This window comes from Saccharothrix sp. S26 (assembly GCF_021390395.1).
Lineage (GTDB): Bacteria > Actinomycetota > Actinomycetes > Mycobacteriales > Pseudonocardiaceae > Actinosynnema.
The window spans coordinates 288,358-344,520 of record NZ_JAJUWT010000006.1; the positions used below are offsets into that span (position 1 = coordinate 288,358).

The window sequence follows — 56,163 nt, forward strand, 5'->3', positions numbered from 1 at the left end:
GTCGCGCACCGAGCTGAGTCGGCGCAGCTGTGGCCGGCGGCTGCGGCGGTGTGCCGGGTGCCGCCGGCCGGTGGGGCGCGCCGACTGGTGTCAGGCCTCGATGACGACGGGGATGACGACGGGGCGTCGGCGGTGGGTCCGGTACGCCCAGTTCTGCACCTCGCGTGCGATCAGCCGTTCCAGTCCTCCGAAGTCGGTGACGCCGCGTTCGTTCGCGCCGGCCAGGGCTTTCTCGATGGCGGGGATGGCGGAGGCGAAGGTGGAGGTGTCGTGCTCGAAGCCGTGCGCGATGAAGTCCGGGGGTTCGGTGAGCCGACGCGAGTCCATGTCGACGATCGCGACGACGGTGATGGCGCCTTCTTCGCCGAGGGTGCGGCGCTGGGCCAGTGAGGTCTCGGTGACGCCGCCGACGGTCTGGCCGTCGACGTAGACGTTGTGGACCTCGACCTTGCCGGTGATGCGGGCGCGGCCTTCGTGGAGGTCGATGACGTGCCCGTTGGCGGCGATGGGCACTTGGTCGCGGTCCACGCCGGTCTTGATGGCGAGTTCGGCGTTGGCGCGCAGGTGGCGTGCCTCGCCGTGCACGGGCAGGACGTTGGCGGGTTGCACGATGTTGTAGCAGTAGACGAGCTCGCCCGCGCTGGCGTGACCGGAGACGTGGACCTTGGCGTTGCCCTTGTGCACGACGTTCGCGCCGCGGTCGATCAGGCCGTTGATGACCCGGTAGATGGCGTTCTCGTTGCCGGGGATCAGCGAGCTGGCCAGCAGGACGGTGTCACCCTCCTCGACCTGGATGGAGTGGTCGCCACCGGCCATGCGCGACAGTGCGGCCATCGGCTCGCCCTGGGAGCCGGTGCAGACAAGGGTCACCTGGTGGGGCGACATCCGGTCCATGCGCTTGATGTCGACGACGAGGCCGTCGGGCACCTTGAGGTAACCCAGTTCGGTGGCCACGCCCATGTTGCGGACCATGGAGCGGCCGACGAAGGCGACCTTGCGGCCGTGCGCGTGGGCGGCGTCGAGTACCTGCTGGATGCGGTGGACGTGGCTGGCGAAGCTCGACACGATGACCCGGCGCGGCGTGGTGCGGAACACCTCGTCGATGGCGGGGGCGAGGTCGCGTTCGGCGGTGGTGAAGCCGGGCACGTCGGCGTTGGTGGAGTCGACCAGGAACAGGTCGACGCCCTCCTCACCGAGGCGGGCGAAGCCGCGCAGGTCGGTGATCCGCCCGTCGAGGGGGAACTGGTCCATCTTGAAGTCGCCGGTGTGCAGCACGAGGCCGGCGGCGGTGCGGATGGCGACGGCGAGGCTGTCGGGGATGGAGTGGTTGACCGCCAGGAACTCCAGGTCGAACGGCCCGCGCGACAGCCGCCTGCCCTCTTCGACCTCCACCGTGACCGGCGTGATGCGGTGCTCGACCAGCTTGGCCGTCAGCAGCGCCAGGGTGAGCCGGGAGCCGACGATGGGGATGTCGGGCCGTTCGCGCAGCAGGTAGGGCACGCCGCCGATGTGGTCCTCGTGGCCGTGGGTCAGCACGACCGCGACCACGTCGTCCAGCCGGTCGCGCATCCAGGTCCAGTCCGGCAGGATCACGTCCACCCCGGGCTGGTGCTCCTCGGGGAACAGCACACCACAGTCGACGACGAGCAGCTTGCCCTCGTATTCGAACACGGTCATGTTCCGGCCGATTTCACCGAGGCCACCCAAGGCGATGACGCGCAGGGAGCCGGAAGCGAGGGCCGGTGGAGGGGTGGAGGTTCGAGCCATGGTCACACCCTCACGTTACGTGAGAGTGTGAGGGAATCTAAATCGACCCGGTCCGGGGCGCTCAGGCGTGGGGTAGATGAGCGCGCAGGGTGGCGGCGAAGTCCTCGGCGATGCGCAGTTGGGCGCGCAGTTCCTCACAGCGCTCCTCGGCGGTGGCGTGGAATTGCGCGAGGCGGTCGAGGTGCTTGTCGCGGTCGTCGTCCTCGGCGGCGGTCAGGGCGCCGAGGATGGTGAGCAGCTCGCGCATCTCCTCCAGTTGGAAGCCGAGCGGTTTCATGCGCTTGATAACCTGGAGGCGGTCGACGTCGGGTTCGGTGTAGAGGCGGAACCCGCCCTGGCTGCGGGCGCTGGGCACGACCAGGCCGACTTCCTCGTAGTAGCGGATCGTGCGCAGCGACAGGCCGGTCCGGTCGGCCACCTCGCCGATCTGCATGTGCCCGCCCACAAGATTCCTTCCGACGCCGAGTACGCGATCCGCCCATTGTGACACCCGGTGTGACGCGAGAGTCACATTCGTACTCCCGCGACGCACCGGCCGGATCCCAGTCGAGGGAAGAGACCCGGGTGTCCGACCCACGCGATGGAGGGCACGGTCGAATACTACCGTAACGTAAGAGTAGAATCGCCGGCGCCCGTCGAAACCCAGGAGCGATGAGCATGATCGCCGCAGATGTGTTTACCGCCTCACCCGCCGATGTGCTGCGGGAGGCGGATCGGCGGCGCACGTTCGCGGTGATCAGTCACCCGGACGCGGGCAAGTCGACGTTGACCGAGGCGTTGGCGCTGCACGCGCGGGTGATCTCGGAGGCCGGGGCGGTGCACGGCAAGTCGGGTCGGCGCGGTGTGGTGTCGGACTGGATGGAGATGGAGAAGGCTCGTGGGATCTCCATTACCTCGGCGGCGTTGCAGTTCGCCTACGGCGACGCGGTGGTCAACCTGCTCGACACGCCGGGGCACGCCGACTTCTCCGAGGACACCTACCGGGTGCTCGCGGCCGTGGACTCGGCGGTGATGCTGCTGGACGCGGCCAAGGGCCTGGAACCGCAGACGCTCAAGCTGTTCGACGTGTGCCGCCACCGCGGCATCCCGGTCATCACGTTCATCAACAAGTGGGACCGGCCCGGCCGCGACGCCTTGGAACTGTGCGACGAGCTGGTGGACCGCATCGGGCTCCAGCCGATGCCGCTGACCTGGCCGGTAGGCGACGCGGGCCACTTCCGGGGCGTGCTGGACCGCCGTGACGGGCACTTCATCCGTTACGCGCGCACCGCCGGGGGCGCCACCGTCGCCGGACAGGAACGCCTCGACCCGCACGCGGCCGAAGCCCAGGAAGGCGACGAGTGGCGCCGCGCGGTCGAGGAGGCCGACCTGTTGGCCGCCTCCGGCGGGAACTTCGACCTGCAACGCTTCCTGGATGCTTCCGCCACGCCGGTGCTGTTCGGGTCGGCGGTGCTCAACTTCGGCGTGCGGCACCTGCTGGACCTGCTCGTCGAACTCGCGCCACGTCCCGAGCCGCGTGCGGACCTCCACGGACGTGCCCGTGCGCTGGACGCGCCGTTCTCGGCGTTCGTGTTCAAGGTCCAGACCGGCATGGACCCGTCCCACCGCGACCAGGTCGCCTTCGCCCGCGTGTGCTCGGGGGTGTTCGAACGGGGCATGATCGTGACCAACGCCACGACTGGAAAACCGTTTGCCACCAAGTACGTCCAGCAGGTGTTCGGGCAGCAGCGATCCACATTGGACACCGCCTACCCGGGTGACGTGATCGGCTTGGTCAATGCCACCTCGCTGCGGGTCGGCGACACGCTCTACACCGACAAACCGGCCGTGCGCTTCCCCGGGCTGCCCAGCTTCGCGCCCGTGCACTTCGCCGTGGTGCGACCGCTGGATCTGGGCCGTTCCAAGCAGTTCCGCAAGGGCATCGAACAACTCGGGTCCGAAGGTGTGGTGCAGATCCTCCGCTCCCCGCGCCGCGGTGACGGCGCGCCGGTGTTCGCCGCCGTCGGACCGATGCAGTTCGAGGTCGCCGCCCACCGCCTGGACGCCGAGTTCAAGTCACCCGTCCGCCTGGACCGGCTGCCCTACACGGTGGTGCGCCGCCTGACCGACCCGGCCCACCGGGCCGTGGTCGACAACAACCGCGGCGAGGTTCTCACCCGTGATGACGGCACCCATCTGGCGTTGTTCTCCGACTCCACCGCCCTCGGGGTGCTCAAGCGGCTGCACCCCGAGGTGCCCCTGGAGCCTCTCGTCGCGGGCACCGACTGATCCGGCGGGTTAGCCTCGTCGTGTTCGCCGCGGTCAGCGTGGATCGCATCCCCTTCGTGAGGAGTCGCCCTGCCCACGCTCGTCCGCCCGCTGCGCCGTGCGCTCGCGCCCTCGGGTTTCTACGGCTGGCACGTCGTCGGCTGGGCGACCCTGCTGGTCGCGCTCACCGCGCCGGGCCAGACCGCCGCGGTGTCGATGTTCATCGACCCGGTGATCGCCGACCTCGGCATCAGCCGATCCGCCGTGTCCACCGCCTACCTGGTCGGCACCCTCACCGGCGCCCTGGCCATGCCGCTGGTCGGACGCACGCTCGACCGCTTCGGCGCCCGCCGCGTCGTGGTGGTGATCGGACTGGTCTTCGGCGGCACCCTGTGCGCGCTGTCCGCGGTGAGCTCGGTAGTGGGGCTGACGGCGGGCTTCGTCGCCATCCGCATGGCCGGCCAGGGCGCGCTCGGACTGGCCGCGACCACCGTGGTGGCGCTGTGGTTCGACCGCCGCCGGGGTACCGCGCTCGGCCTGGTCAGCGCGATCGGCGCCTCGGCCATCTCGCTGACCCCGGTCCTGCTGGAGGTCCTGGTCTCCGACTGGGGCTGGCGGCGGGCCTGGCTCGCCGAAGGAGTCGTGGTGCTGGCCGTCGTGCTGCCGGTGGCCTGGTTCGCCCTGCGCGACCGGCCCGCCGACCTCGGCCAACAACCGGACGGAGCCACCCTGCATGACGACGAACCGCCTGCGCCGCAGTGGGGAGTGCCCCGTGGTATGGCCTTGCGCACCCCGTTCTTCTGGGTGGTCACGGCCGGGGTCGCGGCCCGCGGCCTGCTGTCCACCGCGATCAACTTTCACCAGATCAGCCTGCTTACCGCACGGGGCCTGACCGCCACCGCCGCGGCGGCCAACTTCCTGCCCCAGACCGCCGCCACCCTCGTCGCCACCCTGGCCACGGGCTTCCTGGTCGACCGCATGCGGAGCCAACCGCTGGTGGCGCTGTGCATGGCCGCCCTGCTCGGCGCACTGGTGCTGGGCACATGGGTGACACCGGGACTGTCGGCGGTGTTGTTCGGCCTGCTCCTGGGCGCTGCCGGCGGCGGCATGCGCACCCTCGAAGCGGCCACCTTCCCCCGCTACTTCGGCACCCGCCACCTCGGCGGCATTCGGGGCGTCGTGGTCTCGGTCAGCGTCGGCTCCACCGCCTTCGGCCCCGTGCTCTTCGCCACCCTGCACGACCTCACTGGCAGCTACACACCGGCACTGCTCCTGGCCGCACCGGTGCCGCTGGCCATCGCCGTGGCCGCCCTGCTGATCCGCCCTCCCACGATCGACGCCGCCGACGAGCCGGTGGTGGCGAACGCGGACGCACGGCCCGCCGACTAACTCGACTATAACGTAAGGGTAGAGTTCGGGGGGGTGATCAGACAATTCGGTCGAAACTGGCTCGCGACCACCGGTGCGGTGCGCCCCATCGCTGACGGGCTGTCGCCGGACGCCGGGCGCGTGGTGTATGTGACCGTCGTGCCGAGGTCTCGTTCCGGTGGGCGTCGGGCGAGCTGGGATGTGCTGCGGGCAGTGGCGATCCTGTTCGTCGTCGTGCAGCACGCGACCTGGGGCGGACCGCTGCTGGTGTCCGAACTCGGCGAACGGCCGTTCGCGCTGGACGTCCAGGTCGGCGCGAGCACGCTGATGGTCGTCTCGGCCTACTTCGTCTGCCAGACCCTCGGTTCCTCCGGCGCCTGGCCGCTGATCCGCAACCGCCTGGCACGCATGCTGCCGCCCTTCGCCGTCGCGGCCGTCGCCACCTGGGCCGTCACGCGGCTGTGGGGCCCGGAAGCGCTGCACCGAGGGGCCGACGACCTCCTCGCGACCCTGCTGGTCCTGCCGCCCGGCCTGTCGCGGGACCTCGACCTGGTCGACCCCAGCTACTGGACCGTGCCGCTCCAGGTCGCCGCCTTCGCCGTCGTGGCGGTCCTGTGGCGTGGCCGGTGGTCGGCGGGGTGGCGACTGCGGGCACTGCTGTGGGTCGCGATCGTCGCACCCGTCCTCAGCAGCGCGCTCGTGCTGCCGATGGACCCCAGCGGCCTGCTCGCCTCGCTGCACGGCTGCACCGGGCCCACCTGTTCGCCGCCGGCGTCGCCCTGTGGCTGTGGGCCACCGGGCGCTCCGGCCACTCCGTGCTGCTCGTCATCCCGGCGGCCGTGGCCGCGCACCACGGCTTGAACAGGCCGCGGCGGGAAGGACCCCGGTAGAAAGCCTTGTACACGGCGAACGCGTCCTTGGCACGCACCTGCCTGCGGACGGCGGCGGTGTCGGCGGCCGTCCACCGGCCGCCACGGTCCAGGGCCTCGTGCTTGAGCAGGTGCACGGCGGCGTTGGCCACGCGGTCGAGCCGCGTGAAGACCGGGAGGTCGGGTGACTCGTCGAAGATGCCCGCGACCCACCCGGACGAGAGCCGCCTGGCCTTCCGCTCGATCCCGGCGGGCGTGAACTCCTCCCGCGCGCGCGAGGTGATCCACTCCTCGAGACGGGCCACGAACTCGGGCGTTGCCTTGTGTCGCATGCGTTCGGCCACCGCCGCGTCGACGTGGTCGAGCAGGGTGACCACCTGTTCGCTGAACGTCTCGTAGTCGGTGACGTCGGCGAGGAACCGCCCGGCGATCTTGTCGAAGTCGATCTCGGCGATCTGCTCCTCGATGAGGGGGTGTCCTTGAAGCGGTAGAGCAGGAACGGCCGAGGTAAAGCGCTTGACCACAGCCTCGGTGTCACGTCAGGGTCGGGCGCCCAGGCGTGGATCAAGAGGAGTCGTCACGTGCCCGGAGTCGTTCAGGACCTGCCGGTCGTCGCGCGGCCTGATGTCGGTCTGGTGGTGCTCGCCCCCCGGTACGCAGGCGACTCGGAGCGTCAGCGTGCAGCCGCGGACGCGGCGCTCGCCGCGTGGTCGGGCGGTCCGCTGCCGGCCGGGTTGGTGTCGTTGAGCGTGTTCACCAGCCTCGATGGCGAGGCGCTGTTGCTGTACTCGCAGTGGGTCGACGACGGGGCGTACGAGGCTCACCGGCGTGGCGCCCCGGGCGGGGAGTGGGACCTGGTCGAGGCCGTACGCTACCGCTTGTTCCGCAGCATGACCGATCAGGCCGGGACGGGTGTGCCGGGCTGCGTCATCACCGGCACGTTCGACGTGGACGGGCCCGAGCGGCAGCGGCACATCGTCGACGCCCTGGCGGAGGTGGCCTCCAGGGCCGAGCCGTTCCCCGGCGCGCTGACTGCGCACTTCCACCTCAGTGTCGACGGCACGCGGGTGCTGAACTACGCGGAGTGGACCTCGCTGGAGGACCACGACCGGGCGATGGACAACGCGGAGCTGGACGAGATCTACCGCGTCAGCCTGGAAACCCCCGGTGTGCGGGCGACCCGCGGACGGGCCTACCGGCTGCACGGCGCCCTGCACGCCGGCTGAGCAGTCCGCGTCGGGTCAGGGAATGGTGAGGTCGAGGCTGGTGGGTAGCGCGTCGAACGCCTCCTCGACCCGGCGCACCAGTGTGGTGATGCCGCCGTGGCCGCGCCTGTCGCCGAAGCCGCGTCCGGCGACCCAGTTCTTCGCACCGCACCGCCAGGCGCCCAGGCACACCTCGCCCAGCAGCCGCAGGCGCACGTCCTCCCGGCCGTCCACACCGAGCTTGGCCTCCAGTTGCTCCACCAGGCGTTCGGTCGCCTTGAGCGAGGTCAGCACGCCGTGGTCGCGCAGCGCCGGCGTGCCCGCGGCGAGCTTGCGGGTGGCGATGAACCGCTGGTCCCAGTCCTCGCCCAGCCCGGTGATCGCGTCGGTCAGGGCCCGGCGACCTGGTCGGCGTGCCGATCGGTGTCGCCGCGCTGCTGACCATGCCCTGGGCCGTCGCCCAGCCGCCGATGTCCGACACGGTGGCGCGTCTGCGCGTGACGCGGCGTCCCCGGCTGCTGGTCTGGTACGCGCTGCTGCTGATCAGCGCTCTGCTGTCCTACTCGCTGGCGGTGTTCCTGCCGCAGCGGCTGGCCGAGATCGGCATCCATGCCCCGTTCCTCGTCGCCGTCTACGCCGTCGTGCTCGCCTCACTGGCGGGCAGCCTCGTCGGTCTGGTCTACGCGTGCCTGCGCACCCGGCTCTCCAACGCCGTGATCGTGCGCCTGGCCGTCGCCGCCTGGGTCGCCTCGCTGGTGCTCTACGCGCTGGTCGAGCACCCTGTGCCGTTGTTGGTCGCTCCCGCGCTGTGGGGGTTGCGCATGGGTCTGCTGTTCCCGGTGGTCACCGTGCCGATCGACAACGAGGTCCCGCCGGCGTTGCGCGGCCGGGCCGCCGCCCTGTCCGGCACCGCCGTGTTCACCGGCCAGTTCTGCTCGCCGCTGGTCTTCGGCCCCCTCATCACCGCCACCACCCCGGCCACCGGCTTCCTCGCCGCCGCCGGCCTCGCCCTGCTGATGCTCCTCGGTGTGTCACTGCTCAGGCCGCGACCCACCGCAGACAGCACCGCAGAGACCCGAGGTGACACCACGCCGTAGGCGGGGTGGTTCAGCGACCGGTCGCCAAGAAGTCGAACGCGTCCTCGACCGAGGATCGCGGGTCGGGATCGCCCGCCTCGATGGCGGTCGATGTCGCCAGGGCGGTGACGGCGGCCATCGCGATCGCCTCCAGTCGTGCGTTCACCGGCCGGCCGGTTCGTTCGGCCAACGCGCGGGCAAGCCGTGATCCGCTGTCCGGGACGCCACGTGCTCCAGCTGTGTAGGGCGTAGCCGGGGCGATCGCCGTCTGCGTTCGGGCGAACGGACCATGCCGGCCCGACTTCGGCAGCACCTTTAGTCCCGCCCGGAGTGCGTGACGCAATGTGGACAGCGGGCTCTCGCCGTGTGGGCGATCGCGGACGAGTCCGGCGAGCAGGCGGTCATAGTCCTCGCGCTCCATCGGCTGCCTCCCGTGCCGGGCCTTGAACCTGGTTGCCGTGTCGAAAACGGTCATATCGGCCATGTCACGGTATCGCCGGCGCGGTGCAGGGCGTTGCCGTCATCCATCCGGCCGTGCTCACCGACTGCCTCGGTGTGGCTCCAAGACCAGGTCGAGTTGTTGGTCGAGCGCTTGGGCGGCCTGCTCGGAGGTGAGGTAGCCGGAGGCGGCGTAGGCCGACAGGCCGGTGGCCGCACCGAGCAGCGCCACCGCCGCCAGGTGCGGGTCGACGTGCGCGGACAGCCTGCCCGCCTTCTGGGCGGCGGTGACCAGGTCGGTGAGTTCGGGGTAGATCTGGTCGGGGCCGGCGGTGTGCGGTTCGGCGGCCAGGGCGGGGTCGGTGAGCGCGAGCGCGGCGTAGGCGGCGTGCACCCGGTACAGGTCCGCGCTGACCGGGTCGTGGGGGAGCAACTCGCGCAAGATCAGCCGGATGCGCTGTACCGGATCGTCGTCCCCGGTGGTCTCGGCCAGGCGGTCGCGCAGCCGCCGCGCCATGACCGCGCGCAGGTGCACCAGCCCGCCGTGCAGCAGCTTCTCCTTGGTGGGGAAGTAGTACTGCACCAGGTTGAGCGACACCCCCGCCTCCGCGGCGACCTCCCGGTACCCGATCGCGTGCAGCGGTCGGGTCCTGGCGCAGCGCACCAACGCCTCGGCCAGTTCCCGTCGACGCTGGTCGTGGTCGACCCGCTTGGGCATCCGTGTCACCGTCCCGTTTCGTCGTACCACCGTACGATAAAAACCGGCCGTCGCCCACCCCAGTCCACCGGAGCGCCGATGACCGACCACCGCGACCGCGTCAAGCCCGCCCCCATCCCCGGCAGGACCTGGGGTATCGCGGCAGTCACCGGGTCGGGTGCGTTCATGGCGATGCTCGACTCGACCGTGGTGTCCCTGGCGGTGGAGTCGGTGCGGGCGGACTTCGACTCCACGCTGCCGGTGGTGCAGTGGACGCTCACCGGCTACCTGCTCGCCCTGGCCGTGTCGCTGCCCGCCTCGGCCTGGCTGGGCGCCCGCCACGGCCACGGCCGCGTCTGGGCGGTCGCGGTCGCGGTGTTCGTGGCGGCCTCCGCACTGTGCGCGCTGGCAGGGTCGGCGGCGGTGCTGGTCGCGGCCCGGGTCGCCCAGGGATTGGCCGGCGGCGTGATGGTGCCGGCCGGGCAGGCCGTCGTCGGCCTGGTCGCCCGTCCGGATCAACTCGGCCGGCTGTTCAGCGCCGTGGGCGCGGTGATCAGCCTGGGACAGGCCCTCGGCCCCGCCGTGGGCGGACTGCTGGTGGAGACGTTGTCGTGGCGCTGGGTGTTCTGGCTCAACGTGCCCGTCGGCCTGGCCGTACTCGCCCTGGCGCCCCGGCTCGTCCCCGGCGGCCAACGCGACCGGAACCGCAGACTCGACCTGGTCGGGATGCTCGCGCTGACCCCCGGACTCGCTTTGCTGCTCTACGGCGCCACCGAGATCGGCACCGGCACCTCCACGACACTGCCCGCGCTCGCCGTGATCGCGGGCGGAGCGCTGACCGCCGGCTTCACCCGGCACGCCGCCCGAGCCACCACCCCGCTGCTGGACCTGGCACTGCTGCGCCACCCCACGTTCGCCACCGCGACCGCCACCGCGGGACTGACCGGCGCGGCGATGCACGCGGGCCTGCTGGCACTCCCGCTGGCCCTCCACTCCCGCACCGGCACGGGCATCACGACCATCGGCATGCTGCTGCTCGCCATGGGCGCGGGCACCGCCGCCGCCCTCTACCTCGCCGGATCGGCCACCGACCGCTGGGGAGCCGGCCCCGTCACCGTGACCGGCGCGGTGCTGCTCACCGCCTCCACCGCACCGCTGATCCTGCTCGACCGGCTGCCCCTACCGATCCTGGTCGTCGACCTGGTGCTACGCGGCGCCGCGCTGGCCTGGACGCAGATGCCCGCGGTCACCGCCGCCTACACCACGGTCACCGCCGAGCGCATGGGCGACGCCACCACCCTGGTGAACATCGTCCAACGAGTCGGCGGAGCCCTCGGCACCGCTACGATCGCGGTCATCCTGTCCCGCATGTCGCCGGACGGGCACATCTGGGCTTTCGGTGCCGTCACGGTGATGTCGGCTGCTGCCATCGCGTCATCAGGCGCGCTCCATCAAGCCACGACCCGCTGTTCCGCGAACGACTGACCCCGGTACGCAGCGGCGCACTTCCGCCCGGTCGACAGACCGGCACCGGGCTGGAGCAGGCCGCGGCCCGGGGGAGCATCGGCAACGCCGCCATCCTGCTCGGACATCCCCACCGGCTTCCTCCGTCCCCGCCACCGCGCCGACAGCGTGCCGTCGGCAACCATCCACCCATCCTTGAACTTCGGAGCCTGATGTCTCCGAGCGGCCCCGAAGTCGAACCGGTGCTGATTCACTGACACATACCCAGCGTCACCACCGACTACGGTACAGAGCCCGCTCGTTGACAGACCCCAACGCAAGATCACACCGTTGGCCTGCCCGATCATCCGACCTAACGAAGTCCTACTAGGTCCTCGCCTACGGTGCTGACGAGTTGGGCAGCGGTGGGGCGGGGTCCCGGCTTCGGCGGTGCCGGCCGCCGCGCTTGACCAGCTCGCCGAGCTGCCGGCCGACGCCCCGGCTGGTGATCGCTTCGCGGTGAACCCGTACCCGCCGGCCACTTGCACCTGGCTCGGCGGCGAACGTTGACTACGCGTCCGAGGTGGGCGCCGGCCCGGATCACAGCAGCTTCAGTCTTGCCGAACGTCTCGTCCTGCTCGGCGCGGGTCATCGAGCCGAACAGGGCTTGCGGGCTACGGGAGTTGCCTCCTTCGAGCCATTGCTCGGAGGTGACCGGGCGCATGGAGCAGCTGCAAGCGCGGGCGCCGCAGGAACCCGGTCACCTTGCGCCGGGACTCGGGTGGGTACCGCTTGGGCGTCGTGGGCTGTCCGGGCTGCTGAGACGAGTGATCATCCAGTACCCGACTCCGTAGAACCGGGTGAGGATCAGCGTGAACGTGGTGGAGATCGGCAGCGATCGCCCACCAAGCCACGCCAGGCGGATCAGCCGGTCAGAGGCGTGTTCGAGTGTCCGGACCGGCGTTCCAGGACGGCCCACACGGTTTTCCCGACCGCGTGGCGCACGGCTCCCCACCGGTGGCACAACCGGTCCACGAGCACCATTCCGCGACCACGTGTCACCCGCACCGAGGAACGACCCACGATCGGCACCTGTGGTGACAGGTCGGTCACCTCGATGCGGATCAGGTTGCGGGCGCGGTGCAGCCGGACGTGCAGGGGATGCCGGCCGTGCTCGTAGGCGTTGCTGACCAGCTCGGACACCACCAACCTCGCGTCGGCGATCTCGTCCTCGGTCAGGTCCGACAGGACTTCGCCGGTCCACCGCCGCACCGCGGCCAGCTCAGGCACGTCACCGGTCAGTTCGAGCACCAGCGGTTCCGATGACCGGGCGGGCCGGGGTCTGGACGGGTTCGAGGTGTCCCCACCGTCGATCATGGCCGGCGTCCTTCCTGCTGGAGACCTCGGAGCGTGGTGATCTGTTACCCCAACGGCTGATCGACAACACCAGGCCCGTGATCACCCGGTACGGTCCACCAGCCCATCACGACCATGCGGGACGGGCTATCCGTTGCCGGGCAGCGGTCCGGCGCTGGCGCAGGTGAGTTCAGCCCAGACGGTCTTGTGGTCGGCGTGCGAGGTGACACCCCAGTCCTTGCACAGCCGATCCACGATCATGATTCCCCGGCCCCGCAGGTCGCTGATCCGGGAATGCCCCAGGACAGGTCGATCGGGGGAGGCGTCGTCCACTTCGATGCGGACGAAGCAGGGGTCCAGCGAGCGGAACAGCCGCAGGCGGCATGGCGGGAGGCCGTGGTCGTAGGCGTTGCTGACCAGCTCGGTCACCACCAGCAGGCAGTCGTCGAGTTCGTCGTCGGTCAGATCGGTCAGCGCCTCGGCCGTCCACCGGCGCACCAGCGACGGCACCGCCTCGCCCAGGTCGAGTTCCCAGGGTCTTGCGAGCGTGTTCGGTTCCCCAGCGCCCACTGCATCACATCCCGTCATGGGAAACCCCGAACCTACACGCGGGATGCCGGGAGAGCTATACCCGACACGGTGCCATTTATAACCCGAGACCGTCGTTCGTGATAACTTCGTGATGTGAGGGCCGCGCGGTCTCCACCCTCCCACCGCCATTGCGCCGGTGGGGACCGCGTCGATCTCCTGTCTGTTTACCTCTTTCAGGTTGTCGGGGCTGATCAAGTGCGGTGCGCCGGGCGGGTGCCGGACCTCGACCGCGGCGAAGCAGGACTCGACGACCGGGTTGTCGTGGTGGGACCAGCCGCGCGAGCGGGCGATCCGCGTTGTGGCGCGGGCGCTTGCCGAGCGGGCCAGGAGTGTGGGCGGCGAGGTGGCCGATCTGCTGGACGCGTTCGCGCAGGAGGCCGGGTACAGACGGATGATCATCGCGGCGGTGCCCCAGGTGCCGCATCAGCGTGGCGGCCTCGGCGAAGTCGACCCACTCGCGCCAGGGGCCGGTCCTGGACGCGGCCGGTGACCGGCGCCGACAGCGGGCACGGCCGCCGCGCCACCAGCGCGGCCAGTCCGTGCCGCCGGGCGAACCGGTCGATCTGCATCGGGCTCGCCCCGGTGGTGGCAGCTCGCCCCGGATCCGGCCGTAGCCTCCAGCCGGTGTTCTTCCGAGCCATCCGTTCGATCAACGCCACCGTGGTGCCGTCGACTGGTGGGCGTCCTGTCCGGTTCGGGCAGGTCCACTTCTTCGTGACCATGCGTCGATGCCACCGTGGTTCTACTGGACGGCTGGTTGCAGGGCAAACAGCGCGCATGGGTGAGCGGAGGCGCTCGCGGGGCCCGTATATGCATCTAGGGTTGCGCTTGCGTTCTACGGCGGATGTCGACCTCGGAGTACCAGCACCGGTACTCTTCCCGGTTGTGGGGGAGTACGAGCGGGCGTTCTGCGGTCGTCGGTTCGACGAGCTGGTATCGCTGCTGCGCGCCACGGAGTCGTGGATGACGGGCTGCGTGTAGGAGTTGCCGGTCATCCCACCGGGCCGGGTCCGGCTCCGGCTGCACGGCGGACCAGTTCGGCCCACACGGTCTTGCCCGTCGAGTGGACGTCGACACCCCACCGGTGCGCCAGGCCGTCGACGAGGATCAAGCCGAAGCCCCGTGTCCCGCCCCATCGGGAGACGCCGGGGACGGGTAGCTCGCGGCACGCGTCCTCGACCTCGATCCGCACCGTCGACGAGGCCGTCGACCTCCAGACCCTGACCCCGACCGGGGACCGCCCGTGGCCGTGGGCGTTGGCCGTCAGCTCCGCGAGGACGAGCCAGGCCTTCTCCGCGCAGTCCTCGTCTTCGCGGTACAACGCCGCGCGCACCCACCGCCGCAGCTCTTGCGACGTCGTCCGCCAGGCCCGCAGGTCCATGCTCAACACGAGCCGACCCCGTTCGCCCCCACGTCCGTCACCCCGCGCCTCGGGGCCAACCTGCTCGACCGCACTCATTGCCTCGACCTACCCGGGAAGTCCGATCTCCACACCGACCCCGGCGGCTCGTGTCGTCGCCGTGACGACCAGTCCGTCAGAGTGGGTATAAGATGCCGTATCTGTGCCTTGTGAGGCCACAGGCATCGAGGGCGTGCAGTGAACACTGTCGATCTTCCGCGAAAGAGCGTCGATCTCGACCTGCCCGACAGCCGCCCGTCCACAGCAGCCCTGATGGGACTGGTCTCAGACATGGCGGCCGGGGCCGGTGACGATCGGCTCGTGGACATCCAGGTCGTCACCGCGCAGTTGGTCGGCAACGCCTACCGGCATGCCCACGCACCGCGGCGGTTGCGGATGTACCGGTTGCCCGACCGCGATCTGGTGCGGATCGAGGTGGGCGACGCCAGCTCGAGCCTGCTGCCGGTTCTGGGCAGGTTGAGCGCACCCGAACACGGGCGCGGCCTGCTCATGGTCAACCGGCTGTCGGTCAACTGGGGACATCGACGTGACGCCGACCGGAAAACCGTCTGGGCCGAGGTCCGATCGGCCTGAGCCGCTCACGAGCACCGCGGCCGGGGACGACCGGTGGGCGTGATCACCGGTGGCGGCACGGACGACTCTCCTCGGGTGCTCGGCCATGTAGCCGTCCACCGGGGCTGGTAGCGGGCGAAGGCGGCGAGCTGTCGAGGGGTGCGCACCAGGGGAGTGGCTTCCGCGGCCACCCGGAACCCGTCGCGCACGGCAGCCTCGGTGGCGACAGCGCAGGCCCGGACCTGGGCCCTGGCGCGTCCACGCCGTCGGAGGCCACGTAGCAGACCTGGTGGCCCGCTCCAGGCCGTGGAGCGGGAACTCCCGCGCACCGGCATGGAAGTCGGGTAGGCCGTCGTACCGCTGGCACACGTGGTCGTGCACCCAGTCCACGCGTGTGATCCACCGACCCTGACCTGCGCATTCCCTCGATCTCACGAATCGCCGGTACTCGCCGGTCGCACGGGTCCGCGCTGTCTCGGAGATTTGCCGCTCGGATGCCACCGGCACTCCTGGGCGAGGACCGCTCGGACGTCACCCGAAGATCGGTTCACCCTGGGCCGGCCGTGACAGCGGTGGTCCCGGCGGCCGGGTGAGCCCGCCGACCACGCACATCGTGCATCGCCGCAGGTCAGCAACCTGGGCCACCTGATCGAGGAAATCTGTGATCGCTGGAGTAGACATTCCCATGCCGGTGTGTGTAGTGTTCTCCCTGTCGAACAGAAGAGGACGTCCTATCGGCGCGGGAGAGGATGAACTACCCGCGAGTTGGGAGCAGTACGACCCCGCCGGCCGGGACCGGTAGTAGAACGTTCCGCGGGCGGAGTCAAGGGCAGTCGGCACACGTAGTACCGGGAGCACAACCGCAATACGCTCGACAGCAGTTCGCACGGCCCGGAGTCCGACTGTCGGCAGTGGAAGTGGAAGCATCGGTCAGGCGCGCTGGAGCCGATCAGTGGAAGGGGTTCCGGCACGGTGGCCGCAGGCGGTTGGTGAGGTGAGCCGGAGTGTTCAACGAGGCCGGCGCCGACCGTCGAGGCAGTACAGGCAAGGCAAGGATCGACAGAGAAGGGAAGGGTTGCACGCCATCGGATCGCCTGCCTCGGAGTGAAGTCGTCCGGGCGGGTACCGCACTCCAGATCGATTGGAAGGTGGTTTCCGGTTACGTACATGCGATCCCCGCGTTGTCCGGAGTTCGTGCGGACGGCGTGGACATGACAAGCCGGTCCCAGGACCGGTTGGTGGAAGTGAACCCGTAACCCCAGGGGCCCGGCGCCGAGATGGTGCCGGGCCCCTCTTCACGCGCGGAGGTGCGATGACCCCAGAGACAGCCGGGCCGCAGCCGGCGACCGACAAGTTCGACGACGACCACTACCCCGCCTACACGATGGGCCGGGCGGCGGAGATGCTCGGCACCACGCCGGGGTTCCTGCGCAGCCTCGACGAGGCCAAGCTGATCCAGCCCCGACGTTCCCCCGGCGGGCACCGCCGCTACTCCCGCCACCAGTTGCGCATCGCCGCCCGCGTCCGGGAACTCGTTGACCAGGGCACCGGACTGGACGCCGCGTGCCGCATCGTCACCCTGGAGGACCAACTCCGGGAAGCACGCGAACTCAACGACAAGCTCTCGCCACCACCCGGACAGGACTACCCGCCGCTGCGCGGCGTGTGAAGCAGGCAGGACCGGGACGTCGACCGCCGATCGGGCAACCTCCGGCAGGGCAACGGGCGAATCGTGCCGGCTGTCCCCTCGACGTCCCGAATCCCGTCGCCGGCACCAGCCACCGGAACGCCGCGTTCGACGCTCGGCGATACGCGACTCCGCTGGACCGGACGTGGAGGGGTGGGCATTCGCGCAGGTCGCGTGCGTGCACTTGAACACCCACTCCGTGGTGAGCGGTCCCTGTCCGCGCGCAGCGGTTGACCGGACGCCCGTCCTAGTCGGAAGGTGGACATGCCCACCAGCAAGCCGTTCGCTCCGACTTCCGACCGAGCCCATCCGCGACCGCGCGACGGGCACGCGGAGCCGATCGCATGACCACCCCGGAAACGCCGTCGTCGGCTGGGTCTCGTCCACCCGGCCTTCTTCTACGCCTCCGACGAGGAGTACGTGAAGACGCTCGTGCCCTTCGTCCTCGACGGCCTGGCCGCGGGACAGCCCGTCGCCGTGGCGGTGCCCGGGGCGAGGATGAGGCTGCTGCACGACGCTCTGGGCGACGCCGCGACCCACGCAACCGCTTGTGGACTATCGCGTCCCACCTCGTGTCGGCGACAGGTTCCGGGAGGGCGCCGACGGCAAGACGGCAAGGACGAGGGCCGAGGCGCGAGCGGGCCGTCTCGGTGTCACTCCTCGGAGGTTGATGCGGGTTTGGCGGGCTTGCTCGATCGTGTGAGACGTCAAGCAGGTGAGGCGGTGTCCATGTCGGCGCCGTTGTCGGCGTGGCGTTCGGTGCGGTTGGTCCCGTGCCAGTCCAGGCAGAGCACGGTGGCGTCGTCCTGGAGGTGGTCGTCGCAGGCGTGGCGCACCGCTCTGGTGACGGCCCGCACGACCTCCCTGGCGTGCAACCCGGCGGTGTCGCGGATCAACGCCGGCAAGTCGACGTCGGCGGCGTCGCGTTCGAACATGCCGTCGGTGATCAGCACCAGCCGGTCGCCGGAGCGCAGGTTGCGCCGCTGCACCCGGTAGTGGTGCGGCTGGACGCCGAAGAGCAGGTCGATCTCCAGCTCGACCGGTCGCACCACGCCGTCGCGCAGCAGCAGCGGTGCGGGGTGGCCGGCGTTGACCAGCTCGACCTCTCCCTGGCGCAGGTCCAGGCGCAGCAGCAGCCCGGTCGCCAGCGATCCCCCGCCGTGGTCCAGGAGGGCCTGGTTGGCTTGTCGCGCCTGCTCGGCCAGGTCGTGGCCGGCCCGGCGGGCGCGGCGCAGCGCGCCGACGAGCAGGGTCGCGGTGAGCGCCGAGGCCACGTCGTGTCCGACGGCGTCGGTCATCGACAGGTGCAGGGTGTCGCGGTCGAGGGTGTAGTCGTAGGTGTCGCCGCCGATGTCGTCGGCGGGCACCAGGGCGCCGGCGACGGTGAACTGGGCGGCTTCGCAGCAGGACGCGGTGGGCAGCAGTTGGTGTTGGATCTCCGCGGCCAGGCTCATCGGGGTGGTGCGTCGGCCGGAGTGGTAGAGGTCGGTGAAGCGGCGGTCGGTGACGATGACGTAGGCCAGCGCGTGCGCCGCCTCGGACAGTTGCGTCAGCACCTCGTCGTCGAGGGCGGGCACGGTCACCTCCAGCACGCCGACGCAGTCGCCGCGGTTGGTCACCGGTAGCACCGCCCGCACTTCGTCGCCGTCGCGCTGCTGCCACGGCCGCTGGGTGCGCAGCACCTCCTCGTAGGCGCTGTCCCGCAGGGGGACGTGTGCCGCACCCCACCCGCTCGGGTCCTGCGCCGTCGAGGTCAGCCGCACCAATTGCTCGTCGACGAGGTCGACCAGCAGGAACGACACGTCGAAGGCCCCGAACCGCTTCGCCAGGTCGCGTGCGACGACCTCGACCGAGTCCGCCGGCGGTGCGCTTTCGGCCGCCGCCAGCACATCACCCGGTTTCAGCACTTCACCGTTCACGGCAACCTCCGACGACAGGAAGCCCAGCCAACCACAAGCCACATCGTCCGGACGCGGCACGTGGCTCTCCCGCGCGGCAGTTCGCCCGCCGATGGGAGTCGACGGGGAACGTGCTCAGGGCCGGGCGAGTGGTACGGCGTCGAGCAGGCCGAGCACGGCCACCTCGCGTGCACGACCGGCGAGGCGGCACGTGGAGGGCGCGTCGGTGTCCGGTACCCGAAAGAAGCCTCCAGCAGTTCGCCCACCATCGGGTAGGGCACCCGCCGGGTCACCCTCAGCACCACTTCGCCGCCACCGGTCCCCGGCGATCTCGACGGCACGACGACGCACTCCGGTGCCGGGCCTTGCGGTGGTGGCGCTCATCGGAGTGGTCCCTTCGACGGTGCCCTGATCACCACGAGGACGCATGTGGTCGTGACCCGCTGTTTGTCACCCATGTCGGTGTCGGTCGCCTTGTGTGTCCCTGTCGCTTGATCGGGTCCGCGCGGTCAGCCTGGCAGACGGACCACGCTGCCGAAGAACCCGGTGACCTGCCGTAGGACGGCGGCGAAGTCCTCGACGTCCAGCGGCTTGGCGAGATAGGCGTTGGCGTGGGCGCTGTAGCTGGCCGTCACGTCGGTCTCGGTCTGCGAGGAGGTCAGCACCACCACCGGGATGGACCGCAACGCCTCGTCGGCCTTGACCCGGGCCAGTACCTCGCGGCCGTCGAGGCGGGGCAGGTTGAGGTCGAGCAGGACCAGTCCCGGTCTGGGGGCGTCGCCGTGGTCGCCGACGCGCAGCAGGAACGCCAGCGCCTCGTCGCCGTCGCGCACCGTGTGCAGCCGCACCGGGCTGTCGGCCAGGGCTTCGGCGACCACGAGCGCATCGCCCGGGTCGTCCTCCACCAGCAGCACGTCCAGCACCGCTTCGTGGTCGAACCCCGAGGAACCCATCGCGTTGCTCACGCGATGACCCTAACCGCCGAGCCCGGAGCTGTCGGCACGGTGCCGTCGACCGAACCTGAATGTCGTTCAGGCCCGGTTGCCGCCATGATGGTCCGGGTGAGCACCACTCCACCGCCTACGCACCATACGTCGCACCTGTGGGCCCGCGCTCCCGGCACCTCGTTGCTGGAGTTGTCCGGGCGTCCGCCGCTGGTCGAGGTGCGCCGTTGGACGGCCGCGATGCTCTCGCGGTTGGACGCCGATGTGCTCGACGACGTGGTCATGGTGGTCAACGAACTGGTCGCCAACGCCTACGACCACACCGCGGCGCCGGTGCGACTGCACGTGCTCCTCACCGACGGGTACGTGCACGTCGCGGTCGAGGACGGCTCGATGGTCCCGCCCACACCGCGCGGGTGGTGCCCGTCCGGTACCCGCGGCCGTGGACTGCTGCTGATCGAGGAACTGGCGGTCGCCTGGGGCAGCACACCAGGCCCGGCGGGCAAGACGGTGTGGGCGCACCTGACGGATACCGCGCCACCGGCCGACGACCAGGTGTGAGCGGCGCCGATCCGGCGAAGGCCGGAGGGAGTGCGGGTCGCTCCTCGAACGCCGCACCCAGTACATGTCGACCGCCGTCGGCTGCACCTGTTGAGCCGCTCACACAGCCTCCGGGCGTGAGCGCCCACCATCGGCAGTCTGCCGATGGTGGGCGGGTTGTCGGTGGTGGTCGGTAGATTCCGATGCCGTCGACACTGGGTTCGAGGTGGGTGAGCATGGACTTTTCGGTGCTGCCGCCCGGACACCGCGGCCCGCTACTTCCAGGGGCGCGCCCTGATGGTCCTCGGGGCCGCTCCCGGCGCGGTCACCTGCATCGCGCCGTTCGAGGCCATGGAACTGGCCCGGTTCGTCGCCCGCTACACCGGCACGCCCGGCCCCCCGGTGGGACTTCGAGCGCATCCCCGCAGATGAGGGCAGGGACGTGATCGTCATCGTCGTCGATCCGACGACCGACAGTCTGTGGACGTGCCTGAGCGACGGGCCCGAGAAGGTGACCGACGGGGCGATCTTCGTCCGGGCAGACGGGGAGACCCGACTGGCCAAGGAGGCGGAGATCCGCGCGATGGTCGACCGGAGCCGACAGCACACCGTCACCGCAGAGCTGGACGTGGCCGTCGTCGGCCGCGCGGTGCGGCTCCCACACGGCTACGAGGAGGTGCTGGAGGAATACCTCCAGGCGTATCGCGAGCGGCTCGGCGAGGCATCGGCCCGCGCCAGGCTCCGTGCTCGCGCCGCCGGGTGGAGCAATCAACTCGCCCCGTTCGCATTCACCGAACGCCGCAGTCCCGAGCGGTTTCCTGGTTGAGGTCGACTCCTGGGAGCAGAGGGTACGGCAAGCTTGGCCGGCCTTCCTGGACTACCTCGCGGGCTATGCCGGACACGGCACTGTGTTGCGCATCCGCAACAGCAGTGACGCATTCCTGGAGAACGTGCAGGTTGAGGTCCACATCGAGGGCGCGGTCACCGCCGTCGACTCGGTCGAGTCCGATCGGGTCGACCTTACCTCACCGCTGCTGGCCCTTCCCGTCCAGTGAGGTACCAACACGCTGCTGTCCTCCTCGGTGGTGTTCCCCGGCCTCCTGGGCGGCGACGTGTTCCGACCGGCTGCCAAGGGCATCGGGGTGCTGTACCGCAACGACGGGTTCGACGACGCTCACCGTGACGCTGGACGCGCTGCGCCCCCGAAGCATGCACGACACCGGCCCCGACGAATCTGCCCTGGTCGTCCAAACGTCCGACAACACCGAGCTGCGCGGCACCTGGCGGATCACCGCGCGAGGACACCACTGCGTCTACGAGGGCGAGTTCACCGTCCCGTCGAGCAGCTGGACGATGTGGGAGAGGGAATCCGTGCCGCGCTCATGCCTGAGGAGGACACCGACGACGACCCGGACACCGAGGAGGACGAGGACTAATTTGGTGCCGGTACTGCTTCGACGCCGGTTGCTCCCACCCGCCGTCGTTGTGAGTCGGCTCAGACTGGCGCGCTGATGGCGCTTTGGCTGACCGGCGCCGTGGGGTGCGCCGGCGCGTGGATCCGATCGGTGTCCCTCGACGATCCATAAGCACCTCCCGATCAAAACGGTTGGGCACCGGCTTGCCGACCAGCTCATCGGACCGGTTCCCAGGTCAACACCCCTGGGACCGCAGCACTGGTCCATCCGGGCGTATCTCCGGACTCCCTCGTCATAGCGGCGTGGATGCCTCGTCACCTCGGCATCCAACTCCCCGTCCAAGTCAAGGACCGCGCCATGACGATGTCCGCCCCGCCGCGCCCGACCACGCTCGCCGAGTGGATCGCCGCCACCATCCCACCGGGCATCCCGACGTTTGACGCGGCTCCAGCCGGGAGTCTGCGGTTCTTGTTCTATGGTCGCGCTTCCACCCGCGAACACCAGGACCCGCGCACCTCGCGGGCATGGCAGCTGGATGTCTCCCGCAGGCTCACCGGCGGGCACGGCAGGATCACGGGGGAGTACTTCGAGGTCGGGTGTTCCCGTCAGGTGCCGTGGCATCTGCGGCCTCGGGCAGGGGCGATGCTGCGCTACATCGCGGCCAACGCGGATCGGGTCGACGCGGTGGTGGTGGGCGAGTACGAGCGCGCGTTCCTCGACGGCGTCCAGGTGCGGGAGCTGCGGGCGGTGTTGGAGCGGTACGGGGTGCAGTTGTGGCTGCCGGAGGCCGAGGGGCCGGTGGACTTCGACAATCCCGCGCACGAGGCGTTGCTGTCGCTGCTCGCGGCGCGCTCGCAGACGGAGGTGCTGCGGTCCCGGCATCGGGTCGTCACTGCCATGCGCATGCAGACCGTCGAGCAGGGGCGCTATCTCGGCGGCAGGCCGCCCTACGGCTACCGGCTCGTGGACGCCGGGCCCCATCCGAACCGGGCGTTGGCGCGGCGTGGTGTGCGGCAGCAGCGGCTCGTGCCGAATCCGGCCACGGCGCCCGTGGTGAAACTGATCTTCTTCTTACGCTTGGCCGGGCACAGCGCCGCGGGCATCGCCCGCCACCTCAACGAGCAGGCCGTGCCCAGCCCTACGAGCACGGACCCGGAACGCGACGGACGTCGGGTAGATCCCGGCTGGTCGCTGCGCACGGTGGTGGAGATCCTGGGCAATCCTCGTTACACCGGCCACCAGGTGTGGAACCGCACCAGCGCCGACCGCGCCACCCGCTCGCCGAGCGGGCGCCGGATTAGTGTCCGCAACGAGCAGCACGCCTGGGCGATCTCGACCCGCATCGCCCACACGCCGCTGGTGTCCGAACACGACTTCATCACAGCCCAGACCGTCCAGGCCACCCGACAAAGCACCCGCCGAGCCGACGCCGATGGCGGCGAGTACGTCTACCTGTTGGCGGGCCGACTCCAGTGCGGGTTGTGCGGGCGGAAGATGGACTCCCACCGCTGCCACGGCCGTGCCGCCTACCGCTGCCGCCACGGCCACACCAGCGCCCGCACCCGACCGGAGGGCGCACTGCGCAATCTCTACTTGCGCGAGGACCAGTTGCTGGCCCACATCGCCACACATCTCAGCACTGAGGGCATCGCCGACAACCCCGACCACGACCAGACCGCACGGCTCGTCGACGAACTCGGACTCGTCTTCCGCTGTGACGCCACCGGCGTCGCACTCCTCGACCGCGGTACCGCCGGGCGAGCGCGCGCACCACGCAGACGCCTCGCACCGCAGCCTGTCCACGACATGCCCGGGAATGAAGATCGTGGAAAGGCAGGCGGACAGCTCCTGCTGGCCTTGAGCTACGTGACGGCGTCGGAGGCGGATCAGCCCGACGCAACCGCAGGTCAAGTCGATGCAACGGCTCACGGAACCCGCCCCACGCGACAACCTCTCCGGCCACCGACCCGCCCGAAGCGTCCTGCAGTGCCACAGCGGCAGCATCGGCAGGAGGGGTTCCACATCGCCCTCGGCACCACCCGTTCGCGGGACACATCTCGAGCCAGGCGAGCCGAACACCTACCGCCGAGCGAACTCCGCCATGACCGCCATCGACAGGTCTTGGCACGACGAGCTGGACGCCGCCCACTGCTCGTGCCCGCATGCCGGCAGACACTCCACGAGCAACGACCAACAGGTAGGCTTGAAGCGACGTCGGGAAGCACAAAGCCCCACGAAGCTTCCAGCTGACCTGGAATTACCTCGTGGGGCAAATTATGTGTCCGATGCTCGTCCACTCTCCGGTGGGAAATCTCCCACCACCTTCGAGAGATGGGGGCGCATGAACGCAGCCTACCAGCTAAGAAGACTCTACCGCATGCGTGGGAAATTTCCCACTCCTGTTTTCGCTCAGCGAAACCTGCGATCCTCGTATCGGTCGCTCATGGTGACGTCGGTCGGGCTGGCGCCTGCACATCTGTTGGGCCGGAAGCGGTCGCTTCGCCTGGGTTCGCTTGAGGGTTCGTGTTTTCGACGGGAGGTGCGGCTGTCGGAGTCGCTGGCCCCGGCGGGTGGTTGGACACTTTCACTGCTTGCGGACGGGTGATCTTGAGAAGGAAAGGCGTCGCATGGACACGCAGCTCATCGTTGAGTCGCTGCGACTGGTCCTGCAACATCTCCATGATGTTCGACGGGGTTCTTCTCGCGTCGGCTTTTCGGTAATCCTGTGCGGTCCACTGGTCCAGCGCGTACTGGCCGACGAGGTAAATCCCTGCGTCGGTGTTCGCCTCCGGTAGATAACGGCGGACGAGTTGCGTCTCCTGCGACGTGGTGAGATCGGTGTTCCAGGTTGGTTTGACTTCGACCACGACGGCGAATTGTCCGCCTGTCTGGAGCGCGCCCGAGGGCGCTGTAGTTTGCACCAGGATGTCGGTGCGGTCGCCAGCCCCGTAGGCGTTGCGTGGGTGGATCAGAACTTCGCGGTTGATGACTATCCCGCGGCCGTGAAGTCGGGTCTTGAGTTCGTGGGCGAGGTAGGCGGATAGGGCGGCTTCGAACTTGGGCGCCCAGGTTTCTGGTGTGGTGCCGCGGTTCTTGCGTGTGCGGGTCGGGCCGTGATTCCACAGCAGTTCGCTGTGGTCTGGTAGCTCCTGGGCGATGTCGGCGAGTGTGTCGAGCAGGAGCTTGGCCAGTTCGGTGTTGGAGCGGACCAGTCTGCGGCTGGGGTCGTTGAGTATCTCGGTGATGTTGTCGACGGAGGTGTTGTCAGTCCATCGGGTGGCTTGGACGCGGCGTCGGGCGTTGATGAGGGCGCTGGTGACTTCGAGGTCGTCGGCGTGTTCTTGGGCGAGGTGGCGTAGTTGGTCGACGGAGGCGCTTGTGGCCCGCTGACCGAGGGTGCGCACGCACTCCATGCGCCAGGAGCGGATCTCATCGCGGGGGGTGATCCGGCCCGGTTCGTGGCGTTCGGTGTCGGTGGAGGGCGGGAACAGGGTGGTGAGCCAACGGTGGTTGTCGGCGAGTTGTTCCTCGTCGAGGCGGAATTTGTCAAGGTGAATGAGACCAGTGGGTGTTAGGCGGCTTCTGTGTCGATGTGCTGGTCGGTGTCGTCGTCGGCTGGTCGGTTGATCCAGACGGTGTCGGGTAGGTTGAGGATCTTCGGTGTTGTGGTGATGCCGCCGAATCGGTGTGGGTGGCGGGCGCGTGCCTTGGCGAGGACGGTGCGCCTGCCGGCCGCTGTGGCGGTTGCCAGTCCGAAGTGGACGTCGGCGGGTGTGTGCAGGCCGATTCCGGTGTGGCGGTGCTCGTGGTTGTACCAGTGGGTGAACTCGTCCATGAATTTCCTGGACTCGGTGAGCGATCCGAAGCGTTGCGGGAACTCCGGGCCGTACTTCAAAGTCTTGAACAGTGCTTCGGAGTACGGGTTGTCGTTGGACACCCCGGGCCTGGAGTGTGACCGGGTGACGTCGAGGTCGGCGAGCAGGGCCGCGACGGTCTTGCTGGTCATCGACGTGCCCCGGTCGGCATGCACGACCCGCGGAACTCCGTGGACGGAGAAGATCCGTTCCATCAGCTCCTTGGCCAGGACACCGGATTCGTGTGCGTGGACATGGACGCCGACGATGTACCGGGAGTAGATGTCGATCATCACGTAAGCGTCGAAGTAGGTGCCCTTCACCGGGCCCGCGAGCTTGGTGATGTCCCAGCTGTAGACCTGCCGGGGCGCGGTCGCGACCAATTCCGGGCACACCCTGGCCGGATGGCGGGCGAGCCGGCGGCGTTCCCTGACCTGCTTGTTGTCCGCCAGCACCCGATACATCGTGGACACCGAGCACAGGTAGACGCCCTCATCGAGCAGCTGCGCGTAGATTTGCAGCGGCGCCAGGTCCACGAACCGCGGACTGGTGAGCACCTCGAGAACCCGCAGCCGTTCCAGCGCCGTTAGCTTGTTGAGCGGCTCAAGAGGCGGCTGCGGCGACACCGGCGGCGTGGGTGTGGTGGCGACCTTGCCGTGACGGATCGCCGTCGATCGCACCAGCCCGGTCAGCACCGCGGCCTGCCTCGTTGACACCCCGTCGGCGGTCATCGACGCGTAGGCCTTGGTCAGCGCTTCTTGCGCTTCTCGTCGGAATCCGCTCTCTCGGACAGACTTTCCAAGAGAGCGTGCGCTTTTCCCATGATGTCGAGCGCGGCCTCGGTGGTGTCCAGCCGCTTGCTCAGACGGGCGTTCTCCCGTGTGAGCCGGCGATCTCCGCCTGCTCCGCGGACAGCCTGCCGACCTTCTCACCCGGCGCTTTGCCTGCCAGCACACCGGCATCCCGCTGCTTGCGCCACTCGCTGATCAACGACGAGTACAAACCCTCTCGCCGTAGATACCCGCCGCCGTCGCCGTGCTCGCACGCCGCCTCGTAGGCGCTCAGATGCGCGAGCTTCTCCGACGCGGTGAACGCGCGCCGCCGCCTCGGCCCGTCACCACGCGGCTGCTGGGAATCCATCCGCCCATCATCGTCCTCGACCACCGAGGACCTGGCCTTGCGGGTCATGTCAATCGATCCGAATCTCGCCCTGCTCAGGCCGGGTTGCTGTGAACCACTGGACTCAACTCACCCTGACACGCAGGGAGGCGGCCGAGGATGACTTCCCGGATGTGTCTGGAGGAGCAGACCAGCGCGAGTTCGCGTCCGAAGTCTTCGTCCGTGCGGGCCACGGTGACGGTGAGGCGCCAGAACCGGGCCGGGTCGTGACGCAGAAGGATGCAGCCTGCTTGTACCGCTAGGCTGCGTTGGGCGGTGCCTGCACCGGCGTGGGTGAGGGTGTCGGCGGCGATGGTGATCGGGACTTGACCCTGGGTGTTGGACACCAGACACACTTGGATCCTGACGATCCGGGTGGACAGGAGTCCCGTTCAGATGGTGATGAAGCACTACCCGCCGGAGTTCCGGGCCGAGGCGGTCGCGCTCTACCGGTCCCGCCCCGGCGCGACGATCAAGTCGGTGGCTCAGGACCTCGGGGTCAACCACGAGACGCTGCGCAACTGGATCCGGCTCGACGACGCGCAGCGCACCGGACCGCAGGTCACCACCTCCGCGACCGGTGCGGCCCCGCCCTCGCCGGAGAACGAGAACGCCGCACTGCGCAGGCGGGTCCGCGAGCTGGAGGAAGAGCGCGACATCCTGCGCAAGGCGGCCAGGTATTTCGCGGGCGAGACGCGCTGGTGAACCGCTTCCAGTTCGTCGCCGATCATCAGCGCCACCATGGCGTGAAGCGGTTGTGCCAGGTCATCGGGATCGCCCGGTCCAGCTATTACCACTGGAAGGTCACCGCGTCGGACCGGGCGGCCCGCGTCGCGGACGACGCCCGCCTGGCCGCCCGTATCCGGGTCATCCACCGCGAGTCGGCCGGCACCTACGGCGTCCCGCGCATCACCGCCGAACTGCACGACACCGGACACCGCGTCAACCACAAGCGCGTCGCCCGGGTCATGCGCCAGGTGGGCCTGGCCGGGCTGCGGCTGCGCCGCCGGCACCGCACCACCGTCGCCGACCCGACGGCGGTCAAGGTGCCTGACCTGCTCGGACGCGACTTCACCGCCGAGACACCGAACACCCGCTACGTCGGCGACATCACCTATCTGCCCATCGCCGACCACACGTTCCTCTACCTCGCGACCGTGATGGACCTGTGCTCACGTCGCCTGGTCGGCTGGGCCGTGGCCGACCACATGCGCACCGAACTCGTCCTCGACGCCCTGCACGCGGCCGAGCGGACACGGGGCAGCCTGGCCGGGGCGATCTTCCACAGCGACCACGGAGCCCAATACGGAGCCAAATCCTTCGCCGACGCCTGCCGCGCCGCCGGAGTGACCCGGTCCATGGGCGCGGTCGGCAGCTCCGCGGACAACGCCGCCGCCGAAAGCCTCAACGCCTCCTTCAAACGCGAAACCCTCCAAGGCGCTCAGAGTTGGGGCAGCGCAAGAGAAGCACGTCTGGCGGTGTTCGGCTGGGCACACCGCTACAACACCCGACGCCGCCACTCCTACCTCGGCCAGATGTCCCCGATCGACTACGAGAACAGCCTGCTACCGACACCGGCTACGCTGGCCCACGCCGCATAACCCCGTGTCCAACATCCGGGGTGAAGTCCCATCGCCCTTGGCTCCTCTGCCGCTACCAGCGTCGCCAGGAGTTCGGTCCAGATGCCGATCGCGGCGGCGCGTGTTTCGGGCGTCTTGTCCAGGTTGATGTCGGGCCATGTCGTCTCTGCTGGTGTTGTGTCGAACTTGGAGGCGATCTGGCCGATCAGTGTGATCATGGTGTCGGCGATGTGCGGCGAGTAGTCCGTTGAGCTTCCCCCGGTAACCCGAGGCGGTTGTTACCTGGATCGGGTGGGTGATGGCGGGATGGTAGTCGGTTCGGCCTGGGCGGCGTGCCAGGCGGCTTCGTACTCGTCGGGGCTGAGCCAGCCGAGGTCCTTTTGGATGCGTTCGGTGTTGTAGAACCCGTCGATATAACGGAACAGCTCGTTCTCGGCCTCGTCACGGGTGCGCCAGGACCGGCGGTAGACCAACTCGATCTTCAACGTGGAGAAGAAGTTCTCCATCAGAGCATTATCGTAGGAATCGCCGACCGAACCCATCGACGGCAGGATCCCGTTGTCCGCCAACCGTTCCGCGAACCGGAAGGCCGTGTAGGTCGACCCGCGGTCGCTGTGGTGGATCAACTGTCCGTCGCGCACGTCGCGAGACCAGATCGCGTACTCCAGGGCGCCGAGCACGAGGTCGGTGTCGCAGCGGTCGCTGGTCTTCCAGCCCACGATCCGGTTGGAGAACGCGTCGCGCACGGCCGCGAGCCAGAAGGCGCCCTCGCCGGTGCGGATCCGGGTGGCGTCGGCCACCCACAACCGGTCCGGCGCGGTCGCGGTGAAGTCCCGGTTCACCCGATCCGGCGCCGGCGCGGCCCGCGGATCCCGCCTGGTCGACGGGGCACGCCACTGTTTACGCAGGAACGCGCCCTGCAGGCCGGCCTGGCGCATCAGCCGCTCGACCCGCTTGCGCGACACGCGGATACCCCGACGCCGCAGGACCTGGTGCACCCGCGGGCTGCCGTAGGTGCCGCCCGAGGCGGCGTGGATGTCGACGATCTCGGCGGTGATCGACCGGTCCTCGCGCTCGCGGCCCGACGGGTCGGCCTGGCGGGCCATCCAGCCGTGGTAGGTGGAGGAGGCGACGCCCAGGACCCGGAGGACGAACTCGACCCCGAAGCGGCCGCGAAGCTGCTCGACGAGCTTCACGACCGTCGCCGGGTCGGGTCGAGTTCCGCCGCGAAAAAAGCGGACGCGGTCTTGAGGATATCGTTGGCGCGCTTGAGTTCCGCGTTCTCCTTGCGGAGCTGGCGCAGCTCCTCCGACTCACCGGCGGTGGGTCGGTCGCCACGTTCGCCGCGGTCGGCCTCGTCCTGCCGGATCCAGTTCCGCAACGCCTCGTGATGCACGCCCAGCTGCTCGGCCAGGCGCCGGATCACCGGCTTGGGTGAGGTTCCCCCGGTAGCGCGGAGGCTTTGATCCTCACCTGGTTGTACGGAGTCGGGTTATTGGATGATCACACATCTCAGTAGCCCGGAGGACAGCCCACGATGCCCAAGCGGTACCCACCCGAGTTCCGACGCAAGGTGCTCGACCTAGTCGCGTTCGGCAGCCGCGTCACCCAGTTCGCGGCGGACCTCGACATCAGCGACCAGACGATCTACTTCTGGCACCGCCAGGAGCGCATCGACTCAGTTCAACTACCCGGTACCACCAGCGCCGACAACGCCGAGCTGGTCGCGGCGCGTCGTCGGATCGCCGAACTCGAGGCCGAGGTCGCCGTCCACCGTCGCGCCGCCGAACTGTTCAAGGAGGGCAGCACCCCACAAGACGGTACGAGGCGGTCACGGTGATCGCCTCCGAGGGCCGGTCGGTCCAGTTCGCCTGCCGCGCGCTCGGAGTGTCCGAGTCCGGCTTCAACGACTGGCGAGGCCGCGCCCCCTCGCCGCGGGCGATCCGCCAGGCCTGGCTCGTCGACCTGATCCGTGAGATCCATGCCGAGTCGTCCCAGGTCTACGGCGCCCCGCGGGTGCACGCCGAGCTCACCCTCGGCCGCGGGATCACCGTCGGGCACAACACTATCGGGATAAGTCGTCTTCGTCGGCGGACGGCCGGTGCCCGACCAGCTCGGCGGAACCGGGACCGATGCGGCCGGATGTTCACCGAGCCCTGGGCGTAGAGGGCCTGGTGGATCGCCTCGTGCGAGATCCGCATGGACTCGTCATCCGGGAAGTCGACCGGCAACCACGATCGCACGAACCTGGCCGCGTTCTCCGCCGCCGCGATCGACCGGATCGAACAGCGGCACACGTCCACGCGCGTCGCCACCGACCTCCAGCAGGTCTACCACGACGTCCTGGAACGCCGACGCCCCGGTGGCGGCCATGGTCAGGGTGTGCTGCCGGTTGCGGTGCCGGACCAGAGCCGGGAACCACGGAGGGATCACAGGACTGCAGACGGGAGTTCTGCCGAGTTGGCGAAGCGGTCCTGACCGCGTCGGGGCTGCTCGCAGCCCACCGTGCGTCCGATTCCCGGTGCGGCCATGGCCTGGCCGATGATCGGTGCGGGCGATCACACCGTCCAGTTCTGCTGTGCGGATCGAGCTGAGGACCGTGCAATGGCCCGTGGTCAAGACGCACCCCGATTCACGCGCGTCACGAGTTCGTCGGGACCGCGGGGTTGCGCTGTCACCCACTCGACGGTCGTGATCCGATTCGATCGGCCTGCTGCCGGTTGGGCACCCGAATGCGCTCGGAGGTGGGGCGATGTCGCGGACACCTGACACTGCCGGTCCGGAAAAAGGCACCTCTCCTGACGCCCTGGTGGTATCCGCCGCGAGAGACGGCTGCGATGCCGTGCGCGACCGCCGGCAGCGCACGGAGATCCTGTTCGAGGATGCTCTACGGCGGACCGCCCGGACACGGGCGAAAGTCGGAAAGGGCTCACGTGGGCGGAGAAGGCCGTGAATCAGGCGGTCGACTCGCTCGAACGCGCAATCGAGGGGGCGACCGAGGGGTTCACCGGTTCAGCCTGCGGGCGGGGCCGATTTGCCTGGTCAACAACCCCGGCCTCTCCCGCACGCGACCCCAGTCGGACGTGATCACCGTGCAGGTGCCCCTTGCGCAGTGATCGCCGGTCCGAGCGGGTTGTCACGATCATGATCGTGCGATGCCCGTGGTCGGCGGTGCAAGGCGGATCGGATGGTCGCACTGCCCGCTGGTTCTCGTTCGCCCTGTGCCGGTGACGCCTCATCCGGGAACGCCTTCGGCGGGGGAGCGGAGAGCGGCCGAGGTCGTGAGGGTGGTCAGCAGGTCGGCCATGTCGTCGACGTCGACGACGGTGTCGGTGATGCCGTCGCGGTCGATGGTGGCCGCAGGCATGGCCGGGGCGGTCGAGGTGCTCGGGTCGGCGGCGAGGACGACGCCGCCGAAGCGGTGCACGGCGGTGGCGCCGGTGGCGGCGTCGTTGCCGCGCCCGGACAGCACCACCGCGGTCACCCGTGGTCCGGCGGTCACGGCGAGGGTGGCCAGCAGCAGGTCTGCGGAGGGCCGGTAGGGCGGTATGCCGTCGGCGGGGATGGTGGCGAGGGTGCCGTCGATGGTGGCCAGCAGGTGCTTGCCGGGTGAGGCGACCAGCACGTGTCCGGGGAGCAGGCGGGCGCCGTCGACGGCGGGGGCGACCGGCAGGCTGGTGCGCCTGGCCAGGATCTCCGGCAGCATGTCGGGTGCGTCGGGGGACATGTGCTGCACGACCACGATCGCAGCGGCGAAGTCGTCGGGCAACGGCGCCAGCACCCGGCTGACCGCGTCCAAGCCGCCCGCCGAGCAGGCCAACACCACGATCGGGAACTTCCCGTCCAACGACACCGCCTCCGTGATCACGTCCACCGACAGGTTCCCATGATTCCACCGCGCCGCTGTGCGCGTCACGGCTGGCGGCTCGGCCCTCGGGATGGACCTGCCGAAGCCGAGCCCCGCAACTCGGTGCACACTGTCACCGGCCGTGCCAGACCCGCCCGAGCCGCGGTCACCACAGCCCTGAACTGCTCGGCCCGCGTACCGCCGACCCGACCCGCCGCGGGGACGGGCGTTGCGGGACCGTGGGGTCGGGCTGGTGCTGACGGCTGGCGGTGCGAGAGCAATTCCGCCGGGTGAAGAGCTTGGTCCCCTTCCGCGCGCTGGGGTATGTCGGGGGCCTCTGTCGTGGTGGAGGGATTGTGGGCGGCATGCCGGCGCCTCGCAGTGGCATCCGACCCGCTGGCAACCTTCGGTGATCGAGATCTGACGTGTCGTGGTTCCGGCAGGTGATCGGCTCCACCGACTCGGCGAGGTGCCGATTGTCCTCGGTGAGGAAGTGGGCAGCTCACGCCAGGCGGGGGCCCGAGCCGGATCGACGACTGCGAGGAGCACCCTGGGAATCCATAAGCAGGTCGGCCCGTACTTGTCGGTCGCCGTGAGGCGGGTCCCGCGCCGGGGCTGCGGATGGTCCGGGTGGTCGGCGAGGTCGACATCTCCATCCGCGAGGACCTGACGTCGGTGGTGCTCGATCAGGTCGAGCAGGCTCGGGCGGGGGTGGTGCTGGAGCTGTTCGCGGTGACGTTCTTCGGGTCGACGGGCATCACGCTGTTGCTGGATGCGCGGCAAGCCGCCGAGCGGCGCGGCATCGGGTTCGCCGTGGCCGCCGACCACCGAGCGGTGGTCAACCCGTTGCGGCCGAGGTCGACGAGGTGGTCGCGGTACTGCCCACCCTGGACCGGGCCGCGGCCGTCGCTGTCACCGCCCGGCCCTGAACCCGGCCGGTACTGGACGCGCCGGCCCGTCGGACCCGCCGACGTGGTCGAAGTCGAGGCAAGGACCGGGGGCGGGCGAGGTCGGCCCACACCGTCCTGCTGGTGGCGTGGTCGATGTTGCTCCAGGTCAGGGGTAGCGCGTCGAGCAGCGGCAGGCTGTGTCCGCGGTTGCCCGGCGGGCGCGGGCGACCGAGGACGGGCGGGGCGGGACAGGTGTCGTCGACCTCGACACGCACCCGGTCGGCCCGCAGGAACAGCCGCAGGCGCAGGGACCGGTGTCCGTGGTCGTAGGCGTTGCCGACCAGATCGGTGACCACCAGCAGCAGATTGTCCAACACGTTCCCGGCCGGCCCCGGCACGACGGCGGCGGTCCAGGCGTGGACCGTGTGCGTCGACGGCCGTGCGTGCAGGTCCACGGTGAAGCAGGGATGTCCCGGAGAGTGATGTCCTCGGGCGGCGCGGCGGCGGTCGCATCGGCAGTACGTCAGACTCCGGAGAATGGCTGTGTGCAGGCCCCAGGCGCCTATTTCACAATCTGCGGCGAACATTCCGAGCCCTTCCTGCCAGGTCGCGCAGGATCAAATCAAGCACGCCACCCACTGTCCGGGTCGTGCCAGTCCGGCGGGACACCGGCGGGGCGTCGGATCCAGCCTGAAACCGCGCGGGGCGGGCGCGGTGATCGTGTGGACGTGGGCCGGCGGGGGTGATGTGCGACGTCACCGCTGGTGGAGCGAGCGCGTGGGGAGGCGCCGGTCCTCTCTGGTTCGTCATCCGACCGCGCAGGTCATGCCCCGGTCTACGGAACCGGGGCATGACCCTACGGCGCACCTCGGGACGCGGCTTTCGTATCCGTTCCCGAGGGCCTTCCGGCGATGGTCAGGGGCGGTCGTCTCGGTCCGGGGGAGCACGGCGTCACCAGGTACCAGTGGTGCACCGTGGTATCGGCACGGCGGCGTGGCGCGCTGTCGCCGGTCCGAACGAGGACCGGAAACCGGATTACCCCGCGCGCCGGTCGGTCAAACACGCACCACCTTCTCGATGCCGGACACGGCAGGGTTTCGGCAGTGTCCGACGAGGTCGGTCAGCCTGGTCCGGGACCCGGGACCCGGGACCCGGGACCCGGGACCCGGGACCCGGGCCTCCGCGCCTCACAGCCGTGACAGACCGGACGGCACGGTCGCGACGGTGTCGACGCGCGGGCCGGCGCCGGCCGCGAGACCTGATCTGCGACCGGCGACGGCCGCCGATAACCAGCCGGTCCACCGGCCACCACCTCGCCTCAACCCGGCGCTACCCGATCCGGTGTGGCGAGCGGACACGCTGGCCGGGCAGTGTGCGGGCGCGCTGCTTCCGGCTGATGTCTCCGCTGAACCCCGGAGACCGGCGGTACTGCGGGGAGACGGGCCCGCGATGTGCGGGGATTGTGGGGCCGTCATGCCGGTGCCGCCAGGTGGCGCTCTTGTCACCGCACCGGACCGCCCGCGCGGGACGGCCGGATGAGGCGGACGGGCGCACCACCGAGTGAAGTGGGTGCCCCGCAGCCGCGTTCGCGGCCCGGACGGGGTCAGGTCCAGGACCACTCGACCCGTGGGTCGGTGTCGGCGTCATCGGGCACGGTGAGCAGGTTCGTGAGCACGCGGCGGGCGTGGACGAGTTCAGCGCGCGCGGCGTCCAAGCCGTGGGCCGGGCCGTCGTGGTCCTGGAGCAGGCCGATCGCGCGACGCACACGGGTCATCGCCTCGGCCACCGACCCCGTAGGGGTGCCCGGCTCCCGTACGGCGATCTCGTGCCGCAGATCCGGTCCGAACGCCGCGAGGTAGGCGGCCAACCCGGTGTCGACTCCGCCGTCCGCGCCGTCGGGCCGGGCGCGCAGAAGGGGTGCTGGCAGTGCGTCCACCGCACAGGCCAGTTGGGCGATCGGGTCGTCACCATCGCCGGATTCCATCCCGCGGTTCACGATCCGTGATGATAGGTCACGAACTGTGACGCCACCGGGCGGACGCGCCGCCGCAGCGGTATGCCGTTGCCTGTTCAAGACAGGAGCCACCGCAGGGGTCCGGCAGTCGACGGGAGCACCGCAGGCGCGTGATCCGGTCCGGCCGACCGTGATACACCAGAGCCAGCGCCTTGAGACCACAGGGCGCCGGCGGTGTAGGAGGGGCAACCTGTGGACCGAGCCGAGGCCGAACCGGATCCCGACCGCCTCCTGCTGGACCTGACCGGTCGGCCTACACCGCCGCTGGTGCAGGTGCGCCGGTGGGCGGTCACGGCGATGGCCGATTTGGACGACGATCACCTGCAGGCGGTTCTCCTGGTCGCCACCGAGCTGGTCGCCAACGCCTACGACCACGCACATCCTCACCGGGTCCGTCTGCGGCGCAGTCGTGTGCCGTGCCAGGTGCGCATCGAAGTCGAGGACACCTCACCGGCCCGACCGATCCTGGGACGCTCCCGGCTGGGCGAACACCGCGGCCGCGGACTGGTCATGGTGGACAACCTGACCCGGCACCAGTGGGGCACCCAGGCACGGTCGGACGGCGGCACGGGCAAAACGGTGTGGGCGGTGACCTCCTGCGACGGCGACGAATGGACGCCCTGCGGCCCGCGAGACCGAGCAGGCCCGCCGTGACGCAGGCGGCGCTGCGGTACCGTGCCGCCGACGGCCATCCACCGGTCGCGGGCAATCGGAAAGGTCGTGGGCGGAACCGACAGAGCGCCGGTGGCACCGGATACACCGTCCGTTCGAGGTCATGGCGACCGACAAGTCCGTCCACGTTCTGGCACCGGCTACAGCAACAGGCTCCGTCCTCGGCGCACCGCCGGCCGGCCTCGCGCCGACCACGGGCTTGTCAGCCGGTCCCCACCGCGTTGCGGGCAGACGTGTCACCGCGTCGCGTCACGATCGCGCGTTTCCCGCCGTGCCCGTCCAGCGTCGGGTCCAGCTCGCGGGGAGGGTCGCCTGGAGGCCAGTCGCCGGTCGAGGCCGTTTCCGTCGGTTGGGGGTCCGGCTCACACAGGCAGGCGCGGTGCGCCACACGGTTTCTCCACCGCTTGGCCGAGGTTGCCCACAGGTGGTACAGGTCGGCGACCTGGATCGAGTTCGGAACGCCTTGACGAGCGCCCTCGGCGTAGTTGCCGCCCCGGTCCCGGCAGATGACCTCCACTCCGGGATTTGCGGTCAGCCACGCGGCGAAGGTCTCGGCGGCCCGATCGGGCAGGACGTCGACCGGGGGCGTGTCCATGTCCAGCAGGATCGTGGCGTAGACCGAGCCGCGTCGGAGTGCGAAGTCGTCGACCCCGAGCACCCGCGGAGCGACCACTGGCGGCACGGGTAAGGCGCGTACCAGTCGCAACAACCTCATGCGCGACACCTTGATCGTCATCGCCGCAGCCAGCCGGGCACAGGGCGACCGGCCAACGCCAACCCGACCTCGCCAACAAAGCCAGCAGCCCGCTGCTGCGCCGTCGCGTCGCGGCAGAACAACCGGCGAACCGTCAACAAGATCACCACTGCTCGAGCGGACCATGACCATGATTCCTCCTTCACCCGCCGTCACCGGCATTCCAGCTTTGCGTGCCAGAGCCCGAGATTGTCAGCAGGACGGCGGTTCGAGGAGGCGTTCGCGCTGCTCATGACTTGGGTGGGCGGTTCTGGCCGCGTCACCCCGTAGTCGGACCCTGGCCGCTCGATCGGGTGGCAGTGGGTCGGGAGCGCTGATCGGGTGTTCGATCTTGGCGTCGGTGTCGTGCCCGCCTGGTCGTGGGCTCGGACGTGGAGGTCTGCACGGGTGGCTGCCGACGTGACCGTGACCGGTTGTGCGAGGCGGCGACGTGCCGGTCGTCGTCGTTGGGTGCCTGCGGCGGGCTGTCCGGTGATCTCGTGCGGCTGGCGGTCGGGCAGGGTTGGCCGTGGGCGATCGGGAGGTGGTCGAGGACCATCCAGCCGGCCCTCCTGCCGGTGCCCCGGCAGGACGATCGCTCGGTGTGAGGTGCGGATGTCGTAGCCTGGGGGCATGCAGTCGCCCGCGTCGCTGGACAGCACGCCGGATCGGTCCCATTCGTGCCACGGCTACCAGCGGCAGGTCGAGTTCGAGGCCGAGGCGCGGGAGTTCCTGACGCGAGGGCTCGTCGAGGGGCAACGCGTCCTGTACGTGGCTCCCGGCGACTCCGGCGACTTCACCCGCCGGCTGGGGATGGATGGGGTGTTCGAGGAGGGTGCCCGACGGGGCGCCGTGCAGGTCGCCTCGCTGGACGAGACCTACTCCTCCGGCGCGGTCGTCGACCCCGAGCAGCAGGTGCGGGCCTACGCCGCGGCGACCGAGCAGGCGCTGGCCGCGGGGTTCACCGGCCTGCGGGTGGCCGCCGACGCCACCCCGCTGGTGCGCACCCCCGCCCAGCTCGACGCCTTCGCCCGCTACGAGCACCTGGTGGACCGCTACATGGCCGCGCACCCCATGTCGGCGATGTGCGCCTACGACCGGACCGAGCTCGGTGACGGAGCCGTCGCGCAGCTCGCCTGCCTGCACCCCCGGTCCAGCACCGGCGCCACGCCGTTCCACCTGCACGCCCACGCGCCGGACTGGGCGTCCGCCGCGTTGGACGGCGAGCTGGACCTGGAGTCCCGCCCGCTGTGGTCGGTGGCGCTGGAGCGTGCCGACCTGCCGGTCGCGGACGGCGAGATCGTGATAGACGCGACCGGACTGGCCTTCGTCGACCACCGCGGCCTGCTCGCCCTGGCCGACCACGCCGAACGGCGCGGGGTCACCGTGGTGCTGCGGACACCGCTGCCCCACCTTTCACACGTCCTGCAGCTGTTGGACGTGACCGGTATCCGCGTGGAGCAGGTGCGATGAGAACCGACACGGACACCGGCAGGCGGGGCTACGACCACGCCGCCGCCTACTACACCTCCGACGAGGACCTGATGGCGGTCGCCCTGCCGTTCCTGCTGGGCGGGCTGGAGGCGGGCGAGCCGACCGTGGTGTCGCTGGCGCCGGAGCGCTCGGAGCTGGTCCGCCGGGCGCTGCCCCGCTCCGCCGAGGCGGTCTTCACCGTCACCGACGACCTCTACGCCCGGCCCGCCGCCGCGATCAAGTCCTACCGGGAGATGATGGCCGGGTTCGTGGCCGACGGCGCGCGCGGCATCCGCATCCTCGGCGAGATCCCGCCGGTCGGGCTGAGCAGGTCGTGGGACTGGTGGGCCCGCTACGAGTCGGCGGTCAACCACGCCTACGACGAGTTCCCGCTGCGCAGCATGTGCGCCTACGACACCCGCACCACCCCGCGCCACGTCCTCGACGACGTCGCGGCCACCCACCCCTTCGTCGCCGCCCCCGACGGCGCGCACCTGATCGGCGAGCGCTACGTCGAGCCACCCGACTTCCTCGCCGACCCCCGACCGATGACGCCTTACCCGATCGAGCGCACGCCGCCCCTGGTCGAGTTGACCGATCCCGCGCCCGCCGCCGCCCGCCGGGCGGTCGTGCAGGCCAACAGGGCCAGCCTGTCGGCGCAGGAGATCGGGAACCTGGTGCTGGCGGTCAGCGAGATCGTCACCAACGCCGCCCGCCACGGCCGCCCACCGGTCCTGTTCCGGGTCTGGTCGGACACCGACCACGTGGTCGTCACCATCCACGACACCGGCGCCGGCCCCACCGACCCCTTCGCCGGACTGCTCCCCGCCCCCGACCGCGAGAGCGGCGGCCTGGGCCTGTGGCTGACCCACCAGATCTGCCACCACGTCGCCCTGCACCGCGACAAGCACGGCTTCACCGTCCGCCTCACCGCGGGCGACCCCCACCACACCGCCCCGCACCTCCACACCACGTCCTGACAACGCCCTCCCCGGGCTCCCCCTGCGCACAAGGGGGTCGACACCCCGGACCGGGTTCCCGGTGCGGGTGTGGCAGCGGGGCAAGCCATCCGCCACGCGGCACAGCATGAGGCGCTACCCGCGTCGGTGTCGGAGACGTTCGGCGACGCGGACCGGTTCGCCGACATCGCCGCCCACAGTCCTGACGTTCTCGACGACGATCTGCTGGGCTGGCTCACCCGCGCCATCTTCGACGAACAGTCCCGGCGACGCGCCGAGGGAGAACCCGACACCACCAGCGTCACCTTGCCTGACTGGGCCGTCGAACAACTCACCGAGCTGCTCGCCACCGACCACGACGGCGCACCTGTCCGACCAGAGGAGGACCGACATCGCCGTGAGGACGTCGCCCGCTCCAGGGCGTCCTCGCTGCCGGTGAGGACCTCGTGGAACAACACGCGGGCGCGGTCGAGGTTTCCGGTGAGGCGCAACGCCTCGGCGAGGTTGTTCGCCGAGACGAGCGTGTCTGGTGGTGCGGTCCCAGCAACGTGACGCGCGTGCGGTAGGTGGCCTCGTGCGGCACCATGGCGTCCGCGACGCGGCTGTGGTCGAGGAAAGGCTCCGCGAGGTTGTTCATCGCGTGCAGGGTCTCCGGGTGCGTCAGGCCCGCGGACCGCGTGTAGTTGCCCACCGTTGCTCACCGCGCGTCGGAACAGCTGCTGCGCCTCGGCATACTGCCCGCGCCGTCGGGGTAGAGCCCGACCTCGTTGTTCAGGAGGTCGATGCCCACCATGCGTGGGTCGGCCGCGTCGGCGTGGTCGAGGCAGGCGAGCGCGTGTGGAAGCTGGGAGGCCCACGTAGGCCAGGTCTCCGCGTCGGCGCTGTCGGGCGGCAGCGCGGCGGCGATGGTGGCTGCGGCGACGTCGATCCACCGTTGTTCGCCCCAGCCCGCCGAGCGGTCCCGCGGCGGGGCGAGGGCCACGACGGCCCGGACGACGCGTCGCCGGCGCGGCGCGTGCCGGATGCGGTCGCGGATGATGTCGCCGACCAAGGCGTGCATCCGCAGGAGCCTTCGGCCGTCGAGTAGGTGCGCTTGGGGGCGATGGAGCCCGGTTGGCTCACGGTCGGCTGCCCGACCGGCCCGAGGACGGACCGGTCGTGCTCTGCTCCGCGCCGGCCGTCCCCGAAGCGGTGGAACGCGACGGCCGCCTCTCCTCCACCGTGCGCGACTTCCTGCTGACCCTGCTCGGCAAGGGTTGAGCGCAGAACAGGTGCGAGCGCGAAGATCACAATGTCAGGGGTGCGCGTCCTGCCCGGGGAGAGACGGACAGGACGCGCACCGGTCGGGCGACGCACCTCGGACGTTGCCCTGGCCATGCGTCACCGGCGGGCGGCCACCCCGGTGACGACCTGGTGGGCGACGTGTTCGCGTTCGCGCTTGCGCAGCTTCCGGGCGGGTCCGGTGAGCCGCACCTCGGTGGTGGCGGGGAGGTCTTCGCTCGACCGCCCTGCGGCCAGGGCGATCACGCCGGGTTCGACGACGAGGTGGCCGTCGAGACCGGTGTAGGCGAAGTGCTCGGCGTGCACGCGGAAGACGACGGTGGCGTGTTCCCCGGCGGCGAGGTCGACGGCGGCGAAGGCGAGCAGGGCGCGGACCGGGCGGGCGACTTGGGCCACGGGGTCGGTGGCGTAGAGCTGCACGACCTCGGTGCCTGCCCGGCCGCCGGTGTTGGAGACCTCGACGGACACCTCGAACTCCTCGTCGCACCCGACGTGCTCCCGGTCGACGCGCAGGTCCCTGATGTCGAACGTGGTGTAGGACAGGCCGTGGCCGAAGGGGAAGGTCGGGGTCGGGTCCAGGTTGGACAGTGCCGATTGCTTGCCGCCCAGGGGCGCGTGCAGGTAGGTGTGCGGCTGCCCGCCGGGGGAGGAGCCGATCTGCACGGGGAGCTTGCCGCGGAAGTTCACCTGCCCGGCGAGCAGGCTTGCGGCCGCGCGGCCGCCTTCCTCTCCCGGCAGGAACGTCTGGACGATCGCGGCGGCGCGGTCGTGGAACCGTCCGACGGCGTAGGGGCGGCCGCTGCACACCAGCAGCACGGTCGGCGTGCCGGTGGCGAGGACCGCGTCGACCAGCGCTTCCTGGACGCCGGGCAGGCGCAGGTCTTCGACGTCGCAGCCCTCGCCCGACGTTCCGACGCCGAACATGCCGGGCAGGTCGCCGACGGCCAGCAGCACGATGTCGGCCGCGTGAGCGAGAGCGACGGCCTCCTGGATGCCGGAGGTGTCGGGTTCGCGGACCGGGCAGCCCTGCGTGTAGTCGAAGGAGGCATCCGGCAGTTCCGCGACGAGGGCCTCGCGGAAGGTCGGGGCGTCGACACCCAGACCCAGCTCCGGGCGGTCGGACAGGACGTGGTTGGGGAACGAGTAGCAGCCGAACATCGACCTGGCCTCGTCCGCGCACGGCCCGATGACCGCGACCCGACCGCTGCCGGACAGCGGCAGCACCCCGTTGTTGGCCAGCAGCACGGTGCTCGCCTGTCCGACGCGGCGGGCCAGTGCCCGTGAGGCGGGTTTGTCCAGGTCCAGGCCGCCTCGGCGCAGGCCGGGCGGTTCCGGGCTCCAGTCGGGGTCGAGCAGGCCGGCGGTGATCTTCTGGCGCAGGACTCGGCGTACCGAGCGGTCGATTACGGTTTCGTCGACGTCTCCGCGTGTGACGGCGTCGACCAGGCGTGTGCCGAACCCGCGCTGATCAGGCAGTTCGACATCCATGCCCGCCGTGAGGGCGCGCACGCCCGCGTCGCCGTCGTCGGTGGCGACCCGGTGGGAGGTGACCAGGAAGGGGATGGACCAGTAGTCGGAGACCACGGTTCCCTCGAAGCCCCAGGTGTCGCGCAGGACGGTGGTGAGCAGCCAGTGGCTGGCGGCCGGCGCGTCCCCGTCGAGGTCGGCGTAGCTGTTCATCACCGATCCGACACCCTCCGCGACCGCCCGTTCGAACGGGCGCAGGATGACGTCGAACAGCTCGCGGCGTCCCATGTGGACCGGCGCGTGGTTGCGTCCGCCGACGGAGGCGGAGTACCCGGCCAAGTGCTTGAGCGTCGCGACCACGCCAGCGGACTGGATGCCGCGCACGTAGGCGGCGCCCATCTCGCCGACCAGGTACGGGTCTTCGCCGAACGTCTCCTCGCAGCGCCCCCAGCGGTGATCGCGGATCACGTCCACCACCGGCGCGAGGCCCTGGTGCACACCCGCTTCGGCCAGGTCGGCGCCGATGGCGGCCCCGACTTCGCCGATCAGCGCCGGGTCGAACGTCGCCGCCATGCCCAGGGGGGTGGGGTAGATCGTCGCGCCGAAGGCGGTGACGCCGGTCAGGCACTCGTCGTGGCCCATCGCGGGGATGCCCAGGCGGCTCTGGGTGATGACCTGCCGCTGGCGGCGGGCGTAGTGGCGGGCGTGGTCGAGCGCGTCGCGCGGCACGGTGCCGTAGGGGCGGGTGAGCTGGCCGATGCCGTGCCGGGCGGTCTCGTCCAGCGGGCCGACGATACCCAGCACGCTGGTGCCGGGCGCCACCTCGGGCCCGGCGGGCTCGACGTCCTCCCACGCGCTGCCGAGCTGGGCGACCTTCTCCGGAAGTGTCAGCTCGGCCAGCAGCGCCTCGACCCGTTCACCCACCGTCCTGGTGGTGTCGCGCCACACTGGCGTGTCCGTCCCGTCGCGCGGCGTCGACGTGGTCTGGGCAGAACTCATCGGGTGTCATCCTTCGAGCGGGTAAGGGGGTGGGCCGCGGTCACTTGGTGAAGCCTGCGGTGAGGCCGGCGACGAGCTGGCGGCGGCCGATCATGAACAGGGCGAGGACCGGCAGGGTGGACAGCACGACTGCGGCCATGGTGGCGGGGACGTTGATGCCGAACTGGCCGCGGAACGCGGTCAACGCCAGCGGGAGCACAGCCCGGTCCGGGTTCTGGGTGAGGATCAGGGGGAACAGGAACCCGTTCCACACCTGCAGTCCGCTGTAGACGGCGACGGTGGTCAGGGCGGGGCGGGTCAGGGGCAGCACGAGGGACCACAGGATGCGCCACTCGCCCGCGCCGTCGATGTCCATGGCCTCGTAGAGCGAGCGGGGCACGTCGCGCAGGAACCCGACGAGCACCAGCACCGCCACGGGGATGGCGAATGCCGCCGAGGGCAGCACGATCGCGAGCAGGCTGTCGTAGAGGTGCAGCTCGATGATGAGCAGGTACACCGGGATGATCACCGCCTGCAACGGGATCGCCAGTCCCAGCAGGAACAACCGGAAGAACCACCTCGACGACCGGCTGTTGAACCGGACCACGACGTAGGAGGCCATGAGCGCCGCGGCCAAGGTCAGCGCCACCGCCGCGACGGTCACGATGACGCTGTTGAGCAGGTAGGTGGGGAAGCCCGACGACCACACCAGCCCGTAGTTGTCCAGCGTGGGGTCCGAGGGCGGTGTGAGCGGCGACGTGGTGAAGAAGTCCGCCTGGTCGCGGAGGCTGGTGATGACGATCCAGTACAGCGGCACCACCACCAGCGCCGTCCAGAACAGCGACGACGCGCCGACGACGACGTGCCGGGCCGTCCGCGTCGCCGGGTGCGTCCAACCGCGCCGACCGCCGCCGGCCGCTTGGCCGAGTACGACCCGGGACGGGGGAGTGGTCCGGCTGGTCGTCGTGGTCATGTCAGCCCTTCCTGCTGGCTGTCCATCGCGGTGAACCGCGACAGGCGGGTGATGAGCAGCGACAGCACCAGGCCGAAGACCACCAGCGTCGTGGCGAGCACGCTGGCGCGGCCCATGTCGTGCGACTGGAACCCGGTGATGTACATGGCCAGCGGCAGCACCCTGGTCGCGGTGCCCGGCCCGCCGGTGCCACCGGAGAGGACGAAGATCAGGTCGAAGTAGGTCAGCGACCCGATCAGCATCAGCGTGCTGGACGTGATCAGCGTGTAGCGCAGCTGCGGCAGGGTGATCACGAGGAACCGCTGGACCCGGGACGCGCCGTCGATGGCCGCCGCCTCGTACAGCGCGGCGGGGATCTGCCGCACCCCGGCCTGGTACAGCAGCGCGTGGAACGGGATGAACTGCCACGCGATCACGAAGATGACGGTGTAGAGGGCCAGGTCCGGCGAGCCCAGCAGCGGCTCGGCGAGGAACCCGAGACCCGGCACGGAGCCGAGGCCGAACGACGGGTCCAGCAGAGCCTGCCACGCCAGGCCGATGGCCACGGCGGAGAGGACGAGCGGCAGGAACCACAGCACGGCGAGGACGGCCCGCCACCGGGCGGCGGGCGCCTGGAACACGCCGAGCGCCAGCGAGATCGGGGTCTGCACCACCCAGCTGATGACCATGACCTTCACCGTCAGCCACAGCGCGTCCCAGGTCGCGGCGTCGGTGAAGACCGCGGTCCAGTTGTCCGCGCCGGACCAGCTGATGGTGCCTAGGCCGTCCCAGTCGGCGAAGCCCAGGACGAGCACGCCGCCCAGCGGCAAGACCCCGAACAGGCCGAACAGCAGCAGGGCGGGAGCCGCCATGACGGCGCCGCTGACGCGACGCCGCCGGGCGGTCCGACCCGCGTGAGGGGTCGCGGTCATGAACCTGCGACCTTGCTCATCTCCTGCCCGAACCGCTCGGGTTCGAGCTGCCCGAGGAAGACCTTGTCGATGTTGGTCAACAGCGGGTCGGCCGAGGTCGAGGGCAGCGCCTGGTCCCAGGACAGCTGGAACGTGGGCGCCTCGTTCACCAGGTCGTACACGAACCACATCCAGTCCTTGTCCGGCGAGGTCGAGTCCTGGAGGGTGCGCTCCAGGTCCATGACCGGGGGCACGGTGCCGGAGTCGAGGAACTTCGCGACCTGGTCGGTGTTGAGGACGTACTTCGACAGGTACTCCGCGGCGGCGGCCTGCTTCTCGGTGGAACTCGCGGCGTTGACCGACAGGAAGTTCGACGGGTTGCCGACGATCGCCTTCTCCTCGCCCGCGCCGCCCGGGACGGTCGGGAAGGTGGTGTAGCCGAGGTCGGACTTCACGAAGTCCGGGGCGGCCTTGGCGAAGTTGGCGTACTCCCAGGTACCCATGAGCTCCATGGCCGCTTTGCCGGTGTAGACCAGCGCGGTCGACGCCCCTTGGTCGTAGGTGAGCGAGGACGCGCTGTCGCCGAAGGCGCCGGCGTCGACCAGCTCGCGCAGCAGCTTGTTGGCCTCGGTCACCGCGGGCTTGGTCCAGGCGGTGCTGTCGCCCGCCTCGACGGCGGAGAACAGGTCGGCGCCGCCGACGCGGTCGAGCAGGTACTCCTCCCACATCAGGGTCGGCCACTTGCTGCCCGCGGCGAGCGAGATCGGCGTGATCCCCTTGCCCTTCAGCGTGCCGACTGCGGCGAGCAGGTCGTCCCAGGTCTTCGGCGGCTGCAGGCCGGCGTCGGCCAGGACCTTCTTGTTGTAGTAGAGGACCACCGGTGCGAGGCCGTTGCACGGAACGCCGTAAAGCTTGCCGTCGAACGTGGCCGTCTTGAGCACGCTGGGGGTGAACCGGTCGGCGTCCACGGCGGTGGGCACCTCGGCGACCTTCCCGGCCTTGACGTAATCGCGCAGGCCGCCGCCGCCCCAGTTGAAGAAGAGGTCGGGTGCCTGGCCCGCGCCGAACGCGACGCGGATCTTCTGCTTGTAGTCGTCGTTGGCGTAGAGCTGCAGGTCGATCTTCGCGTCCGGGTGGTCGGTGTTGTAGGCGTCGACCGATGCCTTGAGCACCGTCTGGTCGTTGAGCGCCCACATGGTGAGCGCAGCCGTCCCGGCCGCCGGCTCGCCGCCCGGGCCGGCGGTACCGCAGGCGGCGAGCACGACACCGGCCGCGGCGACCGCCGTGGCGGCCAGGAACCGCCGCCTGGCGATCCCGGACAAGGGTGAAACGGACATGCGTGAACTCCCTTGTTATCGCAATCCTGATCTCATTCGCCCGCGAGAGCCGCGGAGCGGAAATTTTCGTGACCGTCGTGGCGTCACGCCCGGTCGTTGTCGCAGACAGTGCCCCTGTCGCTGCTCGTGGGCAAGCGCTGAGAGGCATCGGTTGCGAAAGACTTTCGGAGGGCTTCTTCCGTCGTCCCGAACCGGCGGATATCGTCCGGTGACGGCGCGCGGCAGGACGTGCGGCGGTCGGAGCGGACCGCACCGGTGGAGGAAGGTCGTGGGAGGTCTCGCCGCCAACGGTGGCAAGTACGGCGTGCTCAGCGTGGTGGCACGCGAAGCGGGGGTGTCCGCGGCGACGGTGTCGAAGGTCGTCCACCGCCGTCGCGACGTCGGCGAGCGCACCCGGGCCAAGGTCGAGGCGTTGCTCGCCGAGCACGGCTACGTGCGGCCGGGAGAAGCCGAAGGGCGTCCGCCGCAGATCCTCGCGGTGTTCCGCGACCTCGTCGGCCCGTACACGTTGGAGGTGGCCCGCGGGATCGTCGACGCCGCCGCCGGGTTCGGGGCCGGCGCCACGTTGGGGACGACCGTGGCCCGGTCGATGTCGGCGTGGTTGGACGAGTGCCAGAAGATGGGCGCGGCGGGTCTGGTGATCGTGATCTCGATGCTCACCGAGCACGACCAGCGGCGCGTCCTCGACCAGGGCCTGCCGGTCGTCCTCATCGACCCGCTCAGCCCGCCGGAGTCGGAGATCCCGAGCATCGGCGTCACGAACTGGAGCGGCGCCCGCGACGCCGTCGCCCACGTGGTGGGTCTCGGGCACCGGCGGATCGGCATGCTCGCCGGGCGGCCGCACTCGCTGGCGGGCAGCGCCCGCCTGCACGGGTACCGGGCCGCGCTCGACGAGGCCGGGATCGCCTACGACCCCCTCCTGGTCCGCGCGACGGACTTCGACTACGACGAGGCCGTGGTCGCTTGCGTGGACCTGCTGGGCACGACCGACCCGCCGACCGCGGTCTTCGCGGCCAGCGACGCCCAGGCGTTGGGCGTGCTGGAGGCGGCCCGCCGGTGCGGTCGGCTGGTGCCCGGTGATCTCTCCGTGGTGTCGTTCGACGACACGTCGGTCGCGGCGATGGCCGCGCCACCCCTGACTGCCGTGCGTCAGCCGTTCGCGGAGATGGGCTTCGAGGCCACCCGCATCCTGCTCCAGCTCGCCAACGGCATCAGCCCCGCCTCACAACGGGTGGAACTCGCCACCACGCTCGTCGTCCGCGACTCCACCGCAGCGCTCTCGACCACGGTGTGAACCGTCCTACCCGGACCTGTCCGGGTAGGACGGTTCACGCGGATGGGCTACCCGCGGCTCCACGTCTGGTTCGCGCCGCCCGTCGCCGTCCACAGCTGGACCGGTGATCCGTTGGCCGTGCCGAAGGCGGTCACGTCGAGGACCAGGCCGTTGGCGCGGTTGGCGATCGTGCCGTCGAGCCGGAACGACCACTGCTGGCTCGTCCTGCCGTTGCACGGCCACAGGATCACCCGCGTGCCGGGTGTGGTGCGGTCGGCCTCGGCGGCCAGACAGCCGCTGCCCACCCGCAGCTCACCGGCCGGGGTCGCGGTGACGCGCTGGTTGGCGTTGCCGACGCAGTCGTAGACCTGGACCGGCACCCCGGTCGCGCCGTCGGGCACGTCCAGGCAGCGCCCGGACTGCGTGCCGCGCAGCGCGAACACCGACGCGGGGGCGGGCTCGGTGACGACCTGCCACTCCTGTGCGTCGTCGGCAGCGGCGTCGAGGGCCCTGGCCAGGGTGACGGGCCCGCCCGGTGTCCCGGCGGTGGCGTACAGCCCCGGGTCGCGGACCGACCGCAGCTTGTAGTGGCCGTCCGCGGCCGGCTGCAACGTCCAGAGCTTGTCCGACGCACCGTCGTCGACCCACTGGGCGAGCCGCGTGCCGGCGGCCGCGGTACCGCCCCAGATCGCGAGCGCCCGCCCGCCGCCCTTGTTCAACAGGGTGATGCCGGAGCCCTTGGTGGTGAGGTGCCACCGCTGCGTGGCCTGCGTCGCGCTGCGCGGGGCCAGCACGACGTCGGGAGCGTCCCCGGTCAGGTTCGCGTCCTGCGTCTTGCCGGCTTCGGTGGCGAGGACCTGCCCGGTCGCCCGGTTCACCACCAGCGCGTAGTCGCCCGCGGACCGTCCGAGGTCCACGTCGGCGTGGAGGACCGGGCCGGTCGAGCCGCCCGCCCACGCCGCCTGGAGGATGAGCACCCGGTCGGTGCCGGCGACGTGTTGCAGTGCGCGGCTGTAGCCGGGGGGCATCGGCGTGCGGTACTCCTTCCACTGCCCGTCGGAGCGACCCGACTCGTTCACCCAGACCGAGCCGCTGCCCGCCGCGTTGTACAGGATGCGTCCGTCGGGCATCGAGGTGAGCACCGGGCTGCCACCGCGCGACAGGGCCCACTGCCCGGCGGGCACGGGCAGCGCGGAGATGTTCGCGCCGCCGGCGCCACCGGTGGCGAAGAAGCGCAGAGGGTCGTCGGCGAGCTTGTAACGGACGTTGTCGCCGCCCCCGAAGTACTCGAAGGTGAGCAGCCACTTGCCGTCGGTCGTCGGCGCCACCGTCGTCATCCCCGGCCGGCCGCCGCCGATCTGCCGCTTGCCGTTGCCGCGGTCCACGACCGTGCCCGCCACGTCCACGACGGGGGCGCTCCACGCCGCCGACGTCCCGTCCCAGGTGCGGTGGGCCAGGACCTGGCCGTGCGAGTCCGGCGCGGTGGCGTTGTCCGGGTCGGGGATCAGCACGCCGGTGGCCGGGTCGTGACCGAGGTAGTCGTTCTCGTCGGAGTAGTAGGCGACCAGCTTGCCCTGGTGGGCGATGAGGTGGGGCTCCCAGACCGGGTCGACCTGCCGGTAGGTGTTCGCGGCGGACGTGCGACCGACCGCGCCCGCGCTGCCGCCCTGCCACCCGCCGGCGGCGACGACGTTCCGGAACGCCCAGGACGCGCCCTGGTCGGTGCTGGAGTACAGGGCGATGGCCACGTCCGCGCGGTCGCCGTCGCCCGACGGCGCCCAAGCCGGGTTCGCCGCCTTCTGCTCCCGGTAGTAGGCGTCGTCACCGGAGACGACACTGGCGAGCAGCAGCGTGCCGGCCTTGAGCGCACCCACGTCGTGCGGCAGCACGTACAGGTAGGGGTTCGTCCAGTTGCTGGTGTACTTGGCCACCTGGGGATCGGTCGACGCGTAGGCGGGCGCCTTGACGTCGGCCAGTTTCTGCCAGGTCGTGCCGGAATCGTCGCTGCGGTAGACCGGCAACGTCTGCCCGACCACGGCGGACTGGCTGTTCTCGAAGGACCCGACCAGCCTTCCACCGGGGAGTTGGGCCGCCTTCGGGTAGAGCACACACGGCCGCTTGTTGCACGTGTCGGGATTCTGCGCCGTGAAAAGTGCCGACGGCACCGGCTGGTACGCCGCCGCCGAAGGTGCCCCCGTCACCGCCAAACCCGCCGCCACGGCAACCGCGGCGAGTCGTTTTCCTGCGATTCGTCGCATCGTGCGAAGCTCCTCACTGAGCTGATTTGCTGTGGGGAGTCAAGCACGTGGAACGTGCGGCGCAACGGCTTGCGTAAGACTTTCGCGTAGGCTGTTCGCGGTGGTCGGGGGCGTGGTGTAATCGGTTTTCCACCGACGCCGCCGGGCGCGACGGGGACATGATCGGAAAAGGTCGCACCCGGCCGCGGATCAGGAAGAGATCGCGTACAGACGATGACCGCTCTAGATCAGCGTCGTGGTCCGGCTACCACCGTGGTAGGTCAGCGCGGCGACGCCGAAGGAATCGATGCTGCCGGGGATCCCGCCCGTCGGGTCGGAGACCACCCACGGGTTCGAGCCGTTGTTGAACCCGCTCAACGCCCGCCCGGGCGGGGCGTCGGCCGCGCCGTACGCGATCAGGGCCGTGCTGGAACTGGCCTGTAGGTGCACGTCGTAGGTCTCGAAGTAGTCCGGAACGGCGGGCGGCGCGCTCAGGGTGAAGGCTCCGCCGATCGCGCCGCCGGCCGAGCCGACCACGGCCGTGTCCGTGCCGTTCGGCGAGGTGGTGGTCCAGCTCGCGAAGGTCCGCACGGGCGTCACCGCGAGATCGAGGGTTGCTGACGGCCGCCCCGGCGGCGACCTGGACGGTGCCGCCCCACGCGCCGTGCCCACCCGCGGCCATCAGCAGGTCCTTCCTGCCGTCGGCCGCTGCTCGCTGCCAGAACAGCCGGGCCTGGCCGTCCGGAGTCAGCGCCAGGGCGGGGTGGGTGTCGCTGAAGATCGGCACCAGCGGTGTGGGCAGCTGCGGCGCGTCCCAGCGCGGGATGTGCGGCACACCCGGGTCGGGGCTGTTGCCGTGCATGGTGGTGCTCTGCCAGAGCTGGTAGAAGCCGGTGGCGGCGTGGTACTACGGCCACACCGCGTGGTAACCGCCGCCGTGCGCGACGATGCTTCCCCGACCGTCCAGTCCGGCGCCCGGGTCGAGCCGGGTCAGCGGCTGGTGGAGGGTGATCGTGCCGCCGAAGGAGCGCCGGAGGACCCGGAGCTCCCGCGCCCCGCCTGCCTGGTGCGTGATGTGGAGCAGGTAGACGCCGGTGCTGTCGGCCGCCACGTCGACGACCTCGCCGTGCAGCCCGGTCGAAGCGGAGGTCCAGCTCGCGCCGGAGCCCTCGAAGTAGGTGATCTCGTCGCCGCAGGCGGTGCTGTGGGTGTACGAGGCGAAACCGCGGACCTTGTCGTCACCGCCGAGGGCGGCGCCGACCTTCCCGGCGTGGAGCTGACCGTCGGCGCACGCGGTGAGCACGGAGGCGATGTCCCGGGCTTGTGCGGGCGTGGCCGTCGCCAGGACCACGGCTAACGCTGTTGACAACGCGACGACGCTTCATGCTGCACCGCTCCTTGCGAAAAAGTATCAGTGGGACGCGGATCACCGCTCGCACTTTATGGTCCGCTCGACCTCCGCCACAAACCTCAAGCGCCGGAGGAAATAGTGGTCGATCGCATATCACTTTTTCGCTGTGGTGCCCGTCACGTCCGATCGGAGCCTTTGGGTAATGTGTCCTCGTCAAGTTATCCACCTTGTCACCCTGGAATTCTCGCGTTACGGTTCTGCTCCACTCGCCGAATGGCAGCTGATGAACGTTGGCGGACCTGTCGTCGGGTCTGCGGTCGAGGGAAATGGTGATTAAGCAGTGAGTGACCCGCGCGACCTCCGCCGCCTGGTGGTCGCCGCCCAGAGCGGTGACGGGAAAGCTCTGGACGAGCTGGTCCGGACGCATCTGCCACTGGTGTACAACCTCGCCGGCCGGGCGCTGAGCAGCGTGGCCGACATCGACGACGTGGTGCAGGAAACCATGCTCCGAGTGGTCGAAGGGCTGGCGGCGCTGCGCCGGCCGGACAGCTTCCGGCGTTGGCTGATCACCATCACCGCGCGCGAGGTCGGCGCGCGGCAGCAGGCGGCGGCACGGCGCACGGTGGCCCTCGACACCGCACCCGAGCCAGTGGCGGACTTCGAAGGGCTGGCGATCCTGCGACTGCGGTTGTCCGGGCAGCGCAGGCAGGTGGCCGAGGCCGCCCGCTGGCTCGACGCGGACCACCGGCTGGTGCTCTCGCTGTGGTGGTTGGAGAACGCGGGGGAGATGCGGCGGGAGGACACGGCCGCCGGCCTCGACACGACCGTCGCCTATGCCGGGGTGCGCGTCCAGCGGATGCTCGACCAGTTGGCGGTGGGCCGGTCGGTGGTCGAAGCCCTCTCCCGCACTCCGACCTGCTCCGCGCTGTCCTCGGTGCTCGCCGGCTGGGACGGCGTGCCCGCGCCGTTGTGGCGCAAGCGGATCGGCAGGCACGTGCGGGACTGCCCCGCCTGCTCCCTGCCGTCGCGCGAGCGCATCCCCGCCGAACGGCTCCTCATCGGCGCCTTGCTGGTTCCCGTCCCCGCCGGGCTCGCCGTCGCGGTCGCCGCCGCGTCGACGACCGAGGGTGCCGCGGGTGTCGCGGTCGCCGCCGAGGGGGCGAAGCACGGCGGATTCCTCCGCGCGCCCCGGTCGACCGCCGCCAAGACCGTGGCAGCGGGCGTGGCGACGGCCTTGGTCGCCGCCGCGGTCGCCTACGCCGCGGTGCCCGACCCTCCGACACCCGCCGCCCAGCAGGCCGACCCGCCGTCCGTCACCACCGTCCTGCCCGGACCGCCGTCCACCACGACGAGCATGACCACGACGATCACCACCACCACCACCACCACCACGGTCACGACCACGGCGGCTACGGTCAGTGCGGCGAGCCCGCTCACGACCGGCTGCCCGTCCGAACACGGACCCGGCGCCCCTTGGGCGAACTGGCCGGTGCCCAACCCGCCCGCCGCCGGACGCCCCAACCCGGCGGCGTACGCCATCCTCGGCGACGGCACCGTGCGTGACCAGGTCACCTGCCTCGTCTGGCAGCGCGGGATCGCACCGACCGTGCTCGACTGGGCCGCCGCCAAGCAGTACTGCGCCGGCCTCACGCTGGCCGGCGGTGGCTGGCGGCTGCCCACCCGCGTGGAGCTGACCTCCATCGCCGACCACAGCCGCGCCCAGCCGGCCATCGACGTGGAGGCCTTCCCCGGCACGCCACCGAGGTTCTTCTGGACCGCGACCCCGTGGGCCATCCACCCCCACATGGCTCTGGCCTGGAGGATGAACTTCTACGAGGGCCTGGCCACCAACGGCGGCCGCCAGGTGGACCTGTACCACGTGCGCTGTGTCCGCTCGGCCACCGGTTCCGGCAGACCGTCCTACCGGATCACCGCGGACCAGGTCACCGACCCCAACACCGGCCTCACCTGGCAGCGCGGCACCTCACCGACCGCCATGACCGCGCAGGAGGCCACCGCGTACTGCGCGGCCCTGGCGATCGGCGGGCACCGGTGGCGCCTGCCCGGCCTGCGCGAGCTGTCCTCCACGGTCGACGACTCCCGGGTGGCCCCGGCGATCGACGTGGCCGCGTTCCCGGACACCGCGAACAAGACCTGGTACTGGACCGCCGACACCGCCGCACCCGACCCGTCGGCCCGCTGGGCGCTCAACTACGACGACGGTTTCACCAACTACCGCAACATCACCACCGGCCGCGCGCGCTGCGTCCGCTGACGCACACCGCCCTCGTCAAGGAGCCATCCGTGAACTTCAAGAGGCCCATCGTGGTGGCCGCCGTCCTCGGCGCGATCACCGCGGTGTCGGTCCCCCTCGCGATCTCGATGTCGGACACGCCGGCCGAGACGCGGAACGCCGGCTCCACCGAGCACGGCGGGCAGCCCTGGCCGCAGGGCGGCAGCGTGCGGCCCTCGGCCACGTGGACGACGTCCTCCGGCGCGGCAGACGGGTCGACCCCTGCGGAGGCGCCGGTGGAGGAGCCCGCCGACCACTCGCCGGGCGAGTCCGGGGACGCCGACGAGTCCATCCCCACCGCCCCGCCCGCCAGGGTCGAGCCGGCCGACGGACGGTCCGGGAGGCCCTCGGTGGCGCCGGAGTGCGGGACCGGGCCGTTCCACGCCGAGGCCGTGCTCGTCGACGGCACCTGGACCACCGGGAACGGTGACCGAACCGTCTACACCGGACCGGACATGCTGGCCGCGATGTACGCCGCGTCGGGCAGCCTCACCAAGGGGCGCACCACCAAGGAGCTGCACCAGGTCGCCACCTGGCTCGTGGAACACCGCCGCGACCTGTGACCGGAGCCGGGCGCCGGCGGCGGTGTGACCGCGGGCTGGGACGGGCGTCGGAGGTGGTCGGTCGAACAGTCGGCCGCCCGGCCGCAGCACGACGGCAGCGGCCTGGGGTCGGTCAGTCGCCGCCCCGACCCGTGCGGTCGTCGGACTCGGTGTGGGCGCGCAGCGCCTGTTCACCCCGGCGCAGCGCGACGGCCAGCCGTTGCGTGGTGACGACCTGCTCGGTGGTCTCCGACAGCGACCCCAACGCCCGGCCCACGTCGTACAGGACCGTGCGCGGGTCGTCATCTCGTCCTCGGCCTCTATCACGTCGAACTCGCCCGCGTCCAGGTCCCAGGGCGTCGGCCAGGATCGCCGCCGCGGGCGGCACTGGTCCCGCCGCCGTTGTAGCCCCAGCCGAACCCGCTGTGCTCCGGCTGCGGCATCTCCCGCAACACGGCCGCCGACTGGCGCTCCGGTGCCGTGCGCCGGCCGCGTTGCGGCCGCACCGTCACCGGTGGGGACGCAGCGCCTGGCGGTGGGCCTCGGCGATCAAGGCCAGTTGGTGCTCGGTGAGCGCGGCGGTGATGCCGTCGTCGTCCTCGGTGCCGGTGATCGCCACGGCGCCGTGCCACCGTCCGGGCGGTGCCCCGAGGGCGGTCAGCATCGCCCAGGCCGGCGGGTTGGGCGGGTACAGCTCGGGCATGGTGGCGGCCACGGCGTCGGAGACGTCGGCGATCTTGGCGCGCATCCCGGCGTCCAGGGCCAGGCCGTTGACCAGCCGCCGGTGCGGGTCCACCGCCGCGGCGACCGCCGCCCACAGCGTCTCCTGGTAGGGGATGCCCCACTCGTCGGGCACGGCACGGCCGTCGGCGGTGCGCGTGAGCAGCCCGCCGGTCGGGGTGATCAGCGCGAACGTCACCCGGTCCGGCCCGTCGGGCGGTGAGGACGCCGGTGGCGGCGGGGCGTCGGTCATCGCGGGCGTCGCGTGCCGGGGCGCGGGCGACGCCGCACGGTGGGTGAGGTGGTGCGCACGATCGGTCACGATAGCGGTGGCGGGCGCCGACGCGTGGGTGGACATGCTCGTGACAACCGGCCCTCCCGGACTGTCCGCGCCGGCACCCACCGCCAGGATCGGAGACCGATGCCGCCACCGCAGATCGGGTGGGCCCGGCTCCACCGGGGTGGAACCCGGCGCCGGGCGCCGGTCCGGCGCACCCGGTCGGAGCCAGGCGGGGTTCGGTGTCAGGCGGGTTCGGTGGCGGAGGTGGTCAGGCGGTCGAGGTCTTCGGCGGGGTGGACGGTGATGAGGGTGTCGGTGGCGGTGATGCGCAGCAGGCGGGCCAGCCGGTCGGGGACGGCGACCAGGCCGAGGCTGCCGCCGCCGGCACGGGCCTGTTGCCACAGGCCGAGGACGGTGCTGAGGCCGGAGGAGTCGCAGAAGTCCACCCGGGACATGTCCAGCAGCAACTGGACCGGGCCGTCGGCCAGCAGTGCTTGGCCCTGTTCGCGCAGGTGGGGTGCGGTGGCGGGGTCGAGGTCGCCGGTGACGGCGAGCACGGCGCAGCCGTTGCCGATGTGCCGCAGGTCGAGCTGGAACGGTCTGGTCATCGGCGGTCAGCGCTCCCGGCGGATGCGGCGGCGGTGGCAACCCCGGTGCCGGTGGCGGTGGGGACGCCGAGGGCGAGCAGGGCGACGTCGTCGTCGATGCCGTGGGGCAGGCCGGTGAGGAAGGCGACGGTGTCGGCCACGACCGCGGTCGCGGTGGTGGGGCCGGTGCGGGCGGCCAGCATCGCCGCGATTCCTGCGGTGTCCAGCAGCTCTCCGTCGGTGTCGCGGGCCTCGGTCAGGCCGTCGGTGTAGAGCAGCAGCGCCTCGCCGGGTGCCAGGTGCACGGTGGTGGCGGCGAAGCGGGCGTCGGGCAGGGCGCCGACCAGCATCGCGCCGGGCAGCTCCACCGGCCGCACCCGCACACCCCCGGTCCCGGTGGGGTCGGGCGCCAGGTGCAACGCCGGCGGGTGTCCGCCGCCGCCCAACCGGACCGCGACCCCGTCGCCCGCGGGGGTGAGGGTGCCGTACAGGGTGGTGCAGAACCGGGTGCCCACCGCCGGGTCCAGCAGCAGCGCGCTGTTCAACACCTCCAGCACCGCGACCGGGTCGTCGGGGTGCTGGTGGGCGGCGGCGCGCAGGGTGTAGCGGGTCAGCGACGTCAGCGCCGCCGCCGTCGCGCCCTTGCCGCACACGTCGCCCAGGAAGAACCCCCAGGTGTCGCCGCCGAGGGGGAACACGTCGTAGAAGTCGCCGCCGACCTGCTGCACGGAGGCGGGGTGGTAGTGGCAGGCCAGTTCCATCCCGGGAACCGCGGGCAGGACCGGTGGCAGCAGGGTCTGTTGCAGGGTGGCGGCGAACTCCGTGATCGCGGCCGTGTCGCGTTCGGCCTGCTCCCGCGCCTTCCGCTCGGTCTCGGCCCGCTCGGCTTCGGCCTGGCGGCGGCGCTGTTCGGCGCCTACCGCGCCGAGTGCGGACAGCCGCAGCTCCAGCTCGTCCATCACGATCGCGGCGAGGTCGGCCAGGGTGTCGGTGTCGTCCTCGGTGACCAGTCTGGGGCGGGTGTCCAGGACGTTGACCGTGCCCAACCGGTACCCGTCGGAGGTCGTGATCGGGGCGGCGGCGTAGAACCGCACCCCCATCGCCCCCGTCACCAGCGGGTTCCCGCAGGCGACCGGGTCGAGCAGGGTGTCGGGGATGACCAGTGCGCCGTCCTGGCAGATCGCCGAGGCGCACAGACCCGGATCACGCTCGATCTCGCTCACGCCGTCCAAGCCGTGGGCGGCCTTGAACCAGATCCGAT

56 protein-coding genes and 4 pseudogenes (1 of these 60 only partly in view) are annotated in these 56,163 nt (G+C 70.7%); 27 read left to right on the forward strand and 33 right to left on the reverse strand.

From position 1 onward, the window contains the following. Nucleotides 1-90: 90 nt before the first annotated feature. Both LZG04_RS11900 and LZG04_RS11905 read right to left on the reverse strand, forming a co-directional pair. Nucleotides 91-1,767: a ribonuclease J gene (locus LZG04_RS11900; protein ID WP_233815885.1), complete on the reverse strand. Its 1,677-nt coding sequence runs from the start codon at nt 1,765-1,767 to the stop codon at nt 91-93. Between the two features lie 61 nt (nt 1,768-1,828). Continuing rightward, complete coding sequence (locus tag LZG04_RS11905; RefSeq protein ID WP_233816061.1) at nt 1,829-2,200, reverse strand: MerR family transcriptional regulator; 372 nt, start codon at nt 2,198-2,200, stop codon at nt 1,829-1,831. A gap of 224 nt (nt 2,201-2,424) precedes the next feature. Between LZG04_RS11905 and LZG04_RS11910 the strand changes: the two genes are divergently transcribed. The 5 genes from LZG04_RS11910 to LZG04_RS42455 all read left to right on the forward strand — a co-directional run bounded on the left by LZG04_RS11910 (nt 2,425) and on the right by LZG04_RS42455 (nt 7,477). Then, complete coding sequence (locus tag LZG04_RS11910; RefSeq protein WP_233815886.1) at nt 2,425-4,035, forward strand: peptide chain release factor 3; 1,611 nt, start codon at nt 2,425-2,427, stop codon at nt 4,033-4,035. A 153-nt stretch (nt 4,036-4,188) separates the two neighbouring features. Then, nucleotides 4,189-5,403, forward strand: coding sequence for an MFS transporter (locus LZG04_RS11915; RefSeq protein ID WP_267936132.1), 1,215 nt, complete (start codon nt 4,189-4,191; stop codon nt 5,401-5,403). Between the two features lie 78 nt (nt 5,404-5,481). Beyond that, nucleotides 5,482-6,243, forward strand: a complete 762-nt coding sequence (locus LZG04_RS11920) for an acyltransferase (RefSeq protein WP_233815887.1) — start codon at nt 5,482-5,484, stop codon at nt 6,241-6,243. Between the two features lie 331 nt (nt 6,244-6,574). Beyond that, a complete protein-coding gene (locus tag LZG04_RS11925; RefSeq protein WP_233815888.1) occupies nt 6,575-6,742 on the forward strand; it encodes a hypothetical protein in 168 nt (55 codons plus the stop codon). Between the two features lie 90 nt (nt 6,743-6,832). Further along, a complete protein-coding gene (locus tag LZG04_RS42455) occupies nt 6,833-7,477 on the forward strand; it encodes an antibiotic biosynthesis monooxygenase (RefSeq protein WP_233815889.1) in 645 nt (214 codons plus the stop codon). Between the two features lie 15 nt (nt 7,478-7,492). Here the strand turns inward: LZG04_RS42455 and LZG04_RS11935 are convergent, their stop codons facing one another. Further along, nucleotides 7,493-7,750 carry a hypothetical protein gene (locus LZG04_RS11935; protein WP_233815890.1) on the reverse strand — a complete coding sequence of 86 codons (258 nt, stop codon included), beginning with the start codon at nt 7,748-7,750 and terminating at the stop codon, nt 7,493-7,495. Between the two features lie 119 nt (nt 7,751-7,869). Between LZG04_RS11935 and LZG04_RS11940 the strand changes: the two genes are divergently transcribed. Further along, nucleotides 7,870-8,553, forward strand: coding sequence for a hypothetical protein (locus LZG04_RS11940; protein WP_233815891.1), 684 nt, complete (start codon nt 7,870-7,872; stop codon nt 8,551-8,553). Nucleotides 8,554-8,563: 10 nt separating this feature from the next. On the opposite strand, the gene LZG04_RS11945 is transcribed toward LZG04_RS11940, so the two are convergent. Together LZG04_RS11945 and LZG04_RS11950 are read right to left on the reverse strand one after the other, a co-directional pair. Continuing rightward, the gene (locus LZG04_RS11945; RefSeq protein WP_233815892.1) at nt 8,564-9,007 is read right to left on the reverse strand and encodes a hypothetical protein; all 444 of its coding nucleotides are present in this window, start codon (nt 9,005-9,007) and stop codon (nt 8,564-8,566) included. Between the two features lie 63 nt (nt 9,008-9,070). Beyond that, on the reverse strand, nt 9,071-9,688 hold the full coding sequence (locus LZG04_RS11950; RefSeq protein WP_233815893.1) for a TetR/AcrR family transcriptional regulator: 618 nt from the start codon (nt 9,686-9,688) through the stop codon (nt 9,071-9,073). Nucleotides 9,689-9,766: 78 nt separating this feature from the next. On the opposite strand from LZG04_RS11950, the gene LZG04_RS11955 reads away from it, so the two are divergent. Beyond that, nucleotides 9,767-11,152, forward strand: a complete 1,386-nt coding sequence (locus LZG04_RS11955; RefSeq protein WP_233815894.1) for an MFS transporter — start codon at nt 9,767-9,769, stop codon at nt 11,150-11,152. 882 nt (nt 11,153-12,034) lie between these two features. Here the strand turns inward: LZG04_RS11955 and LZG04_RS11960 are convergent. Together LZG04_RS11960 and LZG04_RS11965 are read right to left on the reverse strand one after the other, a co-directional pair. After that, nucleotides 12,035-12,487: an ATP-binding protein gene (locus tag LZG04_RS11960; RefSeq protein ID WP_233815895.1), complete on the reverse strand. Its 453-nt coding sequence runs from the start codon at nt 12,485-12,487 to the stop codon at nt 12,035-12,037. A gap of 126 nt (nt 12,488-12,613) precedes the next feature. Continuing rightward, nucleotides 12,614-12,976 carry an ATP-binding protein gene (locus LZG04_RS11965; RefSeq protein ID WP_233815896.1) on the reverse strand — a complete coding sequence of 121 codons (363 nt, stop codon included), beginning with the start codon at nt 12,974-12,976 and terminating at the stop codon, nt 12,614-12,616. Nucleotides 12,977-13,193: 217 nt separating this feature from the next. Here LZG04_RS11965 and LZG04_RS11970 point away from each other — a divergent pair, with 217 nt between their 5' ends. Next, on the forward strand, nt 13,194-13,547 hold the full coding sequence (locus tag LZG04_RS11970) for a hypothetical protein (RefSeq protein ID WP_233815897.1): 354 nt from the start codon (nt 13,194-13,196) through the stop codon (nt 13,545-13,547). Nucleotides 13,548-14,048: 501 nt separating this feature from the next. On the opposite strand, the gene LZG04_RS11975 is transcribed toward LZG04_RS11970, so the two are convergent. Further along, the gene (locus LZG04_RS11975; protein ID WP_374202809.1) at nt 14,049-14,438 is read right to left on the reverse strand and encodes an ATP-binding protein; all 390 of its coding nucleotides are present in this window, start codon (nt 14,436-14,438) and stop codon (nt 14,049-14,051) included. A gap of 216 nt (nt 14,439-14,654) precedes the next feature. Between LZG04_RS11975 and LZG04_RS11980 the strand changes: the two genes are divergently transcribed. From LZG04_RS11980 to LZG04_RS41665, 3 genes and pseudogenes are all read left to right on the forward strand, one after another. Beyond that, the gene (locus LZG04_RS11980) at nt 14,655-15,050 is read left to right on the forward strand and encodes an ATP-binding protein (protein ID WP_233815899.1); all 396 of its coding nucleotides are present in this window, start codon (nt 14,655-14,657) and stop codon (nt 15,048-15,050) included. Nucleotides 15,051-16,341: 1,291 nt separating this feature from the next. Further along, nucleotides 16,342-16,698 carry a MerR family transcriptional regulator gene (locus tag LZG04_RS11985; protein WP_233815900.1) on the forward strand — a complete coding sequence of 119 codons (357 nt, stop codon included), beginning with the start codon at nt 16,342-16,344 and terminating at the stop codon, nt 16,696-16,698. A gap of 390 nt (nt 16,699-17,088) precedes the next feature. Next, a pseudogene (locus LZG04_RS41665) lies at nt 17,089-17,280 on the forward strand (MEDS domain-containing protein); the annotation flags it as partial. A 143-nt stretch (nt 17,281-17,423) separates the two neighbouring features. Here LZG04_RS41665 and LZG04_RS11995 read toward each other — a convergent pair. Both LZG04_RS11995 and LZG04_RS12000 read right to left on the reverse strand, forming a co-directional pair. Next, nucleotides 17,424-18,635: a PP2C family protein-serine/threonine phosphatase gene (locus tag LZG04_RS11995; protein ID WP_233815901.1), complete on the reverse strand. Its 1,212-nt coding sequence runs from the start codon at nt 18,633-18,635 to the stop codon at nt 17,424-17,426. Between the two features lie 488 nt (nt 18,636-19,123). Then, a complete protein-coding gene (locus tag LZG04_RS12000; protein WP_233816081.1) occupies nt 19,124-19,567 on the reverse strand; it encodes a response regulator in 444 nt (147 codons plus the stop codon). A 108-nt stretch (nt 19,568-19,675) separates the two neighbouring features. Between LZG04_RS12000 and LZG04_RS12005 the strand changes: the two genes are divergently transcribed. The 4 genes from LZG04_RS12005 to LZG04_RS12020 all read left to right on the forward strand — a co-directional run bounded on the left by LZG04_RS12005 (nt 19,676) and on the right by LZG04_RS12020 (nt 23,763). Further along, on the forward strand, nt 19,676-20,119 hold the full coding sequence (locus LZG04_RS12005) for an ATP-binding protein (protein ID WP_233815902.1): 444 nt from the start codon (nt 19,676-19,678) through the stop codon (nt 20,117-20,119). Between the two features lie 421 nt (nt 20,120-20,540). Continuing rightward, a complete protein-coding gene (locus tag LZG04_RS12010) occupies nt 20,541-20,924 on the forward strand; it encodes a hypothetical protein (protein WP_233815903.1) in 384 nt (127 codons plus the stop codon). An 85-nt stretch (nt 20,925-21,009) separates the two neighbouring features. Next, complete coding sequence (locus LZG04_RS12015; protein ID WP_233815904.1) at nt 21,010-21,153, forward strand: hypothetical protein; 144 nt, start codon at nt 21,010-21,012, stop codon at nt 21,151-21,153. A 717-nt stretch (nt 21,154-21,870) separates the two neighbouring features. Next, nucleotides 21,871-23,763 carry a recombinase family protein gene (locus LZG04_RS12020; RefSeq protein ID WP_233815905.1) on the forward strand — a complete coding sequence of 631 codons (1,893 nt, stop codon included), beginning with the start codon at nt 21,871-21,873 and terminating at the stop codon, nt 23,761-23,763. 191 nt (nt 23,764-23,954) lie between these two features. Here the strand turns inward: LZG04_RS12020 and LZG04_RS12025 are convergent, their stop codons facing one another. The 3 genes and pseudogenes from LZG04_RS12025 to LZG04_RS12035 form a co-directional block, all read right to left on the reverse strand. Then, nucleotides 23,955-24,917, reverse strand: a complete 963-nt coding sequence (locus LZG04_RS12025; protein ID WP_233815906.1) for a hypothetical protein — start codon at nt 24,915-24,917, stop codon at nt 23,955-23,957. Nucleotides 24,918-25,084: 167 nt separating this feature from the next. Next, a pseudogene (locus LZG04_RS12030) lies at nt 25,085-26,507 on the reverse strand (IS3 family transposase). A 74-nt stretch (nt 26,508-26,581) separates the two neighbouring features. Next, nucleotides 26,582-26,872, reverse strand: a complete 291-nt coding sequence (locus LZG04_RS12035) for a hypothetical protein (RefSeq protein WP_233815907.1) — start codon at nt 26,870-26,872, stop codon at nt 26,582-26,584. 49 nt (nt 26,873-26,921) lie between these two features. On the opposite strand from LZG04_RS12035, the gene LZG04_RS12040 reads away from it, so the two are divergent. Next, a protein-coding gene (locus tag LZG04_RS12040) for an IS3 family transposase (protein ID WP_233815908.1) occupies nt 26,922-28,126 on the forward strand; the annotation gives its coding sequence in 2 pieces (ribosomal slippage) (nt 26,922-27,210 and nt 27,210-28,126; 1,206 coding nt in all). Between the two features lie 257 nt (nt 28,127-28,383). Here LZG04_RS12040 and LZG04_RS12045 read toward each other — a convergent pair. Together LZG04_RS12045 and LZG04_RS12050 are read right to left on the reverse strand one after the other, a co-directional pair. Further along, nucleotides 28,384-29,301 carry an IS3 family transposase gene (locus LZG04_RS12045; protein WP_233815909.1) on the reverse strand — a complete coding sequence of 306 codons (918 nt, stop codon included), beginning with the start codon at nt 29,299-29,301 and terminating at the stop codon, nt 28,384-28,386. Then, nucleotides 29,298-29,531: a transposase gene (locus LZG04_RS12050; RefSeq protein WP_233815910.1), complete on the reverse strand. Its 234-nt coding sequence runs from the start codon at nt 29,529-29,531 to the stop codon at nt 29,298-29,300. Before LZG04_RS12050 ends, LZG04_RS12045 begins: the two co-directional genes overlap by 4 nt. 111 nt (nt 29,532-29,642) lie before the next feature. Between LZG04_RS12050 and LZG04_RS12055 the strand changes: the two genes are divergently transcribed. Together LZG04_RS12055 and LZG04_RS42980 are read left to right on the forward strand one after the other, a co-directional pair. Next, complete coding sequence (locus LZG04_RS12055) at nt 29,643-29,945, forward strand: transposase (RefSeq protein WP_233815911.1); 303 nt, start codon at nt 29,643-29,645, stop codon at nt 29,943-29,945. Nucleotides 29,946-29,992: 47 nt separating this feature from the next. After that, nucleotides 29,993-30,271 carry an IS3 family transposase gene (locus LZG04_RS42980; RefSeq protein WP_374202810.1) on the forward strand — a complete coding sequence of 93 codons (279 nt, stop codon included), beginning with the start codon at nt 29,993-29,995 and terminating at the stop codon, nt 30,269-30,271. A 42-nt stretch (nt 30,272-30,313) separates the two neighbouring features. Here LZG04_RS42980 and LZG04_RS12060 read toward each other — a convergent pair whose 3' ends face one another. Together LZG04_RS12060 and LZG04_RS12065 are read right to left on the reverse strand one after the other, a co-directional pair. Beyond that, nucleotides 30,314-30,478 (reverse strand): hypothetical protein, encoded by a 165-nt coding sequence (locus LZG04_RS12060; protein ID WP_233816087.1) that lies wholly within the window; start codon nt 30,476-30,478, stop codon nt 30,314-30,316. Nucleotides 30,479-31,340: 862 nt separating this feature from the next. Next, nucleotides 31,341-31,979 (reverse strand): chemotaxis protein CheB, encoded by a 639-nt coding sequence (locus LZG04_RS12065; RefSeq protein WP_233815912.1) that lies wholly within the window; start codon nt 31,977-31,979, stop codon nt 31,341-31,343. Between the two features lie 594 nt (nt 31,980-32,573). Between LZG04_RS12065 and LZG04_RS42985 the strand changes: the two are divergent. Then, a pseudogene (locus LZG04_RS42985) lies at nt 32,574-32,777 on the forward strand (STAS domain-containing protein); the annotation flags it as partial. 13 nt (nt 32,778-32,790) lie between these two features. Here the strand turns inward: LZG04_RS42985 and LZG04_RS12070 are convergent. Together LZG04_RS12070 and LZG04_RS12075 are read right to left on the reverse strand one after the other, a co-directional pair. Then, on the reverse strand, nt 32,791-33,297 hold the full coding sequence (locus LZG04_RS12070) for a hypothetical protein (RefSeq protein WP_233815913.1): 507 nt from the start codon (nt 33,295-33,297) through the stop codon (nt 32,791-32,793). Between the two features lie 1,148 nt (nt 33,298-34,445). Next, nucleotides 34,446-34,838, reverse strand: coding sequence for a hypothetical protein (locus LZG04_RS12075; RefSeq protein WP_233815914.1), 393 nt, complete (start codon nt 34,836-34,838; stop codon nt 34,446-34,448). 210 nt (nt 34,839-35,048) lie between these two features. Between LZG04_RS12075 and LZG04_RS12080 the strand changes: the two genes are divergently transcribed. Then, on the forward strand, nt 35,049-35,510 hold the full coding sequence (locus tag LZG04_RS12080) for an ATP-binding protein (RefSeq protein ID WP_233815915.1): 462 nt from the start codon (nt 35,049-35,051) through the stop codon (nt 35,508-35,510). Nucleotides 35,511-35,730: 220 nt separating this feature from the next. Here LZG04_RS12080 and LZG04_RS12085 read toward each other — a convergent pair whose 3' ends face one another. Then, nucleotides 35,731-36,264, reverse strand: a complete 534-nt coding sequence (locus LZG04_RS12085) for a transposase (RefSeq protein ID WP_233815916.1) — start codon at nt 36,262-36,264, stop codon at nt 35,731-35,733. A 630-nt stretch (nt 36,265-36,894) separates the two neighbouring features. Between LZG04_RS12085 and LZG04_RS12090 the strand changes: the two genes are divergently transcribed. The 3 genes from LZG04_RS12090 to LZG04_RS12100 all read left to right on the forward strand — a co-directional run bounded on the left by LZG04_RS12090 (nt 36,895) and on the right by LZG04_RS12100 (nt 39,245). Beyond that, on the forward strand, nt 36,895-37,734 hold the full coding sequence (locus LZG04_RS12090; protein ID WP_233815917.1) for an MEDS domain-containing protein: 840 nt from the start codon (nt 36,895-36,897) through the stop codon (nt 37,732-37,734). Then, complete coding sequence (locus tag LZG04_RS12095; protein ID WP_233815918.1) at nt 37,731-38,714, forward strand: sensor histidine kinase; 984 nt, start codon at nt 37,731-37,733, stop codon at nt 38,712-38,714. Before LZG04_RS12090 ends, LZG04_RS12095 begins: the two co-directional genes overlap by 4 nt. Nucleotides 38,715-38,840: 126 nt before the next feature. Beyond that, complete coding sequence (locus tag LZG04_RS12100) at nt 38,841-39,245, forward strand: hypothetical protein (RefSeq protein ID WP_233815919.1); 405 nt, start codon at nt 38,841-38,843, stop codon at nt 39,243-39,245. Here LZG04_RS12100 and LZG04_RS42990 read toward each other — a convergent pair. Both LZG04_RS42990 and LZG04_RS12105 read right to left on the reverse strand, forming a co-directional pair. After that, a pseudogene (locus LZG04_RS42990) lies at nt 39,161-39,394 on the reverse strand (hypothetical protein); the annotation flags it as partial. The gene LZG04_RS12100 and the pseudogene LZG04_RS42990 sit on opposite strands and share 85 nt — an antisense overlap. Then, the gene (locus LZG04_RS12105) at nt 39,391-39,753 is read right to left on the reverse strand and encodes a hypothetical protein (RefSeq protein WP_233815920.1); all 363 of its coding nucleotides are present in this window, start codon (nt 39,751-39,753) and stop codon (nt 39,391-39,393) included. The pseudogene LZG04_RS42990 and the gene LZG04_RS12105, both read right to left, overlap by 4 nt. A 53-nt stretch (nt 39,754-39,806) precedes the next feature. Between LZG04_RS12105 and LZG04_RS12110 the strand changes: the two genes are divergently transcribed. After that, nucleotides 39,807-39,953 (forward strand): hypothetical protein, encoded by a 147-nt coding sequence (locus LZG04_RS12110; protein ID WP_308199053.1) that lies wholly within the window; start codon nt 39,807-39,809, stop codon nt 39,951-39,953. Between the two features lie 120 nt (nt 39,954-40,073). On the opposite strand, the gene LZG04_RS12115 is transcribed toward LZG04_RS12110, so the two are convergent. From LZG04_RS12115 to LZG04_RS12130, 4 genes are read right to left on the reverse strand one after another with little or no spacing between them, the layout of a single operon-like run. Further along, nucleotides 40,074-42,440 carry a glycoside hydrolase family 3 N-terminal domain-containing protein gene (locus tag LZG04_RS12115; protein WP_233815921.1) on the reverse strand — a complete coding sequence of 789 codons (2,367 nt, stop codon included), beginning with the start codon at nt 42,438-42,440 and terminating at the stop codon, nt 40,074-40,076. A 40-nt stretch (nt 42,441-42,480) separates the two neighbouring features. After that, the gene (locus LZG04_RS12120) at nt 42,481-43,392 is read right to left on the reverse strand and encodes a carbohydrate ABC transporter permease (RefSeq protein WP_233815922.1); all 912 of its coding nucleotides are present in this window, start codon (nt 43,390-43,392) and stop codon (nt 42,481-42,483) included. Further along, nucleotides 43,389-44,303, reverse strand: coding sequence for a carbohydrate ABC transporter permease (locus tag LZG04_RS12125; protein ID WP_233815923.1), 915 nt, complete (start codon nt 44,301-44,303; stop codon nt 43,389-43,391). Before LZG04_RS12125 ends, LZG04_RS12120 begins: the two co-directional genes overlap by 4 nt. Next, on the reverse strand, nt 44,300-45,619 hold the full coding sequence (locus LZG04_RS12130) for an extracellular solute-binding protein (protein WP_233815924.1): 1,320 nt from the start codon (nt 45,617-45,619) through the stop codon (nt 44,300-44,302). Before LZG04_RS12130 ends, LZG04_RS12125 begins: the two co-directional genes overlap by 4 nt. Nucleotides 45,620-45,887: 268 nt before the next feature. Here LZG04_RS12130 and LZG04_RS12135 point away from each other — a divergent pair, with 268 nt between their 5' ends. Continuing rightward, complete coding sequence (locus LZG04_RS12135) at nt 45,888-46,913, forward strand: LacI family DNA-binding transcriptional regulator (protein ID WP_233815925.1); 1,026 nt, start codon at nt 45,888-45,890, stop codon at nt 46,911-46,913. A 47-nt stretch (nt 46,914-46,960) separates the two neighbouring features. On the opposite strand, the gene LZG04_RS42460 is transcribed toward LZG04_RS12135, so the two are convergent. The 3 genes from LZG04_RS42460 to LZG04_RS12150 form a co-directional block, all read right to left on the reverse strand. Then, nucleotides 46,961-49,000 (reverse strand): RICIN domain-containing protein, encoded by a 2,040-nt coding sequence (locus tag LZG04_RS42460; RefSeq protein WP_233815926.1) that lies wholly within the window; start codon nt 48,998-49,000, stop codon nt 46,961-46,963. Between the two features lie 372 nt (nt 49,001-49,372). Beyond that, nucleotides 49,373-49,720, reverse strand: coding sequence for a hypothetical protein (locus LZG04_RS12145; protein ID WP_233815927.1), 348 nt, complete (start codon nt 49,718-49,720; stop codon nt 49,373-49,375). Between the two features lie 316 nt (nt 49,721-50,036). Then, complete coding sequence (locus tag LZG04_RS12150; RefSeq protein WP_233815928.1) at nt 50,037-50,498, reverse strand: hypothetical protein; 462 nt, start codon at nt 50,496-50,498, stop codon at nt 50,037-50,039. Between the two features lie 322 nt (nt 50,499-50,820). Between LZG04_RS12150 and LZG04_RS12155 the strand changes: the two genes are divergently transcribed. After that, a complete protein-coding gene (locus tag LZG04_RS12155; protein ID WP_233815929.1) occupies nt 50,821-52,755 on the forward strand; it encodes a sigma-70 family RNA polymerase sigma factor in 1,935 nt (644 codons plus the stop codon). A 29-nt stretch (nt 52,756-52,784) separates the two neighbouring features. Beyond that, nucleotides 52,785-53,336, forward strand: a complete 552-nt coding sequence (locus tag LZG04_RS12160; protein WP_233815930.1) for a hypothetical protein — start codon at nt 52,785-52,787, stop codon at nt 53,334-53,336. 112 nt (nt 53,337-53,448) lie between these two features. On the opposite strand, the gene LZG04_RS12165 is transcribed toward LZG04_RS12160, so the two are convergent. The 4 genes from LZG04_RS12165 to LZG04_RS12180 form a co-directional block, all read right to left on the reverse strand. After that, nucleotides 53,449-53,592, reverse strand: coding sequence for a hypothetical protein (locus LZG04_RS12165; protein WP_233815931.1), 144 nt, complete (start codon nt 53,590-53,592; stop codon nt 53,449-53,451). Nucleotides 53,593-53,823: 231 nt separating this feature from the next. After that, nucleotides 53,824-54,357: a hypothetical protein gene (locus tag LZG04_RS12170; RefSeq protein ID WP_233815932.1), complete on the reverse strand. Its 534-nt coding sequence runs from the start codon at nt 54,355-54,357 to the stop codon at nt 53,824-53,826. Nucleotides 54,358-54,557: 200 nt separating this feature from the next. Beyond that, the gene (locus LZG04_RS12175; RefSeq protein WP_233815933.1) at nt 54,558-54,923 is read right to left on the reverse strand and encodes an STAS domain-containing protein; all 366 of its coding nucleotides are present in this window, start codon (nt 54,921-54,923) and stop codon (nt 54,558-54,560) included. Continuing rightward, a protein-coding gene (locus LZG04_RS12180; RefSeq protein ID WP_233815934.1) for a PP2C family protein-serine/threonine phosphatase crosses the window boundary here: on the reverse strand, nt 54,920-56,163 show its 3' portion. Its footprint extends 208 nt past the window's final position; only the last 1,244 of its 1,452 coding nucleotides appear in the window; its start codon lies off the right edge, out of view; it ends in the stop codon at nt 54,920-54,922. The genes LZG04_RS12175 and LZG04_RS12180 overlap by 4 nt, the downstream gene beginning before the upstream one ends.

What these genes read in the sequence shown, in the direction of transcription:
- LZG04_RS11900 (WP_233815885.1), bottom strand. Translation starts at nt 1,767, where the DNA reads ATGGCTCGAACCTCCACCCCTCCACCGGCCCTCGCTTCCGGCTCCCTG.
- LZG04_RS11905 (WP_233816061.1), bottom strand. Translation starts at nt 2,200, where the DNA reads ATGCAGATCGGCGAGGTGGCCGACCGGACCGGCCTGTCGCTGCGCACG.
- LZG04_RS11910 (WP_233815886.1), top strand. Translation starts at nt 2,425, where the DNA reads ATGATCGCCGCAGATGTGTTTACCGCCTCACCCGCCGATGTGCTGCGG.
- LZG04_RS11945 (WP_233815892.1), bottom strand. Translation starts at nt 9,007, where the DNA reads ATGACCGTTTTCGACACGGCAACCAGGTTCAAGGCCCGGCACGGGAGG.
- LZG04_RS11950 (WP_233815893.1), bottom strand. Translation starts at nt 9,688, where the DNA reads ATGCCCAAGCGGGTCGACCACGACCAGCGTCGACGGGAACTGGCCGAG.
- LZG04_RS11955 (WP_233815894.1), top strand. Translation starts at nt 9,767, where the DNA reads ATGACCGACCACCGCGACCGCGTCAAGCCCGCCCCCATCCCCGGCAGG.
- LZG04_RS11960 (WP_233815895.1), bottom strand. Translation starts at nt 12,487, where the DNA reads ATGATCGACGGTGGGGACACCTCGAACCCGTCCAGACCCCGGCCCGCC.
- LZG04_RS11975 (WP_374202809.1), bottom strand. Translation starts at nt 14,438, where the DNA reads ATGGACCTGCGGGCCTGGCGGACGACGTCGCAAGAGCTGCGGCGGTGG.
- LZG04_RS11985 (WP_233815900.1), top strand. Translation starts at nt 16,342, where the DNA reads ATGACCCCAGAGACAGCCGGGCCGCAGCCGGCGACCGACAAGTTCGAC.
- LZG04_RS12000 (WP_233816081.1), bottom strand. Translation starts at nt 19,567, where the DNA reads ATGGGTTCCTCGGGGTTCGACCACGAAGCGGTGCTGGACGTGCTGCTG.
- LZG04_RS12020 (WP_233815905.1), top strand. Translation starts at nt 21,871, where the DNA reads ATGACGATGTCCGCCCCGCCGCGCCCGACCACGCTCGCCGAGTGGATC.
- LZG04_RS12055 (WP_233815911.1), top strand. Translation starts at nt 29,643, where the DNA reads ATGCCCAAGCGGTACCCACCCGAGTTCCGACGCAAGGTGCTCGACCTA.
- LZG04_RS12060 (WP_233816087.1), bottom strand. Translation starts at nt 30,478, where the DNA reads ATGGCCGCCACCGGGGCGTCGGCGTTCCAGGACGTCGTGGTAGACCTG.
- LZG04_RS12085 (WP_233815916.1), bottom strand. Translation starts at nt 36,264, where the DNA reads ATGACGATCAAGGTGTCGCGCATGAGGTTGTTGCGACTGGTACGCGCC.
- LZG04_RS12090 (WP_233815917.1), top strand. Translation starts at nt 36,895, where the DNA reads ATGCAGTCGCCCGCGTCGCTGGACAGCACGCCGGATCGGTCCCATTCG.
- LZG04_RS12095 (WP_233815918.1), top strand. Translation starts at nt 37,731, where the DNA reads ATGAGAACCGACACGGACACCGGCAGGCGGGGCTACGACCACGCCGCC.
- LZG04_RS12105 (WP_233815920.1), bottom strand. Translation starts at nt 39,753, where the DNA reads ATGCACGCCTTGGTCGGCGACATCATCCGCGACCGCATCCGGCACGCG.
- LZG04_RS12115 (WP_233815921.1), bottom strand. Translation starts at nt 42,440, where the DNA reads ATGAGTTCTGCCCAGACCACGTCGACGCCGCGCGACGGGACGGACACG.
- LZG04_RS12120 (WP_233815922.1), bottom strand. Translation starts at nt 43,392, where the DNA reads ATGACCACGACGACCAGCCGGACCACTCCCCCGTCCCGGGTCGTACTC.
- LZG04_RS12125 (WP_233815923.1), bottom strand. Translation starts at nt 44,303, where the DNA reads ATGACCGCGACCCCTCACGCGGGTCGGACCGCCCGGCGGCGTCGCGTC.
- LZG04_RS12130 (WP_233815924.1), bottom strand. Translation starts at nt 45,619, where the DNA reads ATGTCCGTTTCACCCTTGTCCGGGATCGCCAGGCGGCGGTTCCTGGCC.
- LZG04_RS12175 (WP_233815933.1), bottom strand. Translation starts at nt 54,923, where the DNA reads ATGACCAGACCGTTCCAGCTCGACCTGCGGCACATCGGCAACGGCTGC.